The sequence below is a fragment of the Rhizobiaceae bacterium genome (genome assembly GCA_023953845.1).
Lineage (GTDB): Bacteria > Pseudomonadota > Alphaproteobacteria > Rhizobiales > Rhizobiaceae > Arvimicrobium.
In genome coordinates, this window is record JAMLJC010000001.1 from 1,690,199 (window position 1) to 1,746,299 (window position 56,101).

The following is a 56,101-nucleotide window of genomic DNA, read 5'->3' on the forward strand; positions in this document are numbered from 1 at the left end:
GCCCAGCCGGCCGGAAATGCCGAGGTCGACCGCGACGATGGTGCCGTCGGCTTCCACGAAGAGGTTTCCGGGATGCATGTCGGCGTGGAAGAAGCCATCGCGCAGCGTGTGCCGCAGGAAGGACTGGATGAGGTTCGCGGCGATGGCGTCGAGATCATGTCCGGCGGCGCGCAATGCCTCGACATCGTTCATCTTGATGCCGTCGATCCATTCCAGCGTCAGCACGTCGCGGCCGGTGCGTTCCCAGTCCACGGCCGGCACGCGGAAACCCGGATCGTCGCGGGTGTTCTCGGCAAGCTCGGAGAGCGCGGCGGCTTCGAGCCTTAGATCCATCTCGATCTTCGTCGTCTGCGCCAGCGTCTCCGTCACCTGGACGGGACGCAGGCGACGGCTCGAGGGGATATATTTTTCCTGCAGGCGGGCGGCGACAAAATAGCTTTCGAGATCGCGATAGAAAAGCTTGCGCACGCCCGGCCGGATGACCTTGACCGCGACCTTGCGTGTCCCGTCCGCGCTGGCGATATCGGCATCGTGCACCTGCGCGATGGAGGCGGCGGCAACCGGCTCGCCCAAGCGCTCGAAAAGTTCGCCGACAGGCCGGCCGAGCGACGATTCGATCGCCGCCACCGCCTGCTCGCGCGGAAAGGTCGGCATCTTGTCCTGGAGCCGGGCGAGATCGAGCGCGATGTCGTTGCCGACGACGTCAGGACGCGTCGCCAGGAATTGGCCGAGCTTCACATAGGAGGGGCCGAGGCGCGCGACGGCGTCGGAAAGCCGCTGCGAGCGGTCGAGGCCTCTCGCCCGGCGTCTGGTCAGCAGGCGCGCGATGCGCCATCCGGTGCGCGGCAGGCCGGTGAGCTCGTCGCCGGGCAGGGCGCCGATGACGCCCTCGCGCGTCATCACCCAGCCGGCGCGCACCAGCCGCAGGAATGCGCCGACGCTGCTCATTCGGCACGTTCCCTCAAAGCTTCCAGCCCGAATGCAGCGCGGCGATGCCGCCGGAATAGTTGCGGAAGCTGACGCGCTCGAAGCCGGCACGCCCGATCATCGCGGCGAAATTCTGCTGGTTCGGGAATTTCCGGATCGATTCCACCAGATACGAATAGGGCTCGGCCTCGCCGGTCACCGCCTTGCCGATCTGCGGGATCGCCTTGAACGACCACTGCTCGTAGACGCGGTCGAGCAGCGGCATCTCGACCTCGGAGAATTCGAGGCACAGGAACCGGCCGCCGGTCTTCAGCACGCGGAAGGCCTCGGCCAGCGCGGTTTCGATATGCGGCACGTTGCGGATGCCGAAGGCGATCGTATAGGCGTCGAAGGTTTCGTCCTCGAAGGGCAGTTCCTCGGCATTGGCCTCGACAAAATCCAGCGACGTGGCAAGCCCACGCTTTTCGGCGCGTTCGCGTCCGACCTCGAGCATGGAGCCGTTGATATCGAGAACGGTGACATGCGCAGCGCGTCCGGAAGCCTCGACGATGCGGACAGCGATGTCGCCTGTCCCGCCGGCAACGTCGAGCGCCTTCCAGCCGGGTCGCTTCGGCGGATTGAGCGCTGTCACCATCGCGTCCTTCCAAAGCCGGTGCAGGCCGCCGGACATCAGGTCGTTCATGATGTCGTAGCGTTTCGCGACCTTATGGAAGACGTCGTTGACCAGCCCCTGCTTCTCATCCTCAGCCACGGCCCGGAAACCGTAGGAGGTGGACATTGCCGGGCCGGCGGTCGTTCGCTGTTCTGACACGATTGTGATCCAAGCTTATTTCGGGCGGACCATAGCCGATCGCATACCCCAGCGCTATTGTTAGAGAGCGCGGTGTTCGGCCGCGCGCCGACGAGGAAGTTGCATGCCATTGAAAGCCGAGCTGCACTGTCACATAGAAGGTGCGGCTTCCCCCGAACTGGTCATCCGGCAGGCGCAGAAATACGGTGCGGACCCGTCTCCCTTCATCCGGGACGGCGCGTTCGTCTGGTCGGATTTCACGACATTCCTCGCCGCCTACGACTTTTCCGCCGGTCTTTTCCGCAGCGAAGACGATTATGCGCGTCTCGCCGACCATTATCTGACCAGCCTCGCCCGCGACGGCGCGATCTATTCCGAGATCTTCATCTCGTCCGACCATGCAGAAAGGGCAGGGTTGTCGCCGCAGGCCTATGCGACGGCGCTCGGCGAGGGAATCGCGCGCGCCAACGCCAAGACCGGCATCGAGGCGCGGATGATCGTCATCGGCATCCGCCATTTCGGCGTAGAACGGGTGGAGGCGGCCGCGCGTTTCGCGGCGCGCTGCAGGCATCCGCTGGTGACGGGTTTCGGCATGGCGGGCGAGGAGCGTTTCGGCGAGCTGGAAGACTACGTCCGCGCCTTCGAGATCGCCCGCGAGGCGGGGCTCGGCATCACCGTCCATGCCGGCGAGCTCGCAGGATGGGAGAGCGTGGCCGCCGCGCTCGATCACATCAGGCCGGCGCGCATCGGCCATGGCGTCCGCGCCATCGAGAACCCCGATCTCGTCAGCCGCATCGCCGAGCGCGGCGTCGTGCTTGAATGCTGTCCCGGCTCGAACGTCGCGCTCGGCGTCTTTCCGAGCTTCGCCGAACACCCTTTCCCGAAGCTGCGCGCGGCGGGCTGCAAGGTGACGCTGAATTCGGACGACCCGCCCTATTTCCGCACCAGCCTGAAACGCGAATACGACATGGCGGCCGAGCATTTTGGCATGAGCGAAAAAGACCTCGCCGCCGTCACCCGCACGGCGCTCGAAGCGGCCTTCGTCGACAGGGCGACGAAATCGGCCCTGCTGGCGAAACTCGGCGCCTCCTCCCGGCCACGCTGACAGGAACGCGAAAGGCGGGGACAAGCCGGAATTCGGCGGAAACCGGCGGTTTTCTTGATCGACGTGGCCCTATAGAGTTGCGCCGTTTCAGTCAGGAGCCGTTTGCCATGAAGGGCGTCACCGTCGTCGATCATCCCCTTGTGCAGCACAAGCTCACCATCATGCGCAACAAGGAGACGTCGACCGCCGGCTTCCGGCGGCTTCTGCGCGAGATTTCGCTGCTTTTGGGCTACGAAGTGACGCGCAATCTCGAACTGACCACGACCCGGATCGAGACGCCCATGGAGGCGATGGAAGCGCCGACGCTCGAAGGCAAGAAACTGGTTTTCGCGTCGGTGCTGCGCGCCGGAAACGGGCTGCTGGAAGGCCTGCTCGATCTGGTGCCAGCCGCCCGCGTCGCCCATATCGGCCTCTACCGCGATCACGACACGCTGGAAGCGGTGGAATACTTCTTCAAGGCGCCGAGCGATCTGGCCGACCGTCTGGTCATCGTCGTCGATCCCATGCTGGCGACAGCCAATTCGGCCATCGCGGCGATCGACAAGATCAAGGGGCGCGGCGCTACCAATATCCGCTTCCTCTGCCTGCTGGCCGCGCCAGAAGGCATCGAGCGTTTCACCAGGGCGCATCCCGACGTGCCTGTCTTCACCGCCTCGATCGACCGCGGCCTCAACGAGAAGGGCTACATCATGCCCGGCCTCGGCGACGCCGGAGACCGCATGTACGGCACCAAATAAGGGCCGGCTTCCGCGAAATTGCAGGTGTCGCGTTAAGACCAAACACAGATTGTCGGCGTATGCTGAAGCCCTTCCATCCGGAGCGTCGGCATGCTCAAGAATTTTGTCATGTTAGGCATACTTGTCGGCGCCTTCGCCTCGCTGCCGATCTTCTACGAGCTCAATCCCGGCGCCGTCGAACGCTGGTATGCGGCGGTGATGGCGGATGACGTCGCGCCGGCGCAGGCCGTGGACCAGCCGGCACGCACGGCAGCGGTCGCCGTGACGCAGATGGCGCCGGCGGGCGAGAGCCAGCCGATGCTCGGGCGAAAAGTCCTCGTCCGCTCCGATTCCACTGGCCACTTCGTTGCCCAATTCAGGCTGAACGGGCGAGCGCTCAATGCCCTCATCGACACCGGTGCGACAGTGATCGCGATCAACAGGACAACCGCCCGTCAGATCGGGGTGTCGATCGCCAATGCGGATTTCAGATACGAGGTACGGACTGCGAACGGCATGGCGAAGGCCGCCGTCGCGACCATCGACCGCGTGCAGGTGGGCCGCATATCACTCGACAACGTGCAGGCGATGGTGCTGGACGATGCAGCGCTTGAAGGCGCACTGATCGGCATGAGCTTCCTCAACCGGTTGTCAAAATTCCAGGTCGAGAACGGCGCGCTGCTGTTGCAGCAGTAGTTACTGCCGCTCAGCCGTGCGGCGAAATGCGCCGTAGCACGGCTTTCTGCTTCGCGGGCCTGCTCTCGCCGATCGAATAGGCGGCAAGAACCTCGGCGGCGGCGCGCTGGGCGTCGGCGTCGGTACGTGCGTTTATAAGCGCCAGCGGTTCGCCGGGCTTGACCTCATGGCCGACCGGCAGCAAGCGGGTAATGCCGACCGCGTGGTCGACCGGGTCTTGCGGCCGGGTGCGCCCGCCGCCGAGCGTCACCACCGCGATGCCTATGTCGCGGGTCTCGACCGATCGCACGAAACCGTCGGCGGGCGCGGCGACGGCCAGCTCGACCGGCGCGCGCGGCAGGTGCTTTTGCGCGGTCTCGACAAAATTCCTCGGGCCGCCCAGAACGGCGACCATGCGCGCAAAGGTCTCGGCGGCGCGGCCGCTCTCCAAGGCTTCGTTGGCCTGCTGAAGACCCTGCTGGTTGGACGTGGCGATACCGGAGGCATGAAGCATTTCCGCCGCGAGCGACAGCGTCACCTCCAGCAGCCGCTGGTCGCGGTATCGTCCCGTGAGGAAATCGACCGCATTCGCCACCTCGACGGCATTGCCGGCGGCTGACGCCAGCGGCTCGTTCATGCCGGTGATGAGGGCGGAGGTTTTCAGGCCGGCGCCGTTCGCCACTTCCACGAGGCTGGTGGCGAGTTCCGTCGCATCGCGCGATTTCGCCATGAAGGCGCCATTGCCGACCTTCACGTCCAGCACGAGCGACTGAAGACCGGCGGCGAGCTTCTTCGACAGGATCGAGGCGGTGATGAGCGGCACGGATTCCACCGTCGCCGTCACGTCGCGGATGGAATAGATGCGCTTGTCGGCGGGGGCGAGGTTGGCCGTCTGGCCGATGATGGCGCAGCCGGTTTCGAGCACGGCCTTGCGAAACAGCGCATTGTCCGGCTGGCTGGCGTAGCCGGGGATGGAATCCATCTTGTCCAGCGTGCCGCCGGTATGGCCGAGGCCGCGTCCGGAAATCATCGGCACATATGCGCCGCAGGCGGCGACGATCGGCGCCAGCATCATCGAGACATTGTCGCCGACGCCTCCGGTCGAATGCTTGTCGGTTACCGGGCCGGGCAGGTCCGACCAGTCGAGCACGTCGCCGGAATCGCGCATGGCGAGCGTCAGCGCCACCGCCTCGTCGCGGCTCATGCCGTTGAGCAGGATGGCCATCGTCATGGCCGCGACCTGCCCTTCCGACACTGCGCCGCTGACCACGCCGGTCACGAATTCGGCGATCTCGGCCGGCTCCAGCGGGCGCTTGTCGCGCTTCTTGCGGATGATCTCCTGAGGCAGCATGGGGTCAATCCTCGATCAGGCGGTCGGCAAACACCTTCCTGAGGATGGTCGCGAGCCGCGCGCCGCCGACCGGCGCCATATCCTTGGTCTCCTGATGCGACAACTCGCCTTCCGTCATGCCCGCCGCCAGATTGGTGACGACGGAGCAGGCCGCGACGCGCATGCCGAGGAAGCGCGCGAGGATGACTTCCGGCACGGTGGACATGCCGACCGCGTTGGCGCCCATGACGCGCGCCATGCGGATTTCCGCCGGCGTTTCGAAGGACGGGCCAGAGAACCACATATAGACGCCCTTGTGCAGCGGCGTGCCGGTGGCGTCCGCCGCGCGCTCGATCGCGGCGGCCGTCGGCCTGTCATAGGCCTCGCTCATGCCGACGAAGCGGCGGTCCGACTGTTCGCCGAACAGCGGGTTCGAACCCGAAAAATTGATGTGATCGGTGATCAGCATTACGGAACCTGCGGGCATGCCTGCGTCCACCGAACCGGCGGCATTGGTCAGGATCAGCCTTTCGATGCCGGCTTCCTGCAAGGCTTCCAGCGCGGGGCGCATGACGGCGGCGTCGCCGTGCTCGTAATAATGCGCGCGGCCGGCCAGCATCAGCACCGGCACGCCCGCGAATTGTCCGGCGACCAGCGTGCCGGCGTGGCCGCTGACGCCGCTCTGCGGAAAACCTCTCAGCTCGCCGTAGGGAATGCGTACCGCATTGTCGACCTCATCGACAAGATCGCCGAGGCCGGAACCCAGCACCAGCGCGGTCCTGGCTCCGAGACTGCCGACGCGTTCGACAAGGGATACGCTCATTTCAGTATGTCTCCGCGAAAACCGTAGGGCAGCATGTCGCCCATGGTGACCGTCTCTGCGACGCCCGTCTCGTCGCACAGATAGAGTTTTGTCGATGGCTCCGTGAACTCGGCCAGCCTCTGCCGGCAGCCGCCGCAAGGCGTGCATCTCGGCATGCGTTCGGCGATCACCGCGACTTCCACGATCCTTCCGCCGCCGCCCATGACGTAGTGGCCTATTGCCGTGGTTTCCGCGCACCAGCCTTCCGGATAGGACGCGATCTCGATATTCGCGCCCGCATAGACGCGGCCGTCCTCCGTGCGGATCGCCGCGCCCACCGGGAACTTCGAATAGGGAACGTAGGCCTTGGCCATGGCGGACCTGGCCGCGAGGTAGAGGTCATGGGACATGGGGAACCCGGTCGTGAGCGGTAAACTGTGAACGGTCAACAGCAAGGGGTGATTCGGCTAGGGGCATACGCACTGATCTCTGTTCACGGTTTACCGCTCACCGCTCCTTCACGTAAGGCACGCCGCCGGCGCGCGGCGGGATGGCCTTTCCGATGAATCCGGCGAGCAGGATGACAGTGAGCACATAGGGCAGCGCCTGCATGAACTGTACCGGGACGCGGCCGATGCCCGGCCATGGCTGGCCCTGGAAGCGGATCGAGGCGGCTTCGAGGAAGCCGAAAAGCAGGCAGGCGAGCATGGCCGGCACCGGCTTCCATTTCGCGAAGATCAGCGCCGCCAGCGCGATGAAGCCCTTTCCCGCCGTCATGTCCTTCACGAAACCGGCATTTTGGGCGACCGAGAGGTAAGCGCCGGCGACTCCCGTCAGCACGCCGGTGCAGATGACGGCGCGGTAGCGCAGCCACGCCACCGAAACGCCGGCCGTGTCCACGGCCGCCGGGTTCTCGCCGACGGCGCGCAGCCGCAGCCCGAAGCGCGTGCGGAACAGCACCCACCATGTGAACGGCACCATCAGGAAGGCGATGTAGACGAGGATGGAATGCCCCGAGATCAGTTCCGGGTAGATCGTGCCGATGACCGGAATGCTCTTCGCCGCTTCCGCGCCAGGCAGGGTGATCGTCTCGAAGCGCGCGGCCCCGGACAGGGAAGGCGTGCGGCCGCCCTGGCTGAACCATGCCTGACCCAGGATGATGGTGGAGCCGGCGGCGATGAAGTTGATGGCGACGCCCGACACGATCTGGTTGCCGCGATGGGTGATCGAGGCGAAGCCGTGGACCAGCGCCAGGCAGACCGCGACGGCGATGGCCGCCGCAAGCCCGAGCCATGCCGAGCCGGTGACCGCGGCGGCGGCCGCGCCCGAGAAGGCGGCGCCCAGCATCTTGCCCTCAAGCCCGATGTCGAAGACGCCGGCGCGCTCGGAGTAGAGGCCCGCGAGGCAGGCGAGCAGCAGCGGCACCGAGACGCGGATGGTGGCGTCGAGCAGCTGGACGAGGACGGTCGCCGCCTCCATGTCAGGCCTCCTTCACGATGCCGACGGAACGCGGGCTGAACGAGGCGAAGACGGTCTGCACCCATGGCCTGAACATATGTTCCAGCGCGCCGGCGAAGAGGATCACCAGACCCTGGATGATGACGATCATGTCGCGGCTGATGTTCGGCATTTCGAAGGCGAGTTCCGCGCCGCCCTGATAGAGCATGCCGAACAGGATCGCCGCCGGCACGATGCCCGCCGGATGGGAGCGCCCCATCAGCGCGACGGCGATGCCGACGAAGCCCGCGCCGGTGACAAAATCGAGCTGTACCCGGTGCTGGTCGCCCATGATCGGGTTCAGCGCCATCATTCCCGCCAGCGCGCCGGAGATCATCATGGTGATGATGATGATGCGCGCCTCGCGGATGCCGGCGTAGCGCGCCGCCTTCGGGCTGAAGCCCATGGTGCGTATCTCATAGCCGAGCTTCGTCCGCCAGATCAGCACCCAGACGAGGAAGGCCATGACCAGCGCCAGCAGGAACGAGACGTTGAGCGGCGCCGAGCGGACGGTGAGACCGAGCGCCTCCAGCATCCAGTTGAGCTTGGGCAGTTGCGCGCCCGGCTCGAAGGTGCGCGTCTGCGGCGCCATGGACCCCAGCGGCTTCAGCACGTCGACCAGCATGTAGACCATGATCGACGCGGCGATGAAGTTGAACATGATGGTGGTGATGACGATGTGCGAGCCGCGTCTCGCCTGCAGGTAGGCGGGGATCAGCGCCCACAGCGCGCCGACGAGCGCCGCTCCCAGGATCGCCAGCGGAAAATTGAGCCACCAGGGCAGCACGGTGTCGAAGGTCAGCGCCACCATGGCGACGCCGAGCCCGGCGATATAGGCCTGTCCCTCGCCGCCTATGTTGAACAGGCCGCAATGGAAGGCGACCGCCACGGCCAGCCCGGTGAAGATGAAGTTCGTGGCGTAGTAGAGGGTGTAGGCGATGTTCTGGCCGCGGCCGAAGGCGCCGTCGATGAGGATCGCAGCGGCGCGGAAGGGGTTTTCGCCGACCAGAAGCACGACCAGCCCCGCGACGATGAAGGCGACGAGAAGGTTGATGAAGGGGATCAGGCCATAGTCCGCCCAGCGAGGCAACTTTGCGTAGGGAGCGCTCATTCCGCTGCCTCCTGGCGTTCCACGCCGGCCATCAGCAGGCCGAGTTCGCCTTCGGTTGCCTCCGGTCCGCGCTCGCCGACGATGCGGCCGTCGAACATGACGAGGATACGATCGGAAAGCGAGCGGATTTCGTCGAGTTCGACCGAGACGAGCAGCACGGCCTTGCCGGCGTCGCGCATCGCGATCAGGCGTTTATGGATGAACTCGATGGCGCCGACGTCGACGCCGCGCGTCGGCTGGCCGACGATCAGCACGCCCGGGTCCTGTTCCATCTCACGCGCCAGCACGATCTTCTGCTGATTGCCGCCGGAGAAATTCGCTGTCTTGAGCCGTGGGTTGGGCGGCCGGATGTCGTATTTCCGTATCTTGTCCTCGGCGTCGGCAATGATTCCGTCGATGTTGAGGAAAGGCCCTTTCAGATAGGCAGGATCGTCGTGGTAGCCGAGGATGGAATTCTCGTTCTCCTCGAAGGCGAGCACGAGTCCGACATGATGGCGATCCTCCGGCACATGGGCGAGGCCGCGGTCGCGCAGTTCGGCCGGATCGGCATGGCCGGTGACGTCGATGGGCTTGCCGTCGAGCAGCACGGAGCCGGAAACCGCCTTGCGGATGCCGGCGACGGCCTCGATCAGTTCAGACTGGCCGTTGCCCGCGACACCGGCAATGCCGACGATCTCGCCCGCCTGCACGATGAAGGAAACGTCCTTTACCATGGTGACGCCGCGGCCGTCATTGACGGTCAGGTTGTGCACTTCGAGCTTGATCTCGCCGGGCCGGGCCGCGCCCTTCTCGACGCGCAGGAGCACCCGACGGCCGACCATCAGCTCCGCAAGTTCCTCCACCGTGGTTTCGGCGGTTGTCCGGGTCGCCACCATCGTGCCCTGCCGCATGACGGATACCGTGTCGGTGATCGCCATGATCTCACGCAGCTTGTGCGTGATGAGGACGACCGTCTTCCCCTGGTCCTTGAGCTGCCTGAGGATACGGAAAAGATGATCCGCCTCGGCCGGCGTCAGCACGCCGGTCGGTTCGTCGAGGATCAGTATGTCGGCGCCGCGATAGAGCGCCTTGAGAATTTCCACACGCTGCTGCAGGCCGACCGGCAATTCCTCGATCAGCGCGTCCGGGTCGACTTCGAGGCCGTATTCGCGTTCCAGCCGCGCCAGTTCTGCCCGCGCCTTGGCGATGGAAAGGCCGAGAAGCGCCTCGCCCTCCGCGCCGAGAATGATGTTTTCCAGCACGGTGAAGTTCTCCACCAGCATGAAGTGCTGGTGGACCATGCCGATGCCCAGCGCGATGGCGTCGTTGGGCGTCCTGATGGAAACCGGCCTGCCGCCGACATGGATCTCGCCGCTGTCGGCCTGATAGAAGCCGTAGAGAATGGACATCAGCGTGGACTTGCCCGCGCCGTTCTCGCCGATGATGCCGTGAATGGTGCCGGGACGCACTTCCAGATGGATGTCGCGGTTCGCCTTGACCGGACCGAAGCTCTTGCTGATGCCGATCAGTTCAATCGCAGCGTCCGCCATGCGCGGGCCCGTTCCCCGTTTTTATCGTTTGGTCAACGCTACCATGCCGTGCCGCCCGATGCCATGCAAGCGGCTGCCGCACTCTCGACAGGAACGTGGACAATTGTCAATTTCGGATCGCGTGAACCGAAGCCTGTGGGACGGCAAACGTACAGGGAGACTTCGATGGCGATGCAGGGTGATCGACTGACGGTGCTGGAAATCCGTGCGGCGGAGCAGGAGCATACGATCGAGGAACTTTCCGGCCAGATCGCCGAGCAATGGAAGGTGATCGAACGCCTCCAGAAGAAGGTCGACGCGCTCACCGAACGCTTTCTGGCGCTGGAGGAGCAGTCGGCGCCCGACATACCGGTCACCCGTCCGCCGCACTGGTGAGATAAACGCTCATTCGTATCAAGCGGAACAAAAAACGCCGGGCACAAGGCCCGGCGTTCTCGATCGCGAGGATACCGCCAATCAGTATGGGCAGGCGTTGTCCGACATGTAGTCGTGCACCTGGATGGTGCCGGCGATGATGTCGGCCTTGGCCTTGTCGGCTGCGGCTTTCATTTCAGCCGTGACCAGATCCTTGTTGTTGTCGTCCATGGCGTAGTCGACGCCGCCTTCGGCGAGGCCGAGATTGTTGAAGCCAGCGGTGAATGCGTCGTTCTTGGCGTCCATGAAGGCGTTGTAGACGGCGACGTCGACCCGCTTCACCATCGAGGTGAGCACCTTGCCGGGCTGCAGGCCGTTCTGGTTGGAATCGACGCCGATGCCGAGCTTGCCGGCGTCCGCCGCCGCCTGAAGCACGCCGACGCCGGTGCCGCCGGCCGCGGCGTAGATCACGTCAGCGCCCTGATCGATCTGCGACTTGGCGATTTCGCCGCCCTTGGTCGGGTCGTTCCAAGCGGCCGGCGTATCGCCGGTCATGTTCTGGATGACGTCCGTGGCGCCGGCCGCCTTGGCGCCGCCGACATAGCCACAGCCGAACTTGCGGATCAGCGGGATGTCCATGCCGCCGATGAAGCCGACCTTCTTGGTCTGCGAAGCGAGCGCGGCCAGCACGCCGACGACGTAGGAGCCTTCCTGCTCCTTGAACACGACGGAACGGACGTTCGGCTTGTCGACCACCATGTCGATGATGGCGAACTTGGTGTCCGGGAAGTCGGTCGCCACCTTCTCCAGCGCGGAGGCCCAGGAGAAGCCCGCCATCACAATCGGATTGCGGCCGTCCTCGGCGAAGCGGCGCAGCGCCTGCTCGCGCTGGGCATCGTTCGAGATCTCGAACTCGACATACTCGATGCCGGTCTCGGCCTTGAATTTTTCAGCGCCGCCGAACGAGGCTTCGTTGAATGACTTGTCGAACTTGCCGCCCAGATCGAACAGCAGGCCCGGCTTGATGTCCGCGGCAAAGGCCGAGGCGGTCATCGCGGTTGCGGCCAGAAGGCCGAGAAGAATACGCTTCATGTGATCCACACCCTGTCGGTTGTTTTCTTTACCTCTGGTCCCGCAGCGCCACGTCCCCGGCAATTGGGAGCCTTTCGCAGGCTTTCCTTCCCGCTTGGCCGGCAATCTGGCACGGCCAAGCGCAAAATTCCACGCGGAATTTTGACCTTTCGGAAAAGCCGGAACGGCGGTTAACGCCGGGTGCGGCCGCCTCAGGCGAGCGCGCCCTGTGGAACGGCGCACTCGACGCCGGTGCCCTTTAGCCCGCAATAGCCGTAGGGGTTCTTCGCCAGATACTGCTGATGATCCTCCTCGGCGAAATAGAAGGCCGGCGCCGGCGCGATCTCGGTGGTGACCTTGCCGCGTCCCGCCGCCTTCAGCGCCGCCTCGTAGGCGTCGCGCGAGGCGAGCGCCTGCGCCTGCTGAGCGTCGCCAAACGTGTAGATGGCGGAGCGGTAGGTCGTGCCGACATCGTTGCCCTGACGCATGCCCTGGGTGGGGTCGTGCGCCTCCCAGAAGATCTTCAGGAGGTCGGCATAGGAGACGATCTTCGGATCGAACACCACCAGCACGACCTCGGCATGGCCGGTAAGCCCGGTGCAGGTCTCCTGATAGGTCGGATTGGGCGTGAAGCCGCCGGCATAGCCGACAGCCGTCACCCAGACGCCTTCCGTCTGCCAGAACAGGCGCTCGGCTCCCCAGAAGCAGCCGAGGCCGAACATGGCCGTTTCCAGCCCTTCCGGATACGGACCTTTCAGGGCGCGCTTCGAGACATAGTGCTTCGACGCCGTCGGGACCGGCCGGTCGCGACCGGGCAGGGCCTCCTCGGGCTTCGGCATATTGTATTTCTTGTTCAGCATGTCGCTCAGGAAAAACATCGTCCGTATGTCTCCTTTTCCGGCAAGCGCCGGAGTGTCCTTTCAGGTCTTGAGCGCAAAACCGGCCAGGCGCGCCACGGGTTTCCGGCCGATCGCATAGAACAGAAGCGAAAGCGCGGCAAAGACGAACCAGCCGGGCAGCGCCAGCACCGACGTCAGCGCCGGGTCCCAGAACGCCGTCCCGAAGGTCCGCGTCACGAACGCCTCGGCTTCGTCCAGCGTTCCCGGCGAAAAGGCCGCCCAGCTCGTGGCGAGCGGCGTCATGACGATGGCCGACGCCGCCACCGTGCGTGTTGCGTCCAGCACCGCCATGACGACGCCGATCGCCAGCGCGACAGTCGACAGAAGGCGGAACAGGAAACGGATCATCTGCGGTTCTGCGTTGGATATGCAAGAAATAGTGCGGGCGGGCGCCACGCGCAATGGAACGGCTCTCCGGGATCATCACATCGTGACAGGGCGGCCGGATAAAAGAGCGGATCGACATCCGTGTCGGGCCGCGGTGCCGGAACGCGTCGCCAAATGCCTCGATATTGATGCGCCAGCGCGAATCCTTGCCGCGAACGCTTGGCATATGGCTTCGGATCGACTAGATGAGCCCCGCATCGCTTTGCCAATGAAGCTGGCGATCGCGGAGAGGTGGCCGAGTGGTTGAAGGCGCACGCCTGGAACGCGTGTATACGGGAAACCGTATCAAGGGTTCGAATCCCTTTCTCTCCGCCATAAGTCGCCGATTGCTCCTTCGTTGCGATATTGCCGTTGCCCCGTAGCTCGATCTCTTTTGGCGTAGCGCGGCAATAGCTGCTTTCGATCCGAAGCGGACCTGTTGCGTTGGCGCGATCCGTCGGGCGAGTTGCGTGATCAAGCGGGAACGTAGGTCAACCTGATCACGTCCGTGTCGATCAAGTCGCTGGCCACAAGGCGGAGCTGCGGCCGGGGACCGGCAAAGAATGGCTTGCCGCGGCCGAGCACGACGGGGTGGAAGTAGAGCCGATACTCATCAATAAGATTAAGGTCGGTCAGGCTTCGTGCCAAGTCCGGTCCGGAAACGGCAATCTCCCCAGCGAGCCGGGACTTCAGCCCGCGTACCACCCCCGCGATGTCATCCCCTACAAGTGTGGCGTTGGGACCGACTGACTTCAGCGTTCGCGACACGACCCACTTCGGCTGGCGCCGCCACGCCGCAGCGAACTCGTATTGTTCCGCGTTCCACTCAGAACGGTCTTCGTCCCAATAACGCATGGTCTCATACATGCGGCGGCCGTACACGCTGCCGGTCAGATCGCGCACGTGCTCTATCCAGTGACGAAAAAGCGCGGGACCTGTTCGCATTTCCAGGTGGTCGACGTAACCGTCCAGGGACTGGTTCATTCCGAAGACGAGCTTCGCCATGGTCCTAACTCTCCACCCCAGATTTTCACGAACAGTATGAGCAGCGTGAGGCAGAAAGTGAAGCTGGCCGTAAACCGCCGCCGCCTTTCCCGGCTGAGAAAGCTCTGAGAGAGCGGGAACGGCTGATGGCCGATCCCTTCGCTACCGCGAATCTGCTGACGGCCGATGTCCTGCGCGCCGCGAGAGTTCGCTTTTCCGAAGATCGACACGTCACCGGGTCTATGTGGCAAGCGTCACAGATCGCCCCTAATTCAGGGAGGCGCGTGCGGATCAGTTGGCGCATTTGGCCGCCGTAACATGCCCCACTCGTAGCTCTATCAGGACAGCTGCGAGACAGACGTCGACGCCGCTGCTCTGGAAAGGGTCGCGCCTGTAATCGTATGGCCCGCGCAGGCCGTACTGCAGGGCGGCGCTAACGATCCTGCGAGCTGTCCTGATCGGTCAATATGACGCCCATGCCGCCGCCTCCGCCGCCAGCGCCCATTCCTCCCGCTCCGCCGCCCCGGCCGCCGGACTCGCGGTTGCTCCTTGCGCGGGAGCCGGACGCGGACGGGCGCGTCGGACCCTGGTCGGGCAGCGCGACATCAGCGGGAATCGGAGCCAGATCGAGTGCCTCACGGATGAAGTTGCGGAGCGAAACGACGAGTTCGTGGATGCGGACGGGCCGTCCGGCGACCATTTCGTCCACGGCGCGGGCCGCAAGCCGCACCTGCTCCTCGGTGCCAAGCAATATGATGTCCGAGAGAGCGGCTTCGACGGCGTCCCGAATCCGGCGGCGGCGATCCGATCCGGTTTCGCCTCCCGCGACAGCGCTTTTGGCGCTTGCCGAATCTTCATCAGCCGTCTCCGGAATCTCCCGCCGCAGATCCCGCAGGTGACTCGGATCGACAGTGAGATCGCCCGTGAACGAGCCGCCAAGCGTCTTGTATGCCGCGATCAGGGTACGCAGTCTTTCGTTGATCTGCCGGTTCACACGTTCACGACGCTGCTGGATCGTGAACATCATCAGGAGGCGGATACCGATGCTGATCAGCGCGAAGAGCGCGACGCCGATCACCGACAGGAGGACGCTCTGCCAGGAACTGAGATCAAAGCCGCGCAAAGGGCCTCCTGTTTCGTTCCACGCCGGAGGGAACCGCAGGCCGGCTGCATGTCACCCGCTCGCCGCCGCTCGGGCTTCAATACCGTACCGTCAGGCGTTCGGCCAGCACCACCAGCGAGAACAGCAGGATCGACAACAGCGAGGACATCACGATCGCCGCGTAAAGCCTGTCCGACTGATAGTTGAAGGTCGCCTGGATGATCAGTGCGCCCAATCCCTTGTCCGACCCGATCCACTCGCCGACGATCGCGCCGATGACCGCAGTGGCCGAAGCGATGCGAAGTGATGAAAAGAGGAGAGGCATGGCGCGCGGCAGGCGAAGACGCCAGAAAATCTCCCACCGGCTGGCAGAGAGGATGTGGAAGAGTTCGTGCTCGTTGGAGGTGGCCGAATCCAGGCCCCGGATCATGTTGATGAGCGTCGGAAAGAAGCAGATCACGGCCGCGATCACGATCTTCGGCGTCATGCCGAGTCCGAAGATGAGGATGATGATCGGCGCAAGGGCAAGGACCGGAATCGTGTTGAAGAACAGGACGACGGGAAAATACGCGGCCTGAATGGTCCTGCTGTGCACGAACACGACGGCGAGAAGGATCGCCGCCAGATTTCCGATGATGAAGCCGGCGACGGCCTCGATGGCGGTCGGCCAGAGATTGCCGAGCAGCAGGCCGCCGCTCTTGGCGAAAACCGCGAAGATGGCGGTGGGCGTCGGCACGACATAGGCCGGGACACCCGCCAGCGGCAGCAGGAACTGCCATGCGAGGATCAGCGACGCGGCTCCGAGAACAGGCAGGGCGAAACCCATCGCCGGCGACATCGTCCGGTCCGCCGTCATGACGCGGCCTCCAGTGCGGCGCGCAGGCCCGCCATCGTGGCGACGATTTCCGGATCTTCGCGGGAACAGCGATTGCCTTCCCGCTTGATCTGCCGCAGGTCGTGGTCCGCCAGGATTCGGCCGGGATTGGCGGCAAGCACCAGCACCCTTTCGCCGAGATAGGCGGCCTCGGCGATGGAGTGTGTGACGAAGAGGATCGTCATTCGGGTCTTGCGCCAGAGCGACAGCAACTCGTCGTTCAGCCGGTCCCGCGTGATCTCGTCCAGCGCGCCGAAAGGCTCGTCCATGAGCAGGAGCCTCGGTTCGCAAAGCAGGGCGCGCGCTATGGCGACCCTCTGGCGCTGGCCGCCCGACAGCTGGTGCGGATAGCGGTCGGCGAAGGCGGCGAGCCCCATCATGTCGAGCAACTGGCTGCTTCGATCTTCGATGGCGCGGCTGAGACTGGCGCGTCCCACGACGAGCGGCAGAAGCACATTGTCCCTGACGGTGCGCCAAGGGAGCAGCGTGGAGTCCTGAAAGACAAAGCCGACATCGCGCCGCGAGCGGATCTGGCGCGGGCTCTCGCCGAGCACGCTGATGCTGCCGCCCAGAGGGGCGATCAGATCGGCCACGACCCTGAGCAGGGTGGACTTGCCGCAGCCCGACGGACCGAGGATCGACACGAAAGAGCCGGCCTCGATGTCGAGATCGAGGCCGCTGATCACCTTGATGGCGCGTCCGGAGGCTGGATAGCCGACATCGAGCCTTCGCGCTTGAACGGCGCCCGGCATAAAGTTCAGGCGCCCGGCGCGGCGAGTTTCGGACGTTCGGCCGCCGAAAGCTCGAGGATCTTCGTCGTATGCACGTCCTCCGCTTTCGGACGGCCGTTGGGATATTGCCCGACCTTGTCCAGAAGCGCGATCTGGTTCTCGATCGAGGCGGGATCGAAAGTCCCCCAACCGTCCCTGGCGGTATCGTCGTCGAAGGAGAGTTTGAGGACGAGATCGATCGTCTTCTCTTCCCATCCCAGGTCGAGCTCAGGATAAGCCTCCACCATCTTCCCGACGGCCTCCTTCGGATTGGCGTGAACCCGTCCCCAGCCTTTGCCGACCGCTCCGATGAATTTCGCGAGCGTTTCCGGATCATTCGCGATCGCATCATCCGTGGCGAAGTAGACATCGGCATAGGATTCGATCCCGAGATCGCGCACCAGAAGATCGATGCGGTCGTCACCGACGACGGAAAGCGCCTGCGTGTTGGTGATCCATCCGCCGATGGCGTCGACTTCACCTCTGACCAGCGGCCCCTTGTCGAAGCCGACATTCACGACGTTCACGTCGCCTGAATCGATACCGTTCTTCGCAAGGATAGCATCCATGACGAAACGCGCGGTCGGCTGGATGCCGATCGATTTGCCCTTGAGGTCCTCGGCCGTCCTGATCGGCTTGCCGGGCTTCGAGGTGAGCGCATAGGGGCCGGTGCGGAAACCGCAGGCGAGGATCTTGACGGGCACGCCGCTCGCCCGTGCAGCAAAAAGCTGCGGCGTTTCCGAGAACTGACCGAGCTGGGCGCTGCCGGACACGACCGGCGGCACAGTCGCGGAATTGGGGCCGCCGGGGCTGAATTCGACATCGAGCCCGGCCTCCTTGAAATAGCCGTTGGCCACGGCCGCGATATCGCCGATCTGGCCGTTGGACATCAGCCAGTCATACTGGATGACGACCTTGCCGGCGGCGCGCGCGCCCGGCGTCAGGATAAGCTGCATTCCCGGCGCGAACGCCGCGAGGGCCGCGGCACCGGTCTTCAGAAAGCTGCGGCGGCTTGGCGTGCAGTGCGTGGTCACATTCATCGTTCCGTTCCTCTGAGGTTTGTGGTTATCGGTGTCCGGCGGTTACGGCTGCTCGTCGTGATAGTCGCCCGGCCCGCCCTCAAGCCATGCGTAGAGCTCCCACAGCGTATCGTCGGGGTCGGTGAAATAGGCGCAGCGGGCGTTCCAGACGTAGTTCGCAGGCTCGCCGTAGAAGGTGACGCCTTTGGCCGAAAGCTCCGCATGAAGACGGTCGATCTCCGCCGGGTCATCGAGCCGGACGGCCACGCAGGCCTTGTGCGCGCCCTTGGGCGAGCGCAGGTTGGAGACGCCCGTGTGCTGGTTGATATGGTCGAGCTCCCATGCCGCGAGCGTGACGCCGGCGCCGTGGAAATCCGCAAACCCTTCGGCGCGGCGACGCAATCGGAAACCCAGCTTGTCGACATAGAACCTCACGGTCCGCTCGATGTCCTCCACCAGAAGGCATATGTCGGAAATGCGCTTTTCGGTGCCGAAAGCCATGGTCATTTACCTTTCGTGGTTTTCTTGCGCGCCGGCCTGATGTCGACACCCACGCGCTTCGCGGCGCCGATGATGTGCGCCTGCATGGCCTTCTCTGCGGCGACCGCGTCTCCGGCGACCACGGCCTCGTAGACGCGCACATGCTCGCCGACATTGACTTCCACGAGATCGTGAAGGGGGTTCGTCAACCGCGCATACTGGATCGTATGACGGATCTGCTCGCAGACGAATGAAATGAAGGTGTGAATGTAGTTGTTTCCGGTCGCCCGCGCGATTTCGCGATGGAAGGCCAGATCGGCATCGATGCTGCCGTCTTCCCACTTCTCCTCGCCGCTCATGCGGTCGAGCGCCGCCTTGATGCTCGTCAGATGGTCGTCGTTGCGCCGCTCGGCCGCCAGAGCGGCCGATTGCGATTCGAGGATGCAGCGGAGCTCGAACAGCCGCTCCATGTTCTCGACGTCCTTCAGCGCTTCCCGGTCGATGCGGATGGCGGCGCGCTGCTCCGGCGCCAGGACGAAAGCTCCGACACCCTGCCGTGCTTCGACGAGGCCGTCGGCTCTCAGCTGAGCCACAGCCTCCCGCACGACGTTGCGGCTGACCCCGAAACGGTCGGCGAGCTGCTGTTCCGTCGGAAGGCGATGGCCGGGCAGGAGCTGCTTCCTCTCGATCTCCTTCGACAGCAGCGAAGCGACCTGGCTCGGCAGGGCGTCGACGACGCCGATCATCGGAGATCGTTGCTTCATGAGGGTTCCCGTCAGGCCCAGATGGTTTTCATGTTACCCGGTCATCCTACAACTTAGCAAGTACCCGTTGACGTTTGGCGCGCTGTTGGCGTCAGCTTATGTAGCTCGCGGAAAATCCGCATTTATGACAAAGGGTTATGCCGTGGTGCGGACTATGGCAGCGGATGGATTTGACGAAATCGCTCGGCGGCCCTGCTTCCGCGGTCGGCGATTCAGGGCCGAATGAATTCCGCAGGCGATATTCCAGCGACCAAGGTTTGCTGGTGCAACATCGGCTGAAATCGTCCGCTCATTCAGCGGGATGTTACGGATATCCGCCCGGAAAGAGCTTCCTGCTTCATCAGGCAGCAGTCCCATCCGCGCCCCGCAGAGGCACCGGCTTCTACAGCCGACGCGTACTGCAAGCGGCTTTCGGCGAGGCGAAGAGCTGCGACGGCGCGGCCCATTCCTCCTGACGTTCTTTGCGCTCACCGGTGACCAGCGTGCGCATCTGCGACAGGTAGGTCTCGATGAAGAACGCCGTCTGCGATTCCAGCGGCGTGTAAGGCCCCGGCCGATAGACGCGGGAGGCGATGCCTTCGGCATTGTCTTCCGTGATCTTCTTGTCCTGCACCGTGGTCACATCCCACATCCACGAGATCTTGTCCGCATCCACATCCGCGGCGGCGTCCTTGTCGACAAGCCAGGTGATGACGACATCCGTCTCGTTGGCGCTGCGCGGCATCATCTGGAACATCGTCAGGTAGTCGTTCGGCGCGCTGAGGAAGGAGAGGCGCCCGATGCGGAAGCCGTTCTCGCCGCCATCATAGCTCTTGCGGCCGCCCATCAGGCACGAGACAGGCTGGCCGTCGTCCGACAGCGTCAGGCGGCCGGAGCCGATCGGCTTGCGATGCATGGCGAAAGGCATGGTGTCCAGATCGCCGGGCTCCCATATGCCCTTGTGGAACTCGGCGTCGCCGATGACGCTGTGCCAGGCGTCGATCTCTTCCTGCCACTCCTTCGCCTTGTACTCGTCGCGCATGGCCGTGACCTTCACATGGCCGTTCACCCGGAAATATTCCGGATGCGCCGGACGGCAGTGGTAGCATTCGAGAAAATTCTCCAGCACCAGCTTCCAGTTGGCCTTGGTCAGGTAGTTCTTGCGGGCGACGATGCGCGCGTTCGGCACGCCGTTCTCGCGCAGCAGTTCCGTCAGCCCGTCCGCAGCCGGCTCGATGTTCGGCAGGCTCGACTCTTCGAGCCCGCACATCACCAATCCTCCGAACGTTTTCGTCGGAACCTTGTGGAGTCCCAGCTCATCGGGATCGACTCCTTCCGGCAGGTCGCGCCGCGTCTGCAATTCGCCTGTCAGCCGGAACGACCATGCGTGATAGGGGCAGACGAGCAGCCGCCCGCGCCCGTCCTTGACGCAAAGCCGCGAACCGCGATGGGTGCAGACATTGTAGTAGGCGGCGATATCCTCGTCGCCGTCGCCGAAGCGCACGACGATGATCTCCTCGTCGAAGAGGTTCCGGATAATGTAGCTGCCCTTCTCCGGCAACTCGCTGGCATGCGCGACGATCACCCACTGGCGGGGGAACCAGAGCTGCCGCTCCAGCTCGAAAATGTCCGGGTCCAGATAGAAGGGCTGCTGCAGCGACCAGTCCTTGCGGTGTTCGTCGATGAGGCGGATGACGCGATTCCGGTCAATGGCCGACAAGGCCTTTTCGCTAGCGGGCATGGAAATCTCCGGCGGCTGGCTCGACAATGACTTTTCATCAGAGTTGCGGCGAAGACTTCCCATCATCAAGCATGATTTTGGCAGGCTTCCATCTCGAAAAGGCATGGAATAGCATCCGCGCCACAATGAAGACGCTGAAGGCATCCCTTCCCCTGCTCAACGCCATGGTCGCTTTCGAGGCGACGGCCCGCCACGGCAGCCTCACGGTGGCGGCGCAGGAACTGGCGATCGCGCAGTCGGCGGTGAGCCGCCACATCGCCAATCTCGAAAGGCGGCTGGCGGTCGAGCTCCTGTCGCGCAAGGGCAACCGCGTCGCTCTCACCGAGGAAGGCGGCGTCCTCGCAGAGGCAATCCGCGATGGGTTCGGAACGATCCGCGATGCCGTCGAGCGCCTGTCCGAGCCGGACCGCGACACATTCGTCATCGGCAGCGGCTACGATCTCGTCCAGGCATGGCTGATGCCGCGCTTCGATCTCGTCACCTCGCTGGTGACGCATGGCCGCGTGACGCTGCTCACCTCAAGCGATCCGGACGATTTCGGTCGGCCGGAAGTGGCGATCTCCATCCGTTTCGGGCGGCCCGAGCAATGGCCGGGCTTCGTCGCGCGGAAACTCTTCGACGGCGAGTGGTTTCCCGTCTGCTCGCCGGCCTTCCTGCAACGCCATCCCGCGCTGCGATCCGAAGATCCGGCCGTGTTCCTCGACGTACCGCTGCTGCATCTCGCCGCGCCCGCCGATGCGATCGACAACTGGCGATCGTGGATCGGCACCGAGCGGAGCCTCCCGGGGCCGACCTTCTCCAGTTACCTGCCGATGATGCACGAGGCGATCGCCGGACGCGGCGCGGCACTCGCCTGGGCGGGTTTCGTCGAGGAGCAGCTCAAGCTCGGCCAGCTCGTGCGGCTGACCGAAGCGTCGCGCCGTCATGACGATGCCTTCTACCTGCTCACCCGCAGGAAGACGAACGCGACGGTTCAGGCCGTGGCGCAGGCTCTGCTCGACAGCGCCGCGACGCGCTGAGCGGGCGCGGCTATTCCGCGGCGGTGGCGAAGCGTTTTGCGCCGTGGCGCGCGCTCCATGCCGGCATGGACGCCTCGACATCCGCTTCGCTGGCGAAGGCGTGGCGCGCGTAGCGGTCGACGCGGAAGCGCGTCGGATCGACGAAGCGTTCCGTGCCGAGCAGGATTTCGCTGGCCAGCTTTCCGAGGCCGGGACCATGGCTGACGCCGGATTCATTGTCGCCGCCGACAACGACGACGTTTTCGCAGCCGGGCACGTGATCGATGAACAGGCCGACATCCGGCGTGTAGCAGGGAACGCCCTGCGCCCAGCTGGCGACTTTCGAGCCGCGCAGCGGCGGGAACACTTGCTGCAGCTTTTCCATCTGCTGATCGACCATCGACTGCATGAGCGCGGCATCGCGCGGCTGGCCGGGTTCCACGTCTTGCTGGCCGAGCCGATGGAGCGGCGTGTAGTGGCTGCCCGTGCCCCACATGATGGCGCCGAAGGTCTCGCGCAGCCAGAGGCGGAGTTCCCGGCACTGGATCGTCGGCAGGGTGGAGGGCAGGCCGCGATCGTCGGTGACGACGCGGGTCGCGACGACGCGCAGCATGGGGAGTTGCCAGCCGAGGCTCGCCAGAACCTCGTTGTTCCATGCGCCGGCCGCAATCACGACGCCGTCGGCCTCGACCGCGCCGCCGCTGGTTTCGAGCGTGACCCTGCCGCTCTCGTCACTGATGGACGTGACGCGAACACCGCTCTTCACGACGCCGCCAAGACGCTCGATCTCGCCGACGAGGACGCGCATGGCCAGCGTCGTGTCGACCTGGATGCCGTGCGGATTGTAGGCGCCGGAGTGGACGCGCGCCGGATCGACCAGCCCGCCCATCTTTTCGCCGATCTGCCTGGCATCGAGATCCTGCATCTCCTTCGGCGCATAGGGGGAGTTCAGCACCGGCGCCACGAAATCCTCGCGGCCCTGCTCGGTAAGCGCCATGATCAGCGTGCCGTTCGGGCGGTAGCCGATTTCCATCCGCCCGAGTTCGTGCAGCATGCGGTAGAAGTCGAGCCCGTATTGCTGAAGCTTCAGCCCTTCCCCGCCGACCGGGATCATGCCTGCCGACCAGTGCGAGACGAAGCCGGCGCCGGCCCCGGTGGTCGCCTTGCCCGGCGCAACGGCTTCCAGCAGCGTGACGTTTTTCACGCCAGCCTTCAGCAGATGATATGCGGCGGAGCAGCCGATGATGCCGCCGCCTACCACCACGATGCGCTTTCCATTCCCTGTTGCGGCCATTGTCATGCTCCTCGGATGGTGGGGGACTGGTTATGTCCGTTCACATGGGTTTCGAGCCACCAGACGATTCTGGCGGCGGAATCGAGATATTCCGGATAGGTGCGGACGCTGTGCCCCGCATTCGGATAAGTGACCAGCGCGCTCGGCGAGCCGGAACGCAGGGCGGCGAAATGGCATTCCAGCGCCTGCGACGGCGGCGTGCTCTTGTCGATGCCGCCGGCCATGACCAGTGTCGGGACCTTCGCCTTTTGCCTGAAGAAGGCGGGGCTTCGCGAAAAGTAGGCTCCGCCCTCCTGCCAGGGGGACGATTCGAGGAACAGCGCGTCGAATTCGGGAATCTGCGTGGTGCGGTGCTGGCTATACCAGTCGCCGACGGGCGAGATCGGGATCGCTGCCGCGAACCGGTCGCTGCGCGTCGGCAGCCATGCGGACATGAAGCCGCCATAGCTGGTGCCGGTGATGGCGACCCGGTCCGTATCGACCCATCCTTTCGCAACCAGCGCATCGATGCCGCTCAGTATGTCGCCGACATCCGCTCCGCCCATGTCCCCCTTGACGGCGCGGGCGAAGGCGTCGCCGCGCCCGGTGCTGCCGCGCGGGTTGGGGAAGAGGATCGCCCAGCCAAGCGCGGCGAGGATCGGCGCTGCGCGCGTCCGCGCCGCCCATCGGTTCCGGTGCGCCGAGACCGGCCCGCCATGGATGTCGACGAGAAGCGGCGCGGGTCCGCTCGCCCGCGACGGACGCAGCAGCCAGCCATCGATCTCCATTCCGTCAGGCGCCGTCCAGGTGAACGGCTCCATGACGCCGCGATTCTTCATCGCGGCTTCAGCCTGCGGCGCGGCGAGGGAGGCGATCTCCCGCAAGCCGTTCTCGTCGGCTTTTGCGAGGAGCGGCGCTCGCGACCAGGATTCCGCCACAAGCAGCGTCCCGGTCTCTCCGACCGGAAAGGCGGTCGGCACCCACTCGCCCGACGTCAACTCCGTCGAACACCAGATTTCGGCCACTCGTCCGTCGGCAAGATCGTAGTTGGCCACGACGGTTTCGTGGCCGCGCAGCCCGGCCAGATGCAGGCGCGTGGCGGAGCGCCACTCGATCGACGTGATGTCGATGCCCTTGGTCGCCACGGTCCCGACGCTGCCGTTTTCAGAGTCAATCAGCGTGAGTTGTCCGGCGACGAGACCGCGATCGCTGCAGAAGGCCCGGATGACGGCGATGTGTTTTCCATCCGGCGACCCGCGCGGCACGCCGAGCTGGTCCGGCGGCGTATGCAGCGTGGTTGCCATGCCCGAGGCGATATCGATCAGCGATAGCCGGGCGGCGTACCAGCTGCCCTCGCTATGGTGATCGCTGGTGATCGCAACGATTTTTTCCAAACCGCACCAGCTCGCCTCCCAGACATTAAGAGGAGCGCCGGTGAGAGGGACAGGATCTCCGGTCAGAGACCAGACCCAGATCCGGCGCCACAATTCGTCGCCTTCGCCCCACGCCACCTCCGGGAGCCAGGCGGGCGCGTCCGATTTGTGCTTCTGCGCATAGCCGCCATGGATGCCGGCGAGATCGGCGCCCTGCCCGGCCACGACCAGAAGCAGCTTTTGGCCGTCCGGCGACCAGTCGATCTGCTCGATGCGGCCAGGAACGCGGCCGGTGGCGATGCGCGCGGCTCCAGACCACAATTCTATGCCATCGACGCCCGCATCGTCGGTAGCGGCCGCCACGGCAAGTGTTCTGCCGTCGGGCGACAGGCGGATCTGCCTTGTCTCGCGGTCGTTGAGGCAAACCGGCGCGCCGCCATCGCGCGCCACGCTGTAGAGGCGGTTCGAAACGCCGTCTTCGAAACCTTCCGCAAAGCTCTGGCCAATGAAATGAAGATGCTCGCCTGTCGTATGGCCGCAGAGGCTGCGCGCGCCGAAGACATGCCCGTTCAACCCGAAAAGGTCGCGGTAGAAAGCCAGTACCGCTTCGTATTCCGGCGATGACCGGAAATCCGGCTTCATCGAGCGCTTCCCCGATTTCCTGCCGCGCTGTGCTTTTCCATTGCGGGCGCCTCCTCGCGCCGAGCGGCAATCGCTCCCTTGCGCCACGCTTCAGGATACCCACGCCTCACGCGTTGTCTAGACACGAGTGTACAATGGATTGATCCAGAGCCGCCCGCTAGATCGCGATTGCTTGACCGGAAACGCTCCAGATGCAGACATCGGCCTGAAGCCGGCTCCAGACGAAAGAGGCCAAGACCGTGAGCATCGCAGAGAAAGTCCAGTCGATCCTCGACGGCGAAGTGATCTGGGACGCGCATTCCGGCTTCATGCCCGACCCGGCCGCCGATCTCGACAATTTGCGGATCTGGCTCGACGCGGGCGTCGACTATCTTTCCATCGACGTCGGTTTCGACCTGCTGCCGTGGGAGAAGACGGTCGCCACGCTTGCCGCATTCCGGCACTGGATTCTCGCTCGGCCCTCGGAATACGCACTGGTTTCATCCGCCGATGAAATCCTGGCCGCGAAGAGCGCGGGCAGGCTCGCGGTAACTTTCGACATCGAGGGGATGAACGCGCTCGACGGCCGGATCGAGATGGTCGAGTTCTATCATCATCTCGGCGTGCGGCAGATCCTGTTCGCCTACAACCGCAACAATCTCGCCGGCGGCGGCTGCCATGACGAGGACATCGGCCTGACCGCCTTCGGCCGGCAGGTCATCGATGAGATGAACAGGCTCGGCATGTTCGTCGACGTCACCCATACCGGCTACCGCACGACCATGGACGTGATGGAATACACCGACCGCCCGGTGATCTTCTCGCACTCCAATCCGAAGGCGCTGTGCGGTCATGGCCGCAACATCACCGACGAGCAGATCAGGGCTTGCGCGCGCACCGGCGGTATCATCGGCGTTGTAGGACTCAACCGTTTCCTCGGCGAGAACCGCACGGATTCGGAGCGGCTTGCCGACCATGTCGAATACCTCATAGACCTCGCCGGGCCACGCCATGTCGGCATCGGTCTCGACTATGCCTTCCCCGTCGAGATCGAGGGCATCGACACCGTCATCGCCGACAACCCGCAATTCTGGCCGAAGAACGAGTATCCTGCCGGCGCGACCACCTACGCCGCGCCGGCGCAGATGCGCGAACTGGTCGAGGTGCTGCTGCGCCGCGGCCAGCCCGAACGGACGGTGCGCGACGTCATGGGCGGTAACTTCATGCGGCTGGCGCGCGAGATCTGGAGATAGGCTTGTGACCGGCCTCATGCCTCGGGCCGCGAGGGATTTTCAGTTCCCGATCGGCTTGATTTGCGCGTTTTTTTGACTGGACATGGGTGTCCGGAAAGCGCACGCTAAGCGCATAAGGCGGTCCGGACGGAGGCACCGGAATGTCAAACCAAAGGCGCCGCGGCGCGTCATAATCGAGAGGGTCGAACATGAGCGAACTTGCCAACACCAACGTTTCTCGCCGTACGGTACTTGCGGGCGCCGGCGCCCTCGGTCTCGCCTCCCTGATCTATCCGACCGGTCGCTCGCAGGCCGCGGGATCGATCCTCAAGGTGCGCTCCTATGCCGACATCCAGATACTCGATCCGGCCTACCGTCTGGCGGCGCCGGAAGGCGACATCACCAACGTCATCTTCGCCGGTCTGGTCGTGGCGACGTCCGGCGACAAATGGGGCTGGAAGCCCATGGCGGTCGAGACGATCGAGCAGCTCGACCCGCTGACAATCTCCTTCAAGCTGCGCGACAATATCGGCTTCACCGACGGCTTCGGCCAGTTGACGACGGAAGACGTGAAGTTCTCGATCGAGCGCATCGCCGATCCCAAGAACGAGTCGCCCTATGCCGGCGACTGGGCGACGCTGAAGGAGGTGGAGATCAAGGACAAGCTTTCCGGCCTCATCCATCTCAAGGAAGCTTTCGCGCCGCTATGGACCTCGACGCTTCCGACACCCTCCAGCACGATCCTCTCCAAGCGCGCGGTGACCGAAGCCGGCGGCAAGCTCGGCGTCACCGCAGTCGCGCAGTCGGGTCCCTATCTTCTCAAGGAATGGCTGCCGAAGCAGCGTACCGTGCTGGTCCGCAATCCCGACTGGAAATATGAGCAGGGCGGCTATGACGAGATCCACATCCATCCGATCGAGGACGAGAAGACGGCCGAACTCGGCTACGAGGCCGGCGATCTGGATTACACCTGGACCTCGGTCTCCTCGATCTCGCGCCTGAAGCAGACGCCTCCGGCAGACACGACGGTGGTCGAGAAGCCGTCGCTGGCCTTCGTCTGGTTCGGCATGAACAAGGCGGTGGCGCCGTTCGACAATCCGGACGTCCGCCGCGCCGTCCAGTATGCCGTGGACCGCAAGGCCGTGGTCGACGCGGCGTATTTCGGGGCCGCAGCGACCTCGACCGGCATTATCGCGCCGGGCCTTATCGGCCATCGCGAAAAGAACCTTTACGACTACGATCCGGACAAGGCTCGCCAGATGATCGAAGCCGCCGGCATCAGCGGCCAGACCGTGGTTCTCGACATCCTCAACAAGACCGAGCGCCTCACCGCCGCCCAGGTCATCCAGGCCAATCTGCAGGATGTGGGCCTCAACGTCGAGATCAAGCAGAATGACAGCGGCACGTTCTGGACGCTGGGCTCCAAGGAGAACGAATACCACAAGAAGCTGCAGATGGTTGTGCAGCGCTTCTCCATGCAGCCCGATCCGAGCTGGGCGACGGAATGGTTCACCCGCAGCCAGATCGGCGTCTGGAACTGGGAGAGTTTTGACAGCGAGGAGTTCGACAATCTCGTCACCGCCGGCAAGGTCGAGCTCGACGACGCCAAGCGCGACGCCATGTACAAGAAGATGCAGGACCTGATGGAGGAGAGCGGCTGCTACGTCTTCCTCACGCACGAGGTTGCCGGCGTCATGTACCGCAACAGCGTCGCCGCGGGCCTGAAGCCCAACGGCGAACCCGTCTTCGCGGAATTCAAACCCGCCTGATGACCCCGGCAGGCACGGCGCGGGGCGGATCGGGCAAGGCCTGAGATGCTCCGCTACGCACTCAAGCGACTGGGCCTCGGCATCGTCATCGTGAGCGTCGCGATGATGATGCTGTTCGCCATGGTCTATGTGATCCCGGGCGATCCGGCGTCGGTCGCGCTGGGTCCGCGCGCATCGCCGCAGATGATCGAGGCATTGCGCGTGCGCATGGGGCTCGACCAGCCCATCTGGATGCAGTTCCTCAAATTCTACACCTCGGCGTTCCGGGGCGATCTCGGCACCGAAGTCCTGTCCGGCCGGCCCGTGCTCACCGTCGTCTTCGAGCAGCTGCCCTTCACGCTGGCTCTGATTGCCGGCGCGATCTCATGGTCCGTGCTGCTCGGCATCCCGCTCGGCTGCATCGCGGCGGTCAAGCGCGGCGGCTTCGTCGACCGGGTCATCGGCGTACTCTCCGTCGCGGTGATCGCGGTGCCGTCCTTCGTCATCGCCATCTACTCGCTCCTGGTGTTCGCCGTGGCGTTGCAGTGGCTGCCGGCCATCGGCGCCGGTGAGCCGGGAGATGTGGCCAGCCGCCTGAAGCACCTGGTCCTGCCGTCGCTTGCGGTCGGTCTCGGCTGGGTCGGCTACATCGCGCGCATGGTGCGCGCCTCCATGCTGGAGACGCTGGAGGCGAGCCACATCCGCACGGCCCGCGCCTTCGGCCTGACCGACAGGCGCATCACCTATTCCTACGCGCTGCGCATCGCCATCCTGCCGACGATCACCCTGCTCGGTGTCGGCATCGGGCACATGCTGTCGTCCTCCGTCTTCGCCGAGATCGTCTTTGCGCGGCCGGGCATCGGCAAGCTCGTCTATGAGGCGATATCGGTGCGCAACTATCCGATCGTCACAGGAGCCGTCCTCGTCACCACCGTCTTCTTCGTCGTCGTCAACGTTCTCGCCGATATCGTCATCGGTGTGCTGGATCCCCGTGTCAGAGCAAGTTTTGACTGATCGGCCGCCGCGGGCGCGGTTCCCAGGAGCGAGCCGCGTCGTCAGGCGCATTCTCCGCGAACCGCTCGGCGCGCTCGGCCTGGTGCTTGTCGTGCTTGTCGTTCTGTCGGCCCTGTTCGCGGACGTTCTGACCAGCTATCCGCCGGCGAAGCTCTCGCCTGCCGAGCGTTTCGCGCCGGCGAGCCTGACGCATCTTCTTGGCACAGATCATCTGGGTCGCGACCTCTTCTCGCGCGTGCTGCATGGCGGCCGCATCGCGCTGGCGATCGCGGTGGGCGCGACCGGTGCGTCGCTCGTGATGGGCATCGTGCTCGGCCTGATCGCGGGCTACGGGCCGCGCTGGCTGGACAACATACTGCTGCTTCTGTTCGACGCGGTGAAGAGCTTTCCGACGGTGATGCTGGCGCTGACGCTGGTCACGCTCACCGGTCCGTCCCTGCTCGCAGTGGTGGTCGTCGTGGTGCTGGTCAGCGTTCCCGGCTACGCCCGCATCATCCGCACGCAGACGCTGGTGATGAAATCCGCCGAACATGTCATGGCGGCGCGCTCGATGGGCGCCGGCACGGCGCGGATACTCGGTGTGCACATACTGCCCAACGTCATCGGCCCCATCCTGATCCTGGCGTCGATGGACATCCCCGTCGTGGTGGCGATCGAGGCGGGGTTGAGCTTCCTTGGTCTGGGCGTTCGTCCGCCCATGCCGAGCTGGGGTTCGATCCTCAATGACGGCTTCGCCAACATCCGCGATTCCTACTGGATCGTGATCGCCGGAGGCCTGCCGATCGTGCTCACCACGCTCGGCTTCACCTTCCTCGGCGAGACGCTGCGCGACGTGTTCGACCCGAGGCTGAGAGGACGCGTATGACCGTCCTCGACATCCGCGACCTGAGCGTCGACTTCGCCACGGAAGCCGGAACGCTGCAGGCGCTGAAGAAGGTCAACCTGACCGTGCCGAAAAACCGCATCGTCGGCGTCGTCGGCGAGTCGGGCTGCGGCAAGTCCACGCTCATCAACGCCATTCTCGGGCTGCTCGCCGACAATGGCGAGATCACGTCTGGCCGGATAGCGTTCGAGGGCGGGCAGGATCTGGTCCGGCTCGATCCTGTGGCGATGCGCGCCCTGCGCGGGCAGAAGATCGCGACCGTGTTCCAGGACCCGATGGGCGCGCTCAATCCGGTGCTGTCGGTCGGCCGGCAGATGCGCGACATCCAGTACCGCTCGAACCTGTCGCGCCGGGAGAAGGACGCCCGCTCCGTCGCCATGCTGCGCAAGGTCCGTATTCCGGACCCGGAGAAAAGGCTGGAGCAGTTTCCGCACGAATTCTCCGGCGGCATGAAGCAGCGTATCGCCATCGCCATGGCGCTGATGATGGAGCCGTCTCTGCTGATCGCCGACGAGCCGACGACCGCACTAGACGCGACGCTCGAAGTGACGATCATCGAGCTCCTGAAGGAGCTCCAGCAGCAGCTCGGCTGCTCCGTGCTCTTCATCTCCCATCATCTCGGCGTCATTGCCGAACTCTGCGACGAGATGATCGTGATGTATGCGGGCGAGGTGGTCGAGCGCGGCTCGACGCGGGACATCTTCCACAATGCCCGCCATCCCTACACGCGCAAGCTCCTGGCCTGCGATCCGGCGCGGCTTTCGCACCGCGCCGCGCGGCTGCCGACCATTCCGGGCACCTTGCCCGATCTGAGGCGCCGTCCCGAGGGCTGCGTCTTCCAGGCGCGTTGCGAGCTGGCCGATGCCATATGCTCGACCATGCCGCCGGATGCCGTCATCGGCGAGGGGCATGTCGCGCGTTGCTGGCACACCGACCGCTCGCTCGCCATTGGAGCAGTCGCATGACCGGCGAGCCGCTGCTTTCCGTTTCCGACCTCAAGGTCCGCTTCCGCATTGGCGGCTTCATGGCGGCGCTTGCCGGCCAGCCGACGGAAATCGAAGCGGTGGCGGGCGTCAGCTTCACGCTGGAGCGCGGCCGCACCTTCGCTCTGGTTGGCGAGTCCGGCTCCGGCAAGACCACGCTGGCGAGGGCGGTCAACGGGCTGCAGAAGTCCGCTGCCGGTTCGGTACGCTTCGAGGGCCGCGAACTGCGCAGTCTGCCGGCAGCCGAATGGACGCCGCTGAGGCGGCGCATGTCGATGATGTTCCAGGACCCGGTCGGGTCGCTGTCGCCCCGGCTCAGCGTGCGTTCGCTGCTGGCCGAGCCCTTCGCGATCCATCGCCTGTCCGGCCGCGACGTCAATGCCGAGGTGATGCGCCTGCTCGCCCTTGTCGGCCTGCCGCGCGATTTTGCCGACCGCTATCCGCACCAGCTTTCGGGCGGACAGGCGCGGCGCGTCGGCGTCGCACGCGCCGTGGCGCTCGATCCTGTGCTGATCATCGCCGACGAGCCGACCGCCGGCCTCGACGTTTCGGTGCAGGGCGAGGTGCTGAACCTGCTCAACGATCTGCGCGACCGCATGGGCCTGTCCATGCTGATCATCACGCACAATCTGCATGTGGTGCGGCAGATCGCCGACCGCATGGCGGTGATGTATCTCGGCCGTTTCGTCGAGGAAGGCGAGACGGAAGCGATCTTCACCGCGCCGCATCATCCCTATACGGCGGCGCTGCTGTCGGCCAATCCGGAGCCTGACCCGGACAAGGTGCACGATCGCATCGCGCTGCCGGCCGAGGTGCCGTCGCTGCTTGAGCGGCCGTCCGGCTGTGAGTTCCACACCCGGTGCCCCTTCGTGCGCGACATCTGCGCGTTGGACGCCCCCATGTCGTCGGTCGTCGGCGCCAGCCGGCTGACCTGCCATTTCCCGTTGAATGCTCGATCCGCCGCCGAGGCGCACACCGCAATCTAGAAGGACGATCTGCAATGGACGACATCCGCGTGGTCACCGAGTTTCCGCGCAAGGTGCGCGAGATCGAGAATCTGTGGATTCCGATGCCGGACGGCGTGAAGCTCGCGGCGCGCATCTGGCTGCCGGAGGACGCAGAGGTCGATCCGGTGCCTGCCATCCTGGAATACCTTCCCTATCGCAAGCGTGACGGAACGGTGGAGCGCGACGCGCTCACCCACCCCTATTTCGCAGGCCACGGCTATGCCGGCGTGCGCGTCGACATGCGCGGCGCCGGCGACAGCGAAGGCCTGTGCAAGGGCGAATATCTCAAGCAGGAGCAGGACGACGCCGTCGCCGTCATCGAATGGCTGGCGCAGCAGCCATGGTGCTCCGGCACCGTGGGCATGATCGGCATCAGCTGGGGTGGCTTCAACGGCCTGCAGGTCGCCGCGCGCCGTCCTCCTGCGCTGAAAGCCGTCATTTCGCTCTGCTCGACCGACGACCGCTACAATGACGACGTACATTATCTCGGCGGCGCCCAGATGTGCGACAACCTCATCTGGGGGACGACGGCCTGGGCCATCGCCATGACGCCGCCGGACCCTGCGATCGTCGGCGACCGCTGGCGCGAATTGTGGGAAGGCCGGCTCAAGGGAAACGGCATCTGGATGCAGGACTGGTTCGAGCACCAGCGCCGCGACGAGTTCTACAAGCACGGCTCGATCTGCGAGGACTATGCCGATGTCGAGGTGCCGGTCTACGCGGTGGGCGGCTGGGCGGACGGCTATCCGAATCCGATCTTCCGCATGCTCGAAGGCCTGCCGGGCATCCGCAAGGGCCTGATCGGCCCGTGGGGCCACAAATACCCGCATTTCGCCATGCCCGGGCCGCGTATGGGCTTCCTCAAGGAGTGCCTGCGCTGGTGGGACCAGTATCTGAAGGGCATCGACACCGGGATCGCCGACGAGCCCATGCTGCGCGCCTGGATACAGGAGCCGGCCGCACCCGCCGCGATCTATGACGAGCGTCCCGGCCGCTGGGTGGCGGAGCCGTCATGGCCCGGACCAGGCGTCGGCGAATTGTCCTTCGGCCTCGCTCCGGGCAGTCTGGTCAAGGGCAGGGGCGGCGACGACGTCCTCTCCATCTGCTCGCCGCAGACGGCTGGCCTGTCGTCCGGCGCATGGTGCGGCTATGGCGTCACGCCGATGCTGCCGGTCGACCAGCGCATGGAAGCCGGCAACGCCCTCGTCTTCGAGACGGCGCCGCTCGAGGAAGCGGTGGAGATTCTCGGCTTTCCGGAATTCGAGGTGACGCTCGTCTCCGACAAGCCAGTGGCGCTGATCTCGGCCACGCTCTCGCTGGTGCAGGAGGATGGCGCGGCGGCCCGCGTCAGCTACGGCATCCTCAACCTCACGCACCGGCATGACGATCTCGATCTCGCGCCGATGACGCCCGGCAGGGTAGAAACGGTGCGCATGAAGCTGCGATGCTGCGGCCAGCGTTTCGAGAAGGGTCAGCGCATCAGGCTCGCCGTTGCGACCGGGCACTGGCCGATCGTGTTCCCCGCGCCTGAAAAGACGACGCTGTCGATCCACTGCGCCCAAAGCAGGCTGATCCTGCCGGTGCGGGCGGCACAGCCGCTCGACGCGACGCTCAAGGCATTCGAGGGGCCGGAAAGCGCCCAGCCGATGGCGCAGGAGGTGATCAAGGCCGGCGAACCCTTCCGGCGCGATGTCGCCACCAACCAGATCACCGGCGAAACCACCTATTCGGTCGTCAGCGACGCCGGCACGGTGCGGCATCCGCATACGGGCATCACCCTGTCGGCGCGGCAGACCGAAAAGTTCATCGTGCATCCCGACGACCCGAACTCGGCACGCGGGACAGTTACCTGGGATAAGTCCTATGCGCGCGGCGACTGGAACGTGCGAATTTCCGTCTCGGCGACGGTGCGCGCGCTGCGCGACGTCTGGCGCATGGAAACCCATATCGTCGCCCATGCCGGCGACGAACTGGTGCTCGACCGCGACGAGGTCAGGGAGTTTCCCCGCGACCTGAACTGAACGCAGGGCGGATAGCCGGCGAAGGGAGGAGCAGGATCGTGAACGCCGTTCTGGAGGGCACGCGCATCGGTCGCCGCCGCGGGCGCAACGCCGGCGGAAGCGAGGCGCCTTCGCGCAAGCCGGACTATCACACACTGCGCAGCCCGTTCGTGCCGCAGCGCGTGTTTTCGGACGATCAGGTCGCCGCGATCCACGAGACGTCGCTGCGCGTGCTGGAAGAGCTCGGCATGCGCGTGCTCTTGCCAGAGGCCCGCGCCATCCTTGCTGCGGGCGGCGCGCTGGTCGACGAGGACACGCAGATGGTCAGGACCGGCCGTGATCTGGTCGCCGCCGCTCTCGCCGCCGCGCCGCGTTCGATCCGCTGCCATGCCGGTTCGCGCGAGCGCGACCTGACGCTCGAACCGGGCGTCCTCACCTTCATCGGTGGGAGCGGCGCGCCCAACGCGACCGACCGCGAGCGCGGCCGCCGCGCCGGCACGCTTCAGGACTTCGCGGATTTCGTGCGGCTCGTCCAGGGCTTCGACGTGCTGCAGATGCAAGGCGCCTATGTCGAGCCGCAGGACATCGACATGCGCTTCCGCCACTATGCGGTGAACCGCGCGCAGCTGACGCTGTCGGACAAGCTGCCATTCGTCTTCGCCCGTGGCACACCGCAGGTCGCGGACGGTTTCGAGATGATCCGATTGGCGCGCGGGCTGTCCGAGGACGACTTCCGTGATCGCGTGCATTGCTACACGGTCATCAACACCAATTCGCCTCGCCAGCTCGACATCCCGATGGCGCAGGGCATCATCGATTTTGCGCGCGCCGGGCAGGTCTCGATCATCACGCCCTTCTGCCTCGCCGGGGCCATGGCGCCGATCACGGTCGCCGGCGCGCTGACGCTTCAGCACGCCGAGGCGCTTGCCGGCATCACGTTGGCGCAGCTTTCGCGGCGCGGCGCCCCGGTCGTCTACGGCAGCTTTTCCTCGAATGTCGACATGAAGTCCGGCGCTCCGGCCTTCGGCACGCCGGAGCATGTCAAGGCGACGCTCGGCGCCGGGCAGCTCGCCCGTCATCTCGGTCTGCCGTGGCGCTCCGGCGGAGGCACGGCGGCGAACGTGTCCGACGCGCAGGCCGCGCATGAAAGCCAGTTCGCGCTCTGGGGTTCCGTGCTCGGCGGCGCCACGGTCTGCATCCACGCCGCCGGCTGGCTGGAGGGAGGTCTGAGCGTCTCCTTCGAGAAACTGATCACGGATCTGGAAGCGCTGCAGACGATCGCCGAACTCTGCCGGGAAACGCCCGGTGACGAGGACGCGATCGGTTTCGACGCCATTGCCGAGGTGCAGCCCGGCGGGCATTTTTTCGCGGCCACGCACACGATGAGCCGCTATCGCAGCGCCTTCTACGAGCCTCTGGTCGCCGACTGGCAGAATTTCGGTAACTGGACGCAGTCCGGCGCGCGCACGGCGACCGAACGCGCCACCGATATCTGGAAAAAGCGGCTGGCGGAATTCGAGCCGCCGGCCTCGGCGGCGGTTGCCGATGGGCTCGACGCGTTCATCGCGCGCCGTACGGCGGAAGGCGGCGCCGCACCCGTATCGTAGACCGACTCGGCCCCGGAGCGGTTCCGGTCTTACGGAATCGGTGGAATCGCTCTATCTCTTTTTCAGCCGCATTTCCGGACGCAAAATCGCTTCACACTTTGCTGGAAATGCTCTTAGCCGGCCTTGCGGGCGTGGGAATTTGCCCGCCGAACGAAGTCGGCAAAGGCTTCCACTTCCCCGGCACGGGGCTCCTGTCCCGTATGGCTGAGCAGATAGGCCGGCACGAGCGAAAGCCGGTTTCTCATCGGCTCGACGATCTCGAGCGAATAATAGCCGATCTGGACGAAATACAGGACGCGCGCCCTTACGAGGCGTCCACGCCCGTGTAGCCGTGGCGCTCGAACATGTCGCGGATGGCCCCGACGCGCTTGTCGTCCGCCTCCTCGACCGTCTTGCGCACGTCCGGCGACTGGCGCGCCCAGGCCCTTATGGCGAAATCCAGACGCGGGTTGAACAGCGAGTCGTCGACCCAGCACTCGAAGACGTTGAGCACAGCCTGGGTGATGGAAGCGGCCGGGCGCGCGGCGCGCTCGACAATGACGCGCGTGTTCCTGTTGCGCCAGTATTCCAGAAGCTGGTCGAGCAGATCCTGCCGGCTCTTGAAATACCAGTAGAAGCTGGACCGCGAGACGCCGAGGCGCTGCCCGAGCGTGAGGATGCGGACGCTTTCGACCCCCTCCGAGATCAGGGTTTCCAGCGCGCCGTTCAGCCAGTCCTCGCGCGTGACCTTGACGTTGCCCGTTGGGCTGGTGCGCTGGGCACCTTCTTGGGCGACGGGAGACGAAAACATCCGGAATGAACGACTTTCAGCAAGAAGAAGTGATGTCGAGGGCGACGCTGCTACACCGACGAGGAATGTTCAAGCCATTCCCAGAGATAAGGCGCCAGACCGCGATCGACATGCACACGTATTTTTCCGGCATTGTCGAAACGATACAGAATTGCATTCACGCCGGCGAACAGCAGAGACGCCGCAGGACTTCCGTTTCGCGGATCGAGCGTGGTGCCTCGCGCCAGCAGACGGTCGACACCCGCACCGGAAATCTCGAAGACATGCAGCGCCGCGTCCATCGCAGTGACGGCAAATCCCTCACTGTGCCAGCCGGCCTCGATCGACAGGGGCCGCTCCGAGACGACCAGCATCCTGTCGCGCGCCACGCGAACCGCATAGCGATCGCCGCTTGCCACTTCGGCCGCTCCGACGCCTGCGCCGGACATGCCGGACGCGCGGTTCCAGGCGTCAAACGCGCCGCTGACCAGAAGCTGGTTCAGGCCGCTCACCGTCCTTGCTGTGACATCGTCGCGTTGCAGCACGGCGGCCTCCCAGCGCGGAGGAACGGGCCATTTTTCGGCGAGATTACGCATGGAGGCGCGTTCCTTCCGGATCGAGGGCGCAGGGCGGCGCGATCATCGCGCGTCGCAGCATCCCGAGATGGCGAAGTTCGATGGTCTCGCCGTGGCGCGCCGAGCCGCGTTCGATCAGCGCCAGCGCGATCGGCTGGCCGAGCGTCGGGCTGTGGTAGCTCGACGTGACGAAGCCGATGCTGCGGCTTTTGCCGTTGGCGCGCTCGACGCCATGCGCGCCGTTCGGCAGAAGACCGCCATCATCCGCGACGGTCAGGCCGACGAACTGGTTGCGGTCGGCCCGGTCGGCGTTTTCGGTGAAGAGCGAACGGCGTCCGACGAACTCCGTCTGGCGTTTCTGCCGCGGACCGTCGACGCCAAGATCATGCGGCAGCGTGTTGCCGTCCGTGTCCTTGCCGATGACGATATAGCCCTTTTCGGCACGCAGGATCATCAGCGCTTCCAGCCCGATGACGACGGCGTCGAGCGCCCTGCCTGCGTCGCGTAGCGCCGCCCACAACGCCTTGGCGCGGTCGGCGCGGATCGAGAGCTCGTAGCTGCGGTCGCCGGTGAAGCTGACACGGGCGACCCGCACGGCTTCCCCTGCAAAACTGCCGGTCGCGACCGCCATATGCGGCAGGTCCGCGTCGTCCAGCGGCAGGCCGAGGCCGAGTTTTTCGAGCAGGTTGCGCGAATGCGGTCCCGAAACAGTCAGCGTCGCCAGTGCGGCGGTCGCGTTGTGAATGTAGACGGCGTCGCGGCCAAAACGGTCCTGGCGCCATTCCTCCAGCCGCGCATGCACCGCAGCGACGTGCGAGCTGGAGCAGGAGACGACGAAGCGGTGCTCGTCGAGCCGCATCAGGATGCCGTCGTCGAACACGACGCCATTCTCCGACAACATGAAGCCGTAGCGGCAGCGGCCCGGCTTCAGCGTCGACATGGTGTTGTAATAGATGAAGTCGACAAACTCGGCCGCCTGCGGCCCGATCACTTCGATCTTGCCGAGCGTGGAGCCGTCGAACAGCGCCACCGATTGCCGCGCACGCAGTGCCTCGTCCTGGATCGCGGCGGCTGCATCGCCGGCGCCATAATGCGCGGGCCGCAGCCAGCCGCCATATTCCTGGAAGACAGCGCCGTCGGCGCGATGCACATTCTCCAGAGGCAGGCGGCGCACCGGCGCGAACAGGCTGCCGCGCCGCGTGCCGGCAAGGGTGGCGAACGGAACCGGCGTGAAAGGCGGCCGATAGGTGGTGGTGCCGACCTCGGCGATCTTGCGGTTGGTCACCTCGGCCAGCAGCGCCAGACCGTTGAGATTGGACGTCTTGCCCTGATCGGTGGCCATGCCCAGCGTCGTGTAGCGCTTGAGATGTTCCACCGAGACGAAATTCTCGCGTGCCGCCAGTTCCACGTCCTTGGCAGTCACGTCGCTCTGGTAGTCAATCCAGACGCGGCCTTTAGACTTCGGTTTCGGCCACAGGGCGACCGTGCCGAGGCTGGCTTCCTGTCCGGTGCTGCGGGAGGCAGCTGAAGCGGAGCCGAAATCGCCAAGCGCCTCGCTTGCGCTGGCGAATACGTCGGACAGGGAGACATGTCCCGCGAGCGCTCCTGCCACGCCGATGCCGTCGATCCCGGAACCTGGAACGAAGGCCGCCAGATCGTCCCGCCAGGCCAGCCTGCCCTTCGCCTGTGAGAACAGATGCACGGTCGGCGTCCAGCCGCCCGATACGAGCAGGCAATCCGCTGGCCAGACGGAACCGTCGTCAAGATGAACGCCATCGACAGCATTCCGTCCGCGCGCCGCGGTAACGGCGCGGCCTGCAAGCACGCGGATTCCGGGTGCCGCCGTCACGCCGGCCTCGGCGCGGCAATCGATCAGCGTCACCGAAGCGCCGGCCTCGGCGAGCGCGGCGGCGGGCTCGTAGGCGCTGTCATTGTTGGTGGCGACGACGATTTCCCGGCCGACGAGCACCGCATGACGGCGCAGATAGGCGAGTGCGGCATCAGCGGACATGATTCCGGGCAGGTCGTTGTCGGCGAAGGGTATCGGCCGCTCGATCGCGCCCGTGGCCAGCACGATGCGGCGGGGACGCACGCGCCAAAGCGTGTCCGGCCGGCCGTCGTCATGGCGCTGGCTAAGCGCCGCGAGATTGTGGTCGTAAAGGCCGAAGGCGGTGGTTCCGATCAGGACCGTATGGCCCTTCGCCCGCAACCGCTCGACCGTGCGTTCCGCCCATTGCGCGCCGGGCACGCCGTCGATCTCGCCGGCACGGTGGCGCAGCGACCCGCCGGGACGGGAGCCGTCGTCGACAAGTATGACCGAATGGCCCGCGTCGGATGCCTGCGCGGCGGCCGCGAGCCCCGCCGGTCCCGCGCCGATCACCAGCACGTCGCAATGATGGTTGATCTGGTCGGCGAGGCGGGCGGGTTTCCAGTCCGGGTCGACCACGCCGAGACCGGCCATGGCGCGGACGCGCGGCTCGAACAGGTGCCAGTCCGGCCACATGAAGGTCTTGTAGTAAAACGCCGCCGGAATGAAGCGCGCGAAACGGTCGAGGAACGCGTTGCGGTCGGAAAGTGCGGTCGGCGTCGCATTGACGCTTTTCACCGTCACGCCGTTTTCGGCAGGGAGCGTCGTCGCGCGCGCATTGGGGATATGCCCGCGCGTCGTCTCGATGTCGACCAGCGCGTTCGGCTCCTCGACGCCGGCGCCCCATATGCCGCGCGGGCGGTGGTACTTGAAACTGCGCGCGACGATCTTCTGATTGCCTGCGAGCAAGGCGGAGGCGATGGTGTCGCCGGCAAAGCCTTCGACCGTGCGGCCGTCGAAGCTGAAGGTCAGCGGCTTGCTGCGGTCGATGTCGCTGCCGCCGCTGGCGAGACGCGCCGCGCTCACGCCCCGTGCTCCGCACCGTCAAGAGCCGCAGAACCGGCGACGGCATGGCTTACCGTGTCACGTTCCATCACGAAGAACTCGCCGCAGGTGAGATGGACCCAGATCTCGCGCGTCGCGCCCTTCGGATTGTCGCGCATGTGGAGATAGTTCGCCCAGCGATCGGCCGGCGCGTCGACACCGTCAGGCCGCGCATTGCCGGCCTCGCCGCCATAGTGAAACTCGGCTTCGTCGCGCGGGCCGCAGAAAGGACAGGGGAAAAGCTGCATGTTCGCCTCAATGCGCGATGCCGGAGCCGGCGGCCTCGTCGATCAGGCGCCCGGTGATGAACCGGTCGAGATCGAAGGGCCGGCTGATGTCGTGATGCTTGCCCGTCGCCAGCAGATGCGCGAGCAGCGTGCCGCCTGCGGGGATGGCCTTGAAACCGCCGGTGCCCCAGCCGCAATTCATGAACAGGCCCGGCAGCGGCGATTCGCCGATTATGGGCGAGGAGTCGGGGACCACGTCGACGATGCCCGCCCATTGCCGCATCATCTTCAGCTGTCCGAAGATCGGGAACATGTCGAGCATGCCGGCGATGACGCCTTCCAGCACCGGCAAATTGCCGCGCTGGGCATAGGACGGGATGCGGTCGAGCGCGCCGCCGATCACCATCTCGCCCTTGTCGGACTGGCTGACATAGACGCCCGTGTCCGGCGAGATCACCACGGTGTCGAGGATCGGCTTCACCGGTTCGGAGACGCATGCCTGCAGCGCGTAGGAGTTGACCGGCAGGCGGAAGCCGGCCTTCGCCGCCAGCACGGAGGAATGTCCCGCCACTGCCATGCCCGTGCGTTCGGCGCGGATGGGGCCGCGCGCGGTTATGACGCCACGGCAGCGGCCGCCTTCCACGATGAAATCCGTGATCTCGCAATTCTGGATGATGTCGACGCCGAGCCGGCTTGCCGCGCGCGCATAACCCCATGCGACGGCGTCGTGCCGCGCTGTGCCGCCGCTGGCTTGCCACGTCCCGCCGAAGACCGGATAGCGTGTATCCGGTGCGAAATTGTAGATCGGCACGACGCGCTTCACGTCCTCGCGCGAGAAAAGCTCGCAGTCGATGCCGTTGATCTGGATGGCGTTGACGCTTCGTGCCGCCGTCTCCATTCCGGCCTCGCTGTGCGCGAGGGTGAGGATGCCGCGCTCCGACATCATGACGTTATAATTCAGGTCCCTGGACAACCCTCTGTAGAGCGTATGGGCAAGGCCGTAGATCGCAGCGCTTTCGGGATAGAAGTAGTTGGACCGCACGACGGTCGTGTTGCGGCCGGTGTTGCCGCCGCCGATCCAGCCCTTTTCCAGCAGCGCGACATTGGTGACGCCGTGGTTCTTCGCCAGGTAGTATGCCGTGGCCAGACCATGACCGCCGCCGCCGCCGATGATGGCGTCGTATTTCGACTTGGGCTCAGGCGAACGCCACGCCGGCTCCCAGCCGGTCTGGCCGGCCAGCCCTTCCTTGAACAGAGATAGTGCCGAATAGCGTTTTGTCATGCTCGACTGTTATGTCCATCTGCGCGGGGCCGCAACGCCTCTGAGGCGCTTCAGACGACACCGATCCTAGAAGTAATGGACACTCATGTCCATTACGCTCGTCGCGCCTACCCGATGTCCTGACGATAGTCTAGGAAGGCGCTGTCCCTTCTGCTCTTTCACCGGCGACGATGCTGAAGAAGCTGCCCATCGACCCCTATATGCTGCTGCTCATCGCGACCGTCGCGCTGGCGGCGATCCTGCCTGTATCCGGACGGGCCGCGACGATCGTCTCGCAGATCAGCTATTTCGCAGTCGCGCTGCTCTTCTTCCTCTATGGCGCGAAGCTGAAGACGCAGGCGGTGGTTGCGGGCATGGCGAACTGGCGGCTCCAGACGCTGATTTTCGTCACGACCTATGGGCTGTTTCCGCTGCTCGGATTCGGGTTGGCGTATCTGACCGGGCCGTGGATGCCAGAAGACCTCGTCACCGGCATTCTCTTCCTCGCCATCCTGCCGTCCACCGTGCAATCGTCCATCGCGCTCACGGCCATGGCGAACGGCAATGTGCCCGGGGCGATCTGCGCCGCCTCCCTTTCCAACATGCTCGGCGTGGTGCTGACGCCGCTGCTCGCCGCATTGCTCCTGTCGACCGATTCCCTTGAGCTGAATGCCGGCTCCGCGCTCTGGATATGTGTCCAGCTCCTGTTGCCCTTTGTCGCCGGACAGATCGCCCGGCCGGTGATCGAAGGCTGGATCGGGCGCAACAGGATGCTGACGCTCGTCGCGGATCGCGGCTCGATACTGCTGATCGTTTATTCCGCCTTCAGCGCCGGAATGGTCGCCGGCATATGGAGCCGTCTCGATGCGGCCACTCTCGCGGTGCTCGTCGCCGCCGATCTGGCGCTGCTGATCGTCGTGATGCTGGTCATCGGCCGGATGAGCCGGCTTTCCGGCCTCTCGCGCGCCGACGGGGTGAGCTTCCTGTTCTGCGGCGCGCAGAAAAGCCTCGCCAGCGGCGTGCCGATCGCCAACATCCTTTTCGTCGGCCACGCGACCGGCCTGATTATCCTGCCGCTCATGCTCTATCACCAGTTCCAGCTGTTCCTTTCGGTCGCCATTGCGCAGCGCATGGCCGCCAGGGATCGGGCGCGGGACGATACGGCCACCTGAACCTTTCCGCTGCGCGTCGCGGCCGCTTGGCAGCAGAGTGCCCGGGCTGACAAAGTGCGGCATGATTCGCACGTTCCTGGCCTTGTTGCTGCTGACCGTTCCCGCCGCGGCCGGCGAGATGACCTTCTTCATGAAGAACGACTATCCGCGCGCCGTCGTGATCGAACTGTTCGGGCAGGATACGGGGACGCGGTGGCCGGGCAGCGACAAGGTCTACCTGCTGGAAAAATCCGGTCGGAAGTCCGTGCGGATCGAATGCCGCGAGGGCGAGCGCATCTGCCATGGCGCCTGGGTCAACGGCAATGACCGGATTTTCTGGGGCGTCGGCCCCGACAATGACCGGAGCTGCGAAACCTGCTGCGTGATCTGCGTCGAGAAGACCACGGAGCCGATCACGATCGAGTAGCGGCGCGGCAGCCAGGGTGTGCGCGACAAAGACGTTTGCCGCTTTCATCGCCGGTTGACGCGGCGGGCGCGGCGTCCGATAGCATCGCCGCCATGACACACGCCGCCCCGCTGATCGGAATCGTCCGCCTCCCGCACAATACGGATCTGACCCTGCCCGCCTACGAGACGGCGGGCGCGGCCGGCATGGATCTGCGCGCCGCAGTGCCGGAGGACCGCCCGCTGCTGATCCTGCCGGGCCGCCGCGCGCTCGTGCCGACCGGGCTGGTCGTGGAGATTCCCGAGGGTTTCGAGGGACAGGTCAGGCCCCGCTCCGGACTCGCGCTCAAGCATGGCATTACCTGCCTCAATACGCCCGGCACCATCGACAGCGACTATCGCGGCGAGGTTCAGGTGCTGCTCGTCAACCTTGGCGACGAGGAATTCCGCGTCACGCGCGGCATGCGCATCGCTCAGATCATAATCGCTCCGGTGACGCGTGCAGCGCTGGAGGAGCGTGCCCTCGCCGGGGCTACCGGGCGCGGCGCGGGCGGCTTCGGCTCCACCGGCGCCGCCTGATGCGGCCCTCGCTCGTCATCTTCGACTGCGACGGCGTGCTGGTCGACACGGAAGGCCTCAGCAATACGCGCCTGTCGCAGTGGCTGACGGAAGCCGGCTATCCGATCGACTACGAAACCTGCCGCCGCCGTTTCGAGGGGCGCAGCATGATGTCGGTGAAGAGCGAGATCGAGGAGGCTGGCATCGACCTCGGAGAGGATTTCGTCGAGCGCTGGAATCTCGGCCTGCCGGATCTCTTCGCCGCCGGCGTCACCGAAGTGCCGCATGTGCGCAGCTTCATAGAGGAACTCCGGACGAGGGAAATCCCTTACTGCGTCGCCTCCTCGGCGCGCGTCTCCAAGATGCACATAACGCTCGGCGCGACGGGCCTGCTGCCCTATTTCCAGCACGCAATGTTCTCCTCCACCATGGTGGCGCGGGGCAAGCCGTTCCCGGACCTCTTCCTGCACGCCGCCACGACGATGGGTGTGCCGCCGGCTGGCTGCGTCGTCATCGAGGACAGCGTCGCTGGCACAAGGGCAGGTCGCGCGGCGGACATGGCCGTCTATTCCTATGCCGGCGATCCGTTCGCCCACCGGGAAACGCTGGCATCGGCAGGCGGCATCGTCTTCGACAACATGCGCGACCTGTCGGGAATCATCGGTCTGGCCTGATCAGAAGCGATTGCCGGCCAACCGCGCCACGGATAGATTTCGCGCACTATTTCGCTGGCAGGAGGTCCACATGGCAAACGGCGGCTTGTTTCGCGCGCTGCACGAAGGCCCCGGCATCTTCGTCATGCCGAATCCCTGGGATATCGGTTCGGCGAAGCTGATCCGGAGCTTCGGTTTCAAGGCGCTGGCGACGTCGAGCGCCGGCTTCGCCTGGACGCGGGGTCTTCAGGACGGCGAAGTCGGCTTCGAGGACATAATCGCGCACTGCAAGGAAATGGCGGCGGCTGTCGACATCCCCGTCTCGGGCGATCTCGAGAAAGGCAAGGGCGACAGCCCGGACAGCGCTGCCGAGACGGTCTTCGCCGCCGACGCGGCGGGGCTCGCAGGGTGCTCGATCGAGGACCATACCGGCGATCCGGCCAGCCCCATCTATGATTTCGGCCATGCGGTGGAGCGTGTCGCTGCGGCGGCGGAAGCGGCGCGCGCCCTGTCCGGCGATTTCGTATTAACCGCCCGTGCCGAGAATTTTCTCTGGAAGCGGCCGGACATCGACGACACGATCCGCCGCCTTCAGGCCTTCGAAAAAGCCGGCGCGGATGTGCTGTTTGCGCCCGGCATCCCGGATATAGCCATGATCCGGCAGATTTGCGCGTCCGTGAGCAAGCCGGTCAATGTGCTGGCCGGCGGGCCGAATCTGACCGTGGCGCAACTCGCCGAGGCGGGCGTGAAGCGCATTTCGCTCGGCCCCCGCCTCAGCAATGCCGCTTTCGGCGCGGTGGAGCGGGCTGCGCGGGAAATCCTCGACAAGGGCACTTTCACCTTCAACAGCGAAGTGATGCCGTCGGCGCGGGTGGCCGCCCTCCTCGGAGGCGAACGGCCATGAAGCTCAGCGTCATCGACATGCATACGGGCGGCGAGCCGCTGCGCATCGTCACCGACGGCTACCCGCCGATCCCGAAAGGGACGATTCTGGAGAAGCGCGCTCATGTCCGCGACCATCTCGACCATCTCCGCAAGATGCTGATCTTCGAGCCGCGCGGCCATTACGACATGTACGGCGCGCTGCTGGTCGAGCCGGACCTGCCCGGCGCCGATCTCGCCGTGCTCTTCATGCACAATGAAGGCTATTCGACCATGTGCGGGCATGCGGTCATCGCGCTCGGCCGTTACGCCATCGATCAGGGCCTCGTGCCGGCGGTCGAGCCGGTCACGACCGTCAACATCGAATGCCCTTGCGGCATGGTCGCGGCATCGGTGGAGGTAGAGGACGGCAAGACCGGGTCCGTCTCTTTCGAAAGCGTGCCTTCCTTCCTGTTCGCGCGGGACCTGACGCTCGATCTGGACCACTACGGCCGGATCGGCTTTGATATTTCCTACGGCGGCGCCTTTTACGCGCTCGCCGACTGCCGGCAGTTCGGTCTCGAATTCGGCCGCGACCGTGCCCGCGATTTCGTCGATGCTGCGACGGCGCTGACGGAGAAGGTGAAGCAGACCTATCCGCCCTCCCATCCCGACGCGGCCGATCTCGGCTTCCTCTACGGCACGATCCTGACGGACGGCGGCGATGGCGCGAACGGCGTCGCCACGAAGAACGTGTGCGTCTTTGCCGATGCGGAGGTCGATCGTTCGCCCACCGGCTCCGGTGTCACCGCGCGGCTTGCCGCCATGCATGCGAAGGGCGAGATCGGCATTGACGAGACACGACTGTTCGAAAGCATCGTCGGGTCGCGCTTCACCGGCAGCGTCGCCCGGCAGACGAGCCTTTCGGACGGCCGCGCAGCCATCGTCGCGCAGGTCGGGGGCAGGGCGCATTATTCCGGCAAATCCGAATTCTGGATCGAGGCGGACGACGAACTCGGCAAGGGCTTTCTGGTGCGGTAGCCGTCATCCGCCCGCTGCGGCTATGGGCGGATCGATCACATTCATTGAACCCTGCATCCGAATTCCGAATTTCCGAAGGCGCCGTGATGGAATAAGAATGGCGCGCAAACGGATCGATCCATGACCCTCTCCGGTTTTCTGGCCTATAGCGGCGCTCTCGCGGTGGCAGCGGCGATTCCCGGCCCCGGCATTACCGCGCTCGTGGCGCGGGCGCTGGGTTCCGGCTTCCGTTCATCGCTTTTCATGTGCTTCGGCCTCATCCTTGGCGACCTCACCTATCTGACGGCCGTGGTGCTCGGGCTCGCGCTCGTGGCGCAGACTTTCGGCACGGTTTTCCTCGTCATCAAATGGCTGGGAGTGGCTTATCTCGCGTGGCTCGGCTGGCAATTCTGGACGAGCGGCATCACGGCGGAGAAGGTCGAGGCGAAGAAGGCCCGGGGTGGGCTGATCTCGAGCTTCGCGGCCGGCTATGCGGTGACCATAGGCAATCCGAAGACGATGATCTTCTATCTCGCGCTCACGCCGACGCTGGTTGACCTGCGTACGATAACGCCCGGCGATTACGCGGCGCTGGTTTCTCTCACCGTGATCACACTCGTCATCGTGCTTGTGCCCTATCTGGCTCTGGCAGCGAAGGCGCGCTGGTTCCTGCAGACGCCCCGCGCGCTGAAGACGCTCAACCGCACCGCCGCGGCCTTCATGATGGGCGCGGCCGCGGCAATCGCCGCCCGGCAATAGCCCTGTTTCAGATTGACTTTACAATACAGTCGTCATCTCCTGCCTTCCGTAAGGGAAACTCAGGCAAGGGAGAATCTTATGACACGTTGCTTCTGGCACAATATGGGACTTAGCACTTCGGCAAGCGGCCTCATCAAGCCGCGCTGATCATCTTAGGCAAAGCCCGCTCCAGCAATGGAGCGGGCTTTTCACATCCTTTGCCCACATACCGGCGCGGCCGGGATTTGCTTATGAGCCTGGCTCCACCACGGTCGGCCGCTCGCCACGCAGCGCCGCCATGAGTTCAGCTCGCAATTCGCTGCTTATCCTGTCGCGCAGCAGGCGAACGAGTTCGTCATTGTGGTTTGCCTTGGCGATCCGTTCACGATAGGTCGCGCCCATAGGCCCGCTAAGCCGGTAGAACAGCCAGAGCAGTCGTCGCTTCCGGTCGGCCATGGCCGAGATGTCATGCGCAGCAATACGTTTGCGCAACTGCTGCATGATCTTCGCCTCGATCTCCTTCGCATGCTCGCGTTCCAGGGCCCAGACGTCCAGCTTGCCCCGGGGCAGGGGCCTGACTGGAAGCTGGAGGTCTGACGGATATCCGTAGAGGGCAACCGGCTTGCCTGGGCGGACTTCGCACAGACTCTTCGCACCCCAGCTGATGGAAAGCCTGTAGGCGGTCGCCTGACCCAGGGTCACCACCTGCGCGGCAATGTTGCGGGCGCTGTCCATCGCGTAGTTGCCGTTCGGATCGACGATGTCGTTGAACACGTATCTCAGGTCGAGATGGACGTCCCAGGCGCCCTCCTCGGGATCGACGGCATCTTCGACTTCAGCCCAGCCAACGACCTTGAAGTCACCGACCGTCTGGTTCGTGCCATGCAGGAACGCGTATCCGGAGAAGTCGTTGTTTTCCGGACATTCCGCGTGAAAGGTCTCGCTGACGGGAAAGCGCCCCTTGCTCTTCCGGTCCAGAAGCGCCTTCACGACGAGCATCACCCGCCCCAGCACCTGTCGGCGCAGCCCGTTGTTCGCCATCATGTAAGGAGACCAGATCGGATCATCGTACACGTCGTGGGGCTTGCCGCCGCCATACATGTATGTGCCGAGTATCTGTTCGCCCTGCTTGTCCATGTTGTTCAGGAGGCCGAGGACGATCGGAGGCAGGCCAGACAAGGTCGACATGGCAAGTCCCGTTCAGCGCAGCGAAACTGCAGCGAAATGATATGCGGAACACGAGCCGCGGCAAAGGTCTCTCAAGGATAGACTTTTATCGTCCTGCGTCCTGCCGGCAGGACACTCCCTGTCAGCCATCTGCGGGCACGCGCGCATTACAAACGAAGCGGGAAACCGAGCGGTTCTCCGCGCCGTGGTTCAGGGAACCGGAAAGCTGACAATGGCGATACGAAAAAGGCGAAGTGAGGTCGATTGAGTTCCGCCTCAGAACCCCACGTTTTCAACGGCGTTCAGCGGAAAATTTGGTGGAGCCAATCGGAATCGAACCGACGACCTCTTGAATGCCATTCAAGCGCTCTCCCAACTGAGCTATGGCCCCACGCTCCGGCTTTGGCCGGCGCCGTTTCCGGCGAAGAGGTCGGCGCGAGTTTCCCGCGCCCGAGTAGGTGCGGCTTCTAACCCCGCACCTTGTGAAGATCAAGCCCGCATGGAGGCTTTTTCTGAACTCCGCCCATGGGCATGCGGAGGGATTTGCGAAACCGGCTGCGATCAGACTTCCTCGTCGTCGTCGCCGACGCCGATGATGCCCGAAACGTCGTCCTCTTCCTCTTCCTCGTCCTCGATGAAGACGTCGTCATCGTCGTCGCCGATGTCCACGTCGTCGTCGCCCAGATCCGGCAGGTCGTCGCCGCCCTTCGCCTCGTCGTCCGCATCCTCGAGCGACACTGTCTCGACCGCGTCTTCGCTGTCGACTTCCTTCTCCTCGACCTCGTCCTCTTCGTCGATCGACGTGGGCGAACTGCTCTCGAAATAGCTGCGCGGATAACTCTTGCCCGTATAGGGCGACACGATCGGGTCCTTGTTCAGATCGTAGAATTTCCGGCCGGTCTCCGGATCGATGCGTTTTGTACCAAGTTCGGGCTTAGCCACTGGCGACCTCGTCAGAAAAGTTTGGTCCCCTTAACCAGACTTGCTGTGCCTGTCAAAACATAATCGGACGCCCGCGTTTGATGTGTTTTGCTGCTTCCCCGCCGACATTCGAAGCCATGGGACGGGAGCGAGCGCCGTCGCGCCGGAGGCCGTTTCCGCCGGTGGATTGTTTTGGCGATCGTGCAGCTGCGCCGGTCGGGCATGAACTCCGGCCCGCGCTTCCGTCGCGATGTCACACCGATCAATTGTCTCCGGGGCGGGCGGGGAAGAATTTGAAGTAGGGTTCTGCCTCGGCAAGCACGCGAGCGAAGGACGGACGCGCCTTCAGCCGGTCGAGATAACGCGTGACATTGTCGTGCTCCGGGCCGATGCCTTCCACCTTACTGGCATAGAATAGGGCGGGGGCGGCGGCGCAGTCGGCCATCGAGAACCACTCGCCGGCAGCCCACTCCCTATCTGCCATTTCCCGATCCAGGATCGCATAGGAGGAGCGAATCTGTTCGCGCGCCTGCGCCACGCCCGTCGGATCGGTCTGGTCTTCGGGCCGCAGCCGGTCGAGCACGATCTTCTGCATCTGCTCGTGCAAATAGGAATCGTAGAAGCGATCCCAGATGCGGACATCCAGCGCTGCATCCGCGTCTTCCGGGACGAGCCGCACCTTACCGGGATGGTGCGCCGCCAGATATTCGATCACGCTCGATGAGCCCGGAACGATCCGGCCGCCTTCCTCGATCACGGGGAATTTTCCGACCGGATAAACGGCGAGGAAGGCCGCGCGGGACGCCTCGTCGCCGAGATCCACGGGGATGGGCTCGAACGGCGTTTCGTTCTCATAGAGCGCGATCAGCGCTTTCCAGCAGAACGAGGCGAGCGGGTGATAGTAGAGGCGAACCGTCATCCTAGCTCTCCGAGGACCGATTGCATTTCAAAAGCGGTTGATGGATAATCCAACCGATACGATAACGCAAGCGGTTTTGCCGGGGCCATGGTTTTGGACGCTACGCACCGATCGGGATGTCCGATCAATCTTTCGCTGGAGGTCTTTGGCGATCGCTGGAGCCTGATCGTATTGCGCGACATCATCTTCGGGGGCAGGCGCCATTTCCGTGAATTGATGCGCAATCAGGAGGGGATTTCCTCCAACATCCTCGCCGACCGGCTGAAGACGCTGGTCGAACAGGGCATGCTGACGAAGTCCGACGATCCCTCTCACAAGCAGAAGGCCATCTACAGCCTGACGGAGATGTCGATCTCAACCCTGCCGATCCTGGCGAGCCTCGGGGCCTGGGGCCGGCGCTGGCTGCCCGTCAGCGAGGAACTGTCCATCCGCGCGCGACTGATGGAGGAGGGCGGCCCCGCGCTGCTGGATGAGTTCATGGACGATCTGCGCGAGGAGCATCTGCGCGCGACCCGGACGGTCCCGCGCGATGGCCCGACCGTGCGACAGAAGCTTCAGGCGGCCTACGAAGCCGTCGTCGAAAGGCAGCGTGCTGCGGCGAAAGGCGTCGCGCAACACGATTGATCTCTTTCAGGTGTGCGCTTAGTTTAGAATAATTCTAAACTAGAGCTTGCGACTATGCTTTTGCGTGTTTTCGGCTTTGGCCGGCGTCCATTCGATTCCTTGAGCGAACAGGAGATGCTGGCGCTGGCCATATCCTCCGAGGAGGACGATGCGCGCATCTATCGCGCCTATGCCGATGGTTTGCACAATGAATTCCCGCAATCCGCCAAGGTTTTTGAGGGCATGGCGGACGAGGAGGACCACCATCGCGCCAGTCTGATCGAGCAGCATCGGCGGCGCTTCGGCGACCGCATCCCGCTCATCCGCCGCGAGCATGTGCGCGGTTTCTACGATCGCAAGCCGGACTGGCTGGTCCGGCCGCTCGGCATCGATCGCGTACGCGCGCAGGCGGAGGAGATGGAGCGGCAGGCCGAGCGCTTTTATCTGGCCGCCGCCAATCGCACGTCAGATGCCTCCACGCGAAAACTGCTCGGCGACCTCGCGGCGGCCGAGAAGGGTCACGAATCGCTCGCCCGCCGCCTCGAGGCGCAGCATGTGCCGGAAAATATTCGGGGCGAGGAGGCGCGTGCCGAGCGGCGGCAGTTCATCCTCACCTATGTGCAGCCCGGACTGGCGGGACTGATGGATGGTTCTGTGTCGACGCTGGCGCCGATCTTCGCCGCGGCCTTTGCCACGCAGGACACCTGGCAAACCTTTCTCGTCGGCCTGTCAGCCTCGGTCGGCGCCGGCATCTCCATGGGCTTCACCGAAGCGGCACATGACGACGGCAAGCTGTCCGGCCGGGGCTCGCCGGTCAAGCGCGGTCTGGCGTCGGGCATCATGACGGCGATCGGCGGCCTCGGTCACGCGCTGCCCTATCTCATCCCGAATTTCTGGACCGCGACCGGCATCGCGGCGGGAGTCGTCTTTCTCGAACTCTGGGCGATCGCCTTCATCCAGAACCGCTACATGGAAACGCCGTTCCTCCGGGCGGCCTTTCAGGTGGTGCTCGGCGGCGCGCTGGTCTTCGCCGCCGGCGTGCTGATCGGCAACGCCTGAAGGTCTCCGCGCGGCGCGACGGAATTCGCCCGTTTGCCGGCGGCAGCCCGATTGCCGCCCCCGCGGATTTCGCCTAACGTTGACCAAACGATAAAAACAGACGGGAATCCCGATAACTGTGCGAACCAGAGGTGGTCAGAATGTCCAGCATTGCGAACATACGGTTCGGCGCGCCGACGCGTCGTAACATCCTCAAGGCAGCAGGCGCCGGCGCGGCCCTTGGCGTGCTCGGCGGCTTCGCGGGTCGCGCCTTCGCGCAAGAGAAGCTGAGGGTCGCGGCGATCTACACCGTGCCTTTCGAACAGCAATGGGTGAGCCGGCTGCACAAGGCGGCCAACACGGCGAAGGACCGCGGCGACATCGACTATGTCGCGACAGAGAACGTCTCCAACACCGACTATGAGCGCGTCATGCGCGAATATGCGGAAGCCGGCAACAAGCTGATCCTCGGCGAGGTGTTCGGTGTGGAGGACGCCGCCCGCACCGTCGCCAAGGACTATCCGGACGTGGCGTTCCTGATGGGCTCCAGCTTCAAGCCGGATGCGGCGCTGCCGAATTTCTCGACCTTCGACAACTATATCCAGGACGCCTCTTATCTGACCGGCATCATCGCCGGAGCCATGACCAGGTCGAAGAATATCGGCATGGTCGGCGGCTATCCGATTCCCGAAGTGAACCGGCTGATGAACGCTTTCATGGCCGGCGTGAAGGAAGTGGCGCCTGACACCAAATTCCAGGTGTCCTTCATCGGCTCGTGGTTCGACCCACCCAAGGCCAAGGAGACCGCCTTCGCCCAGATCGACGGCGGCGCGGACCTGCTCTATGCCGAGCGCTTCGGCGTTTCCGACGCGGCCAAGGAGAAGGGCGTGCTGGCCATAGGCAACGTCATCGACACGCAGGCCGACTATCCGGATACGGTCGTCGCCTCCGCGCTCTGGCATTTCGAGCCGACGCTCGACCACGCCATCGCGCAGGTGAAGGCCGGGGCCTTCAAGGCCGAGGATTATGGCGTCTACTCCTTCATGAAGGAGGGCGGCTGCTCCATCGCGCCGCTCGGCACTTTCGAGGGCAAGGTGCCCGACGACGTGAAGGCCAAGGTCGCCGAGAAGGAAAAGGCCATCAAGGACGGCTCGTTCACCGTCGAGATCAACGACGCCGAGCCCAAGTCGAGCTGAGCGCTGGTATCCCTCTCCCCTTGCGGGGAGGGTGGCGGCGAAGCCGCCGGGTGGGGTAGCTGACCGCAAGCGCTACCCCATTCATGTTATTGCTATCCTGCTTACGAGGCCGAGTTTGGCAGAGGTTACCCCACCCGGTTCGCTTCGCGAACCACCCTCCCCGCAAGGGGGAGGGGCGGGGCGCACCCTCGTCCTGCGCCTTTCTGCCATCAGCAAGCGCTTCGGCCCGGTGCTGGCGAACGACGCCATTTCCTTCGACCTTGCACGCGGCGAGATCATCGCGCTGCTCGGCGAGAACGGCGCCGGCAAGACGACGCTGATGAACATCCTCTTTGGCCATTATGTCGCCGACGAGGGAGCGGTCGAGGCCTTCGGCAGGGCACTGCCGCCCGGCGATCCGCGCGCCGCGCTCGACGCCGGCATCGGCATGGTCCACCAGCATTTTACCCTCGCCGACAATATGACGGTCGAGGAGAATATCGCGCTCGGCACGCAGAGCCTGTGGCGCGCGAAACTCGACCGCACGGCCGCCCGCGCCCGCATCGCGGAACTCGCCAGAACCTTCGGCCTCGCTGTCGATCCGCGCGCCGTCGTCGCCACACTTTCGGTCGGCGAGCGCCAACGCGTCGAGATATTGAAGGCGCTCTATCGCGACGCGCGCATCCTCATTCTGGACGAGCCGACGGCGGTGCTGACGCCGGCCGAGTCCGAGGCGCTGTTCCGCACGCTGAAGCTGCTTGTCGCCAACGGCCTGTCGATCATCTTCATCTCCCACAAGCTGAACGAGGTGATGGCGGTCAGCGACCGCGTGCTGGTGCTGCGCGGCGGCAGGTTGTCGGGCGAGCGCCGGACTTCCGAGACCAACAGGCAGGAGCTTGCCGCGTTGATGGTCGGGCAGGAGGTTGCCCCGCCTGCCGTTTCGGAGCCGAAGCCCGGCAAACCCCTGCTTGTTCTGAACGGCGTCTCGACCTTGCGGCGCGGCAACGCCACCCCGCTCGACGAGGTGTCGCTGACGCTGACCACCGGCGAGATCACCGGCCTCGCCGGCGTTTCCGGCAACGGGCAGGCAGCGCTTGCCGCGCTCATCGCCGGTGTCGAGCGACCGGCTGCGGGTTCGATTTCCATTGAAGGGACGCCGCAGTCCAACTGGTCCCCAAGAGCCGCGCTCGGTGGCGGCGTCGCCCGCATTCCGGAAGACCGTCATGCGGTGGGTACGATCGGCGACATGAGCGTGACGGAGAACGTCATCGGCGAACGCTACCGCACCTCGCGCTTCAGCCGCCGCGGCTTCCTCGACTGGAAGGCGGCGCGCGCATTCGCCGAGGAACTGATCCGCGACTACGACGTCAAATGTCCGTCGCCCGAAGCGCGCATCCGCCTGCTTTCCGGCGGCAACATGCAAAAACTCATTCTGGGCCGTGCACTCGATCCCGATCCTGTCGTGATCCTTGCCAACCAGCCGACGCGGGGGCTGGATGTGGGCGCCGTCTCCTATGTCCACAAGCGCCTGCTTGAAGCGCGCGACCGCGGTGCGGCGATCCTGCTGATCTCGGAGGATCTGGAGGAGATTCTGGCGCTGTCCGATCGTATTCTTGTGATGAGCAAGGGAAAGTTGTCGTCGCCGTCGCGGCGCGGCGAGCGGACGATCCGCGAATTGGGAGAGCTGATGGCGGGACATGCGGAGGTCGGGTATGCGCCTTGAGCCGAAACCCGCTCCGTCGCTCGGCGTGCTCCTCCTGTACCCGCTCGCCGCGATCCTCGCGACGCTCGTCATCGCATCGCTGCTTGTTCTGGCGGCCGGAGCCTCGCCCTTCTCCGTTTTCTACCTCGTCGTGAAAGGCGCGGCCGGCTCGCAGTTCGCGCTGATGGAGACGCTATCGCGCGCGACGCCGCTGATCTTCACCGGTCTCGCGGTGGCCGTCGCCTTCCGCGCAAAACTCTGGAACATCGGCGCGGAAGCGCAGCTCTATATTGGCGGGATCGTCACCGTCGTTTTGGGCGCGGGCCTGCTGCCATTGCCGTCCTTTCTACTGATCTCGATCATCATGGTTGCCGCGATGGCTGCCGGCGCGCTGCTCCTGCTCGGCCCGGCCGTGCTCAAGACGCGTTTCGGTGTGGACGAGGTCGTGACGACCTTGCTCCTGAACTTCATCGTCCTGCTCTTCGTCTCCATGCTGCTCGAAGGCGTGTTGAAGGACCCGATGGGCCTCGGCTGGCCGCAATCGCAGAAAGTGATTGCCGAGGCGCAACTGCCGCGCATCGTCACCGGCCGCCGCCTGCATTACGGCTTTGTCATCGCGCTGGTGGCTGCTGTCGTGGTCTGGGTGGTGATGAAGAAGACCGCGCTGGGCTACGAGATGCGCGCTGTCGGCCATAATGCGGAAGGCGCGCGCTTTCTCGGCATTCCGGTCAACGCGGTGCTGATGAAGACGGCGCTGCTCTCGGGCGGGCTGGCGGCGCTCGCCGGCTTCTCGGAAGTGTCCGGCCTCAAGGGCAACCTGACGCTCGATCTGTCGCCGGGCTTCGGTTATTCGGGCATCGTGGTGGCGATGCTCGCCATGCTCAATCCGCTCGGCGTCGTGCTGTCCGCCATCTTCGTCGCCGGCGTCTTTGTCGGCGCCGACGCCATGAGCCGCTCCGCCGGGGTGCCGAGCTATATCGCCGACGTGATGGTGGCGACGTCGCTGCTCACTATGGTCACGGCGATGCTCCTGGTCAGATATCGGGTGAGGTGGAGATGACCGAGGCTCTCGAAATCCTCCTCACCGCGTCGTTCTGGGTGGCCGCGATCCGCATCGCTTCGCCTCTGATCTTCGCCACGATGGGCGAGCTGATTTGCGAGCGGGCCGGCGTTCTCAATCTCGGCATCGAAGGCATCATGACGGTCGGCGCGTTTGCCGGCTGGTTCACCGTCTATTCCGGCGGCGACCTCTGGACCGGGGTCGTCGTCGCGGCGCTGGCCGGCGCGGCCTTCGGCTTCCTGCACGCGACGCTCACCGTGCCACTCGGCCTGTCGCAACATGTCGTCGGCATCGGCGTCACGCTGCTCGCCACCAGCCTCACCTATTTCACCTATCGGCTGATGCTGCCGGAAGTCACCTCGCCGCCGAAGATCGAGCCTTTCGCGCCGCTGCCGATACCTGGCCTGTCGCGGATACCGATTCTCGGCGAGGCGCTGTTCTCGCAGACCCCGCTCACCTATCTCGCTTTCCTGACCGTGGGGGTCATCGCCTGGGTGCTTTACCGCACGCCGCTCGGCCTTGCGGTGAGGGCGGCCGGCGAGAACCCATCGGCGGTCGAGGCGCAAGGTATTTCCGTCACCGCCATCCGCATGGGTGCGGTGATGGCCGGCAGCGCGCTGATGGCAATCGGCGGCGCGTTCCTCACCATGTCGGCCTTCAATTCCTTCTTCTTCAACATGATCAACGGCCGCGGCTGGATCTGCATCGCGCTCGTGGTGTTCGGCTCGTGGCGGCCGGGCAAGGCGCTGATCGGCGCAATTCT

54 protein-coding genes, 2 tRNA genes and 1 pseudogene (2 of these 57 cut by a window edge) are annotated in these 56,101 nt (G+C 64.9%); 27 read left to right on the forward strand and 30 right to left on the reverse strand.

Annotation, left to right across the window (positions count from 1 at the left end; translation table 11 throughout):
• Both ubiB and ubiE read right to left on the reverse strand, forming a co-directional pair.
• A protein-coding gene (ubiB, locus tag M9955_08390; GenBank protein ID MCO5081662.1) for a 2-polyprenylphenol 6-hydroxylase crosses the window boundary here: on the reverse strand, window positions 1-948 show its 5' portion. The gene continues 627 nt to the left of window position 1, outside the view; only the first 948 of its 1,575 coding nucleotides appear in the window; the start codon lies at window positions 946-948; its stop codon lies off the left edge, out of view.
• A gap of 13 nt (window positions 949-961) precedes the next feature.
• Complete coding sequence (gene ubiE, locus M9955_08395; protein MCO5081663.1) at window positions 962-1,738, reverse strand: bifunctional demethylmenaquinone methyltransferase/2-methoxy-6-polyprenyl-1,4-benzoquinol methylase UbiE; 777 nt, start codon at window positions 1,736-1,738, stop codon at window positions 962-964.
• A gap of 103 nt (window positions 1,739-1,841) precedes the next feature.
• Between ubiE and M9955_08400 the strand changes: the two genes are divergently transcribed.
• The 3 genes from M9955_08400 to M9955_08410 all read left to right on the forward strand — a co-directional run bounded on the left by M9955_08400 (window position 1,842) and on the right by M9955_08410 (window position 4,234).
• On the forward strand, window positions 1,842-2,822 hold the full coding sequence (locus tag M9955_08400; protein MCO5081664.1) for an adenosine deaminase: 981 nt from the start codon (window positions 1,842-1,844) through the stop codon (window positions 2,820-2,822).
• Window positions 2,823-2,929: 107 nt separating this feature from the next.
• Entirely contained in the window at window positions 2,930-3,559 is a 630-nt protein-coding gene (gene upp, locus M9955_08405; protein MCO5081665.1) for a uracil phosphoribosyltransferase, read from the forward strand.
• Between the two features lie 90 nt (window positions 3,560-3,649).
• Window positions 3,650-4,234, forward strand: a complete 585-nt coding sequence (locus M9955_08410; protein ID MCO5081666.1) for a TIGR02281 family clan AA aspartic protease — start codon at window positions 3,650-3,652, stop codon at window positions 4,232-4,234.
• A 10-nt stretch (window positions 4,235-4,244) separates the two neighbouring features.
• Here the strand turns inward: M9955_08410 and deoA are convergent, their stop codons facing one another.
• From deoA to M9955_08440, 6 genes are all read right to left on the reverse strand, one after another.
• Window positions 4,245-5,564 (reverse strand): thymidine phosphorylase, encoded by a 1,320-nt coding sequence (deoA, locus tag M9955_08415; protein MCO5081667.1) that lies wholly within the window; start codon window positions 5,562-5,564, stop codon window positions 4,245-4,247.
• A gap of 4 nt (window positions 5,565-5,568) precedes the next feature.
• Window positions 5,569-6,366, reverse strand: a complete 798-nt coding sequence (locus M9955_08420; GenBank protein MCO5081668.1) for a purine-nucleoside phosphorylase — start codon at window positions 6,364-6,366, stop codon at window positions 5,569-5,571.
• Window positions 6,363-6,755 (reverse strand): cytidine deaminase, encoded by a 393-nt coding sequence (gene cdd / locus M9955_08425; GenBank protein ID MCO5081669.1) that lies wholly within the window; start codon window positions 6,753-6,755, stop codon window positions 6,363-6,365. Before cdd ends, M9955_08420 begins: the two co-directional genes overlap by 4 nt.
• Window positions 6,756-6,852: 97 nt before the next feature.
• Window positions 6,853-7,824 carry an ABC transporter permease gene (locus M9955_08430; GenBank protein MCO5081670.1) on the reverse strand — a complete coding sequence of 324 codons (972 nt, stop codon included), beginning with the start codon at window positions 7,822-7,824 and terminating at the stop codon, window positions 6,853-6,855.
• Between the two features lies 1 nt (window position 7,825).
• A complete protein-coding gene (locus tag M9955_08435) occupies window positions 7,826-8,953 on the reverse strand; it encodes an ABC transporter permease (protein MCO5081671.1) in 1,128 nt (375 codons plus the stop codon).
• A complete protein-coding gene (locus M9955_08440) occupies window positions 8,950-10,482 on the reverse strand; it encodes an ABC transporter ATP-binding protein (GenBank protein ID MCO5081672.1) in 1,533 nt (510 codons plus the stop codon). Before M9955_08440 ends, M9955_08435 begins: the two co-directional genes overlap by 4 nt.
• 171 nt (window positions 10,483-10,653) lie before the next feature.
• On the opposite strand from M9955_08440, the gene M9955_08445 reads away from it, so the two are divergent.
• Window positions 10,654-10,857 (forward strand): SlyX family protein, encoded by a 204-nt coding sequence (locus tag M9955_08445; protein MCO5081673.1) that lies wholly within the window; start codon window positions 10,654-10,656, stop codon window positions 10,855-10,857.
• Window positions 10,858-10,938: 81 nt separating this feature from the next.
• Here the strand turns inward: M9955_08445 and M9955_08450 are convergent, their stop codons facing one another.
• The 3 genes from M9955_08450 to M9955_08460 form a co-directional block, all read right to left on the reverse strand.
• Complete coding sequence (locus tag M9955_08450) at window positions 10,939-11,928, reverse strand: BMP family ABC transporter substrate-binding protein (protein ID MCO5081674.1); 990 nt, start codon at window positions 11,926-11,928, stop codon at window positions 10,939-10,941.
• A gap of 191 nt (window positions 11,929-12,119) precedes the next feature.
• Window positions 12,120-12,785 (reverse strand): peptide-methionine (S)-S-oxide reductase MsrA, encoded by a 666-nt coding sequence (gene msrA / locus M9955_08455; protein ID MCO5081675.1) that lies wholly within the window; start codon window positions 12,783-12,785, stop codon window positions 12,120-12,122.
• 42 nt (window positions 12,786-12,827) lie between these two features.
• Window positions 12,828-13,154 (reverse strand): hypothetical protein, encoded by a 327-nt coding sequence (locus M9955_08460; protein ID MCO5081676.1) that lies wholly within the window; start codon window positions 13,152-13,154, stop codon window positions 12,828-12,830.
• Window positions 13,155-13,418: 264 nt separating this feature from the next.
• Here M9955_08460 and M9955_08465 point away from each other — a divergent pair.
• A tRNA-Ser gene (locus M9955_08465) sits at window positions 13,419-13,508 on the forward strand.
• Window positions 13,509-13,646: 138 nt separating this feature from the next.
• Here M9955_08465 and M9955_08470 read toward each other — a convergent pair.
• The 8 genes from M9955_08470 to M9955_08505 all read right to left on the reverse strand — a co-directional run bounded on the left by M9955_08470 (window position 13,647) and on the right by M9955_08505 (window position 20,885).
• Entirely contained in the window at window positions 13,647-14,177 is a 531-nt protein-coding gene (locus tag M9955_08470) for a dihydrofolate reductase family protein (GenBank protein MCO5081677.1), read from the reverse strand.
• A gap of 412 nt (window positions 14,178-14,589) precedes the next feature.
• Window positions 14,590-15,279, reverse strand: coding sequence for a hypothetical protein (locus M9955_08475; GenBank protein MCO5081678.1), 690 nt, complete (start codon window positions 15,277-15,279; stop codon window positions 14,590-14,592).
• 76 nt (window positions 15,280-15,355) lie between these two features.
• A complete protein-coding gene (locus tag M9955_08480) occupies window positions 15,356-16,114 on the reverse strand; it encodes an ABC transporter permease (protein MCO5081679.1) in 759 nt (252 codons plus the stop codon).
• A complete protein-coding gene (locus tag M9955_08485) occupies window positions 16,111-16,884 on the reverse strand; it encodes an ABC transporter ATP-binding protein (protein ID MCO5081680.1) in 774 nt (257 codons plus the stop codon). Before M9955_08485 ends, M9955_08480 begins: the two co-directional genes overlap by 4 nt.
• Before the next feature lie 5 nt (window positions 16,885-16,889).
• Window positions 16,890-17,942 carry an ABC transporter substrate-binding protein gene (locus M9955_08490; GenBank protein ID MCO5081681.1) on the reverse strand — a complete coding sequence of 351 codons (1,053 nt, stop codon included), beginning with the start codon at window positions 17,940-17,942 and terminating at the stop codon, window positions 16,890-16,892.
• A 42-nt stretch (window positions 17,943-17,984) separates the two neighbouring features.
• Window positions 17,985-18,428, reverse strand: a complete 444-nt coding sequence (locus tag M9955_08495; GenBank protein MCO5081682.1) for a VOC family protein — start codon at window positions 18,426-18,428, stop codon at window positions 17,985-17,987.
• Complete coding sequence (locus M9955_08500) at window positions 18,425-19,165, reverse strand: FadR family transcriptional regulator (GenBank protein MCO5081683.1); 741 nt, start codon at window positions 19,163-19,165, stop codon at window positions 18,425-18,427. The genes M9955_08495 and M9955_08500 overlap by 4 nt, the downstream gene beginning before the upstream one ends.
• 382 nt (window positions 19,166-19,547) lie before the next feature.
• A complete protein-coding gene (locus M9955_08505; GenBank protein MCO5081684.1) occupies window positions 19,548-20,885 on the reverse strand; it encodes an aromatic ring-hydroxylating dioxygenase subunit alpha in 1,338 nt (445 codons plus the stop codon).
• 125 nt (window positions 20,886-21,010) lie between these two features.
• On the opposite strand from M9955_08505, the gene M9955_08510 reads away from it, so the two are divergent.
• Window positions 21,011-21,904, forward strand: coding sequence for a LysR family transcriptional regulator (locus tag M9955_08510; protein MCO5081685.1), 894 nt, complete (start codon window positions 21,011-21,013; stop codon window positions 21,902-21,904).
• Between the two features lie 10 nt (window positions 21,905-21,914).
• Here the strand turns inward: M9955_08510 and M9955_08515 are convergent, their stop codons facing one another.
• On the reverse strand, window positions 21,915-23,177 hold the full coding sequence (locus M9955_08515) for an FAD-binding oxidoreductase (protein ID MCO5081686.1): 1,263 nt from the start codon (window positions 23,175-23,177) through the stop codon (window positions 21,915-21,917).
• A gap of 2 nt (window positions 23,178-23,179) precedes the next feature.
• The gene (locus tag M9955_08520; GenBank protein ID MCO5081687.1) at window positions 23,180-25,171 is read right to left on the reverse strand and encodes a prolyl oligopeptidase family serine peptidase; all 1,992 of its coding nucleotides are present in this window, start codon (window positions 25,169-25,171) and stop codon (window positions 23,180-23,182) included.
• 239 nt (window positions 25,172-25,410) lie between these two features.
• Between M9955_08520 and M9955_08525 the strand changes: the two genes are divergently transcribed.
• From M9955_08525 to M9955_08560, 8 genes are all read left to right on the forward strand, one after another.
• Window positions 25,411-26,403 (forward strand): dipeptidase, encoded by a 993-nt coding sequence (locus tag M9955_08525; GenBank protein MCO5081688.1) that lies wholly within the window; start codon window positions 25,411-25,413, stop codon window positions 26,401-26,403.
• Window positions 26,404-26,591: 188 nt separating this feature from the next.
• Complete coding sequence (locus tag M9955_08530) at window positions 26,592-28,151, forward strand: ABC transporter substrate-binding protein (GenBank protein MCO5081689.1); 1,560 nt, start codon at window positions 26,592-26,594, stop codon at window positions 28,149-28,151.
• A gap of 45 nt (window positions 28,152-28,196) precedes the next feature.
• A complete protein-coding gene (locus M9955_08535; protein ID MCO5081690.1) occupies window positions 28,197-29,144 on the forward strand; it encodes an ABC transporter permease in 948 nt (315 codons plus the stop codon).
• The gene (locus tag M9955_08540) at window positions 29,137-30,009 is read left to right on the forward strand and encodes an ABC transporter permease (protein ID MCO5081691.1); all 873 of its coding nucleotides are present in this window, start codon (window positions 29,137-29,139) and stop codon (window positions 30,007-30,009) included. The genes M9955_08535 and M9955_08540 overlap by 8 nt, the downstream gene beginning before the upstream one ends.
• On the forward strand, window positions 30,006-30,992 hold the full coding sequence (locus M9955_08545; protein ID MCO5081692.1) for an ABC transporter ATP-binding protein: 987 nt from the start codon (window positions 30,006-30,008) through the stop codon (window positions 30,990-30,992). Before M9955_08540 ends, M9955_08545 begins: the two co-directional genes overlap by 4 nt.
• Window positions 30,989-31,996 (forward strand): ABC transporter ATP-binding protein, encoded by a 1,008-nt coding sequence (locus tag M9955_08550; GenBank protein MCO5081693.1) that lies wholly within the window; start codon window positions 30,989-30,991, stop codon window positions 31,994-31,996. Before M9955_08545 ends, M9955_08550 begins: the two co-directional genes overlap by 4 nt.
• A 14-nt stretch (window positions 31,997-32,010) precedes the next feature.
• Window positions 32,011-34,038: a CocE/NonD family hydrolase gene (locus tag M9955_08555; GenBank protein ID MCO5081694.1), complete on the forward strand. Its 2,028-nt coding sequence runs from the start codon at window positions 32,011-32,013 to the stop codon at window positions 34,036-34,038.
• A gap of 50 nt (window positions 34,039-34,088) precedes the next feature.
• The gene (locus tag M9955_08560) at window positions 34,089-35,624 is read left to right on the forward strand and encodes a trimethylamine methyltransferase family protein (GenBank protein MCO5081695.1); all 1,536 of its coding nucleotides are present in this window, start codon (window positions 34,089-34,091) and stop codon (window positions 35,622-35,624) included.
• A gap of 113 nt (window positions 35,625-35,737) precedes the next feature.
• On the opposite strand, the pseudogene M9955_08565 reads toward M9955_08560, so the two are convergent.
• The 5 genes and pseudogenes from M9955_08565 to M9955_08585 form a co-directional block, all read right to left on the reverse strand.
• A pseudogene (locus M9955_08565) lies at window positions 35,738-36,414 on the reverse strand (TetR/AcrR family transcriptional regulator).
• Window positions 36,415-36,464: 50 nt separating this feature from the next.
• Entirely contained in the window at window positions 36,465-36,989 is a 525-nt protein-coding gene (locus M9955_08570; GenBank protein MCO5081696.1) for a hypothetical protein, read from the reverse strand.
• Window positions 36,982-39,861: a sarcosine oxidase subunit alpha family protein gene (locus tag M9955_08575; GenBank protein MCO5081697.1), complete on the reverse strand. Its 2,880-nt coding sequence runs from the start codon at window positions 39,859-39,861 to the stop codon at window positions 36,982-36,984. The genes M9955_08570 and M9955_08575 overlap by 8 nt, the downstream gene beginning before the upstream one ends.
• Window positions 39,858-40,127, reverse strand: coding sequence for a sarcosine oxidase subunit delta (locus M9955_08580; protein ID MCO5081698.1), 270 nt, complete (start codon window positions 40,125-40,127; stop codon window positions 39,858-39,860). The genes M9955_08575 and M9955_08580 overlap by 4 nt, the downstream gene beginning before the upstream one ends.
• A 7-nt stretch (window positions 40,128-40,134) precedes the next feature.
• The gene (locus M9955_08585; protein ID MCO5081699.1) at window positions 40,135-41,388 is read right to left on the reverse strand and encodes a sarcosine oxidase subunit beta family protein; all 1,254 of its coding nucleotides are present in this window, start codon (window positions 41,386-41,388) and stop codon (window positions 40,135-40,137) included.
• Between the two features lie 170 nt (window positions 41,389-41,558).
• Between M9955_08585 and M9955_08590 the strand changes: the two genes are divergently transcribed.
• The 7 genes from M9955_08590 (at window position 41,559) to M9955_08620 (ending at window position 46,774) form a co-directional block, all read left to right on the forward strand.
• Window positions 41,559-42,539: a bile acid:sodium symporter gene (locus M9955_08590; protein ID MCO5081700.1), complete on the forward strand. Its 981-nt coding sequence runs from the start codon at window positions 41,559-41,561 to the stop codon at window positions 42,537-42,539.
• A gap of 61 nt (window positions 42,540-42,600) precedes the next feature.
• Window positions 42,601-42,945, forward strand: coding sequence for a hypothetical protein (locus M9955_08595; GenBank protein ID MCO5081701.1), 345 nt, complete (start codon window positions 42,601-42,603; stop codon window positions 42,943-42,945).
• Between the two features lie 92 nt (window positions 42,946-43,037).
• The gene (dut, locus tag M9955_08600) at window positions 43,038-43,502 is read left to right on the forward strand and encodes a dUTP diphosphatase (protein ID MCO5081702.1); all 465 of its coding nucleotides are present in this window, start codon (window positions 43,038-43,040) and stop codon (window positions 43,500-43,502) included.
• Entirely contained in the window at window positions 43,499-44,155 is a 657-nt protein-coding gene (locus M9955_08605) for an HAD family phosphatase (protein ID MCO5081703.1), read from the forward strand. The genes dut and M9955_08605 overlap by 4 nt, the downstream gene beginning before the upstream one ends.
• A gap of 70 nt (window positions 44,156-44,225) precedes the next feature.
• Window positions 44,226-45,038, forward strand: coding sequence for an isocitrate lyase/phosphoenolpyruvate mutase family protein (locus tag M9955_08610; GenBank protein ID MCO5081704.1), 813 nt, complete (start codon window positions 44,226-44,228; stop codon window positions 45,036-45,038).
• Complete coding sequence (locus M9955_08615) at window positions 45,035-46,036, forward strand: proline racemase family protein (protein ID MCO5081705.1); 1,002 nt, start codon at window positions 45,035-45,037, stop codon at window positions 46,034-46,036. The genes M9955_08610 and M9955_08615 overlap by 4 nt, the downstream gene beginning before the upstream one ends.
• Window positions 46,037-46,156: 120 nt before the next feature.
• Window positions 46,157-46,774 carry a LysE family translocator gene (locus tag M9955_08620; protein MCO5081706.1) on the forward strand — a complete coding sequence of 206 codons (618 nt, stop codon included), beginning with the start codon at window positions 46,157-46,159 and terminating at the stop codon, window positions 46,772-46,774.
• A 228-nt stretch (window positions 46,775-47,002) separates the two neighbouring features.
• Here the strand turns inward: M9955_08620 and M9955_08625 are convergent, their stop codons facing one another.
• The 4 genes from M9955_08625 to M9955_08640 form a co-directional block, all read right to left on the reverse strand.
• Entirely contained in the window at window positions 47,003-47,890 is an 888-nt protein-coding gene (locus M9955_08625; GenBank protein ID MCO5081707.1) for a hypothetical protein, read from the reverse strand.
• Window positions 47,891-48,235: 345 nt separating this feature from the next.
• Window positions 48,236-48,311 (reverse strand) — tRNA-Ala (locus M9955_08630).
• A 170-nt stretch (window positions 48,312-48,481) separates the two neighbouring features.
• Window positions 48,482-48,862 (reverse strand): TIGR02300 family protein, encoded by a 381-nt coding sequence (locus M9955_08635; protein ID MCO5081708.1) that lies wholly within the window; start codon window positions 48,860-48,862, stop codon window positions 48,482-48,484.
• Window positions 48,863-49,103: 241 nt separating this feature from the next.
• Entirely contained in the window at window positions 49,104-49,760 is a 657-nt protein-coding gene (locus M9955_08640; GenBank protein MCO5081709.1) for a glutathione S-transferase family protein, read from the reverse strand.
• 93 nt (window positions 49,761-49,853) lie between these two features.
• Between M9955_08640 and M9955_08645 the strand changes: the two genes are divergently transcribed.
• The 6 genes from M9955_08645 to M9955_08670 form a co-directional block, all read left to right on the forward strand.
• Window positions 49,854-50,384 carry a helix-turn-helix transcriptional regulator gene (locus M9955_08645; protein ID MCO5081710.1) on the forward strand — a complete coding sequence of 177 codons (531 nt, stop codon included), beginning with the start codon at window positions 49,854-49,856 and terminating at the stop codon, window positions 50,382-50,384.
• A 54-nt stretch (window positions 50,385-50,438) separates the two neighbouring features.
• Complete coding sequence (locus M9955_08650; protein MCO5081711.1) at window positions 50,439-51,422, forward strand: rubrerythrin family protein; 984 nt, start codon at window positions 50,439-50,441, stop codon at window positions 51,420-51,422.
• A 140-nt stretch (window positions 51,423-51,562) separates the two neighbouring features.
• Window positions 51,563-52,597, forward strand: coding sequence for a BMP family protein (locus M9955_08655; GenBank protein MCO5081712.1), 1,035 nt, complete (start codon window positions 51,563-51,565; stop codon window positions 52,595-52,597).
• A 193-nt stretch (window positions 52,598-52,790) separates the two neighbouring features.
• Complete coding sequence (locus tag M9955_08660) at window positions 52,791-54,299, forward strand: ABC transporter ATP-binding protein (protein ID MCO5081713.1); 1,509 nt, start codon at window positions 52,791-52,793, stop codon at window positions 54,297-54,299.
• Window positions 54,289-55,338, forward strand: coding sequence for an ABC transporter permease (locus tag M9955_08665; GenBank protein ID MCO5081714.1), 1,050 nt, complete (start codon window positions 54,289-54,291; stop codon window positions 55,336-55,338). Before M9955_08660 ends, M9955_08665 begins: the two co-directional genes overlap by 11 nt.
• Window positions 55,335-56,101, forward strand: the 5' portion of a protein-coding gene (locus tag M9955_08670; GenBank protein MCO5081715.1) for an ABC transporter permease. The gene runs 178 nt beyond the window's last position; only the first 767 of its 945 coding nucleotides appear in the window; its start codon is at window positions 55,335-55,337; the stop codon falls past the right edge of the window. The genes M9955_08665 and M9955_08670 overlap by 4 nt, the downstream gene beginning before the upstream one ends.

What these genes read in the sequence shown, in the direction of transcription:
- M9955_08400 (MCO5081664.1), top strand. Translation starts at nt 1,842, where the DNA reads ATGCCATTGAAAGCCGAGCTGCACTGTCACATAGAAGGTGCGGCTTCC.
- M9955_08570 (MCO5081696.1), bottom strand. Translation starts at nt 36,989, where the DNA reads ATGCGTAATCTCGCCGAAAAATGGCCCGTTCCTCCGCGCTGGGAGGCC.
- cdd (MCO5081669.1), bottom strand. Translation starts at nt 6,755, where the DNA reads ATGTCCCATGACCTCTACCTCGCGGCCAGGTCCGCCATGGCCAAGGCC.
- M9955_08430 (MCO5081670.1), bottom strand. Translation starts at nt 7,824, where the DNA reads ATGGAGGCGGCGACCGTCCTCGTCCAGCTGCTCGACGCCACCATCCGC.
- M9955_08585 (MCO5081699.1), bottom strand. Translation starts at nt 41,388, where the DNA reads ATGACAAAACGCTATTCGGCACTATCTCTGTTCAAGGAAGGGCTGGCC.
- msrA (MCO5081675.1), bottom strand. Translation starts at nt 12,785, where the DNA reads ATGTTTTTCCTGAGCGACATGCTGAACAAGAAATACAATATGCCGAAG.
- M9955_08460 (MCO5081676.1), bottom strand. Translation starts at nt 13,154, where the DNA reads ATGATCCGTTTCCTGTTCCGCCTTCTGTCGACTGTCGCGCTGGCGATC.
- M9955_08450 (MCO5081674.1), bottom strand. Translation starts at nt 11,928, where the DNA reads ATGAAGCGTATTCTTCTCGGCCTTCTGGCCGCAACCGCGATGACCGCC.
- M9955_08440 (MCO5081672.1), bottom strand. Translation starts at nt 10,482, where the DNA reads ATGGCGGACGCTGCGATTGAACTGATCGGCATCAGCAAGAGCTTCGGT.
- M9955_08445 (MCO5081673.1), top strand. Translation starts at nt 10,654, where the DNA reads ATGCAGGGTGATCGACTGACGGTGCTGGAAATCCGTGCGGCGGAGCAG.
- M9955_08505 (MCO5081684.1), bottom strand. Translation starts at nt 20,885, where the DNA reads ATGCCCGCTAGCGAAAAGGCCTTGTCGGCCATTGACCGGAATCGCGTC.
- M9955_08510 (MCO5081685.1), top strand. Translation starts at nt 21,011, where the DNA reads ATGAAGACGCTGAAGGCATCCCTTCCCCTGCTCAACGCCATGGTCGCT.
- M9955_08500 (MCO5081683.1), bottom strand. Translation starts at nt 19,165, where the DNA reads ATGAAGCAACGATCTCCGATGATCGGCGTCGTCGACGCCCTGCCGAGC.
- M9955_08410 (MCO5081666.1), top strand. Translation starts at nt 3,650, where the DNA reads ATGCTCAAGAATTTTGTCATGTTAGGCATACTTGTCGGCGCCTTCGCC.
- M9955_08520 (MCO5081687.1), bottom strand. Translation starts at nt 25,171, where the DNA reads ATGAAGCCGGATTTCCGGTCATCGCCGGAATACGAAGCGGTACTGGCT.
- M9955_08595 (MCO5081701.1), top strand. Translation starts at nt 42,601, where the DNA reads ATGATTCGCACGTTCCTGGCCTTGTTGCTGCTGACCGTTCCCGCCGCG.
- M9955_08435 (MCO5081671.1), bottom strand. Translation starts at nt 8,953, where the DNA reads ATGAGCGCTCCCTACGCAAAGTTGCCTCGCTGGGCGGACTATGGCCTG.
- M9955_08610 (MCO5081704.1), top strand. Translation starts at nt 44,226, where the DNA reads ATGGCAAACGGCGGCTTGTTTCGCGCGCTGCACGAAGGCCCCGGCATC.
- M9955_08655 (MCO5081712.1), top strand. Translation starts at nt 51,563, where the DNA reads ATGTCCAGCATTGCGAACATACGGTTCGGCGCGCCGACGCGTCGTAAC.
- M9955_08550 (MCO5081693.1), top strand. Translation starts at nt 30,989, where the DNA reads ATGACCGGCGAGCCGCTGCTTTCCGTTTCCGACCTCAAGGTCCGCTTC.
- M9955_08615 (MCO5081705.1), top strand. Translation starts at nt 45,035, where the DNA reads ATGAAGCTCAGCGTCATCGACATGCATACGGGCGGCGAGCCGCTGCGC.
- M9955_08555 (MCO5081694.1), top strand. Translation starts at nt 32,011, where the DNA reads ATGGACGACATCCGCGTGGTCACCGAGTTTCCGCGCAAGGTGCGCGAG.
- M9955_08530 (MCO5081689.1), top strand. Translation starts at nt 26,592, where the DNA reads ATGAGCGAACTTGCCAACACCAACGTTTCTCGCCGTACGGTACTTGCG.
- M9955_08625 (MCO5081707.1), bottom strand. Translation starts at nt 47,890, where the DNA reads ATGGACAAGCAGGGCGAACAGATACTCGGCACATACATGTATGGCGGC.
- M9955_08665 (MCO5081714.1), top strand. Translation starts at nt 54,289, where the DNA reads ATGCGCCTTGAGCCGAAACCCGCTCCGTCGCTCGGCGTGCTCCTCCTG.
- deoA (MCO5081667.1), bottom strand. Translation starts at nt 5,564, where the DNA reads ATGCTGCCTCAGGAGATCATCCGCAAGAAGCGCGACAAGCGCCCGCTG.
- M9955_08580 (MCO5081698.1), bottom strand. Translation starts at nt 40,127, where the DNA reads ATGCAGCTTTTCCCCTGTCCTTTCTGCGGCCCGCGCGACGAAGCCGAG.
- M9955_08420 (MCO5081668.1), bottom strand. Translation starts at nt 6,366, where the DNA reads ATGAGCGTATCCCTTGTCGAACGCGTCGGCAGTCTCGGAGCCAGGACC.
- M9955_08640 (MCO5081709.1), bottom strand. Translation starts at nt 49,760, where the DNA reads ATGACGGTTCGCCTCTACTATCACCCGCTCGCCTCGTTCTGCTGGAAA.
- M9955_08485 (MCO5081680.1), bottom strand. Translation starts at nt 16,884, where the DNA reads ATGCCGGGCGCCGTTCAAGCGCGAAGGCTCGATGTCGGCTATCCAGCC.
- M9955_08590 (MCO5081700.1), top strand. Translation starts at nt 41,559, where the DNA reads ATGCTGAAGAAGCTGCCCATCGACCCCTATATGCTGCTGCTCATCGCG.
- M9955_08480 (MCO5081679.1), bottom strand. Translation starts at nt 16,114, where the DNA reads ATGACGGCGGACCGGACGATGTCGCCGGCGATGGGTTTCGCCCTGCCT.
- M9955_08515 (MCO5081686.1), bottom strand. Translation starts at nt 23,177, where the DNA reads ATGGCCGCAACAGGGAATGGAAAGCGCATCGTGGTGGTAGGCGGCGGC.
- M9955_08650 (MCO5081711.1), top strand. Translation starts at nt 50,439, where the DNA reads ATGCTTTTGCGTGTTTTCGGCTTTGGCCGGCGTCCATTCGATTCCTTG.
- dut (MCO5081702.1), top strand. Translation starts at nt 43,038, where the DNA reads ATGACACACGCCGCCCCGCTGATCGGAATCGTCCGCCTCCCGCACAAT.
- M9955_08545 (MCO5081692.1), top strand. Translation starts at nt 30,006, where the DNA reads ATGACCGTCCTCGACATCCGCGACCTGAGCGTCGACTTCGCCACGGAA.
- upp (MCO5081665.1), top strand. Translation starts at nt 2,930, where the DNA reads ATGAAGGGCGTCACCGTCGTCGATCATCCCCTTGTGCAGCACAAGCTC.
- M9955_08490 (MCO5081681.1), bottom strand. Translation starts at nt 17,942, where the DNA reads ATGAATGTGACCACGCACTGCACGCCAAGCCGCCGCAGCTTTCTGAAG.
- M9955_08495 (MCO5081682.1), bottom strand. Translation starts at nt 18,428, where the DNA reads ATGACCATGGCTTTCGGCACCGAAAAGCGCATTTCCGACATATGCCTT.
- M9955_08620 (MCO5081706.1), top strand. Translation starts at nt 46,157, where the DNA reads ATGACCCTCTCCGGTTTTCTGGCCTATAGCGGCGCTCTCGCGGTGGCA.
- M9955_08470 (MCO5081677.1), bottom strand. Translation starts at nt 14,177, where the DNA reads ATGGCGAAGCTCGTCTTCGGAATGAACCAGTCCCTGGACGGTTACGTC.
- M9955_08535 (MCO5081690.1), top strand. Translation starts at nt 28,197, where the DNA reads ATGCTCCGCTACGCACTCAAGCGACTGGGCCTCGGCATCGTCATCGTG.